33 protein-coding genes (1 of these 33 cut by a window edge) are annotated in these 41403 nt (G+C 60.9%); 19 read left to right on the forward strand and 14 right to left on the reverse strand.

What is annotated here, in order from left to right; all coding sequences use genetic code 11:
• The 3 genes from CPY51_RS14680 to CPY51_RS14690 form a co-directional block, all read right to left on the reverse strand.
• A protein-coding gene (locus tag CPY51_RS14680; RefSeq protein ID WP_111160925.1) for an efflux RND transporter permease subunit crosses the window boundary here: on the reverse strand, positions 1-2893 show its 5' portion. It extends 293 nt beyond the left edge of the window; the window shows 2893 of its 3186 coding nt (coding positions 1-2893); it begins with the start codon at positions 2891-2893; the stop codon falls past the left edge of the window.
• A 128-nt stretch (positions 2894-3021) separates the two neighbouring features.
• Positions 3022-4212: an efflux RND transporter periplasmic adaptor subunit gene (locus CPY51_RS14685; RefSeq protein ID WP_111160926.1), complete on the reverse strand. Its 1191-nt coding sequence runs from the start codon at positions 4210-4212 to the stop codon at positions 3022-3024.
• A 48-nt stretch (positions 4213-4260) separates the two neighbouring features.
• Positions 4261-5088 carry an alpha/beta hydrolase fold domain-containing protein gene (locus CPY51_RS14690; protein ID WP_111160927.1) on the reverse strand — a complete coding sequence of 276 codons (828 nt, stop codon included), beginning with the start codon at positions 5086-5088 and terminating at the stop codon, positions 4261-4263.
• Positions 5089-5255: 167 nt separating this feature from the next.
• Here CPY51_RS14690 and CPY51_RS14695 point away from each other — a divergent pair, with 167 nt between their 5' ends.
• Both CPY51_RS14695 and CPY51_RS14700 read left to right on the forward strand, forming a co-directional pair.
• Positions 5256-6167 (forward strand): LysR family transcriptional regulator, encoded by a 912-nt coding sequence (locus tag CPY51_RS14695; protein ID WP_111160928.1) that lies wholly within the window; start codon positions 5256-5258, stop codon positions 6165-6167.
• A 296-nt stretch (positions 6168-6463) separates the two neighbouring features.
• A complete protein-coding gene (locus tag CPY51_RS14700; protein WP_206607253.1) occupies positions 6464-9022 on the forward strand; it encodes a hypothetical protein in 2559 nt (852 codons plus the stop codon).
• A gap of 93 nt (positions 9023-9115) precedes the next feature.
• On the opposite strand, the gene CPY51_RS14705 is transcribed toward CPY51_RS14700, so the two are convergent.
• Positions 9116-9889, reverse strand: coding sequence for an AraC family transcriptional regulator (locus CPY51_RS14705; RefSeq protein WP_111161015.1), 774 nt, complete (start codon positions 9887-9889; stop codon positions 9116-9118).
• A 114-nt stretch (positions 9890-10003) separates the two neighbouring features.
• Between CPY51_RS14705 and CPY51_RS14710 the strand changes: the two genes are divergently transcribed.
• The 3 genes from CPY51_RS14710 (at position 10004) to CPY51_RS14720 (ending at position 13362) form a co-directional block, all read left to right on the forward strand.
• The gene (locus tag CPY51_RS14710) at positions 10004-10972 is read left to right on the forward strand and encodes a DMT family transporter (protein WP_244598669.1); all 969 of its coding nucleotides are present in this window, start codon (positions 10004-10006) and stop codon (positions 10970-10972) included.
• 79 nt (positions 10973-11051) lie between these two features.
• A complete protein-coding gene (locus CPY51_RS14715; RefSeq protein ID WP_111160929.1) occupies positions 11052-11774 on the forward strand; it encodes a GntR family transcriptional regulator in 723 nt (240 codons plus the stop codon).
• A 307-nt stretch (positions 11775-12081) separates the two neighbouring features.
• Positions 12082-13362, forward strand: a complete 1281-nt coding sequence (locus CPY51_RS14720; protein ID WP_111160930.1) for a cysteine desulfurase-like protein — start codon at positions 12082-12084, stop codon at positions 13360-13362.
• A gap of 156 nt (positions 13363-13518) precedes the next feature.
• Here the strand turns inward: CPY51_RS14720 and CPY51_RS14725 are convergent, their stop codons facing one another.
• The gene (locus tag CPY51_RS14725; RefSeq protein ID WP_111160931.1) at positions 13519-14634 is read right to left on the reverse strand and encodes a Fic family protein; all 1116 of its coding nucleotides are present in this window, start codon (positions 14632-14634) and stop codon (positions 13519-13521) included.
• A gap of 101 nt (positions 14635-14735) precedes the next feature.
• Positions 14736-15827, reverse strand: a complete 1092-nt coding sequence (locus CPY51_RS14730; protein ID WP_111160932.1) for an LLM class flavin-dependent oxidoreductase — start codon at positions 15825-15827, stop codon at positions 14736-14738.
• Between the two features lie 135 nt (positions 15828-15962).
• Between CPY51_RS14730 and CPY51_RS14735 the strand changes: the two genes are divergently transcribed.
• From CPY51_RS14735 to CPY51_RS14750, 4 genes are all read left to right on the forward strand, one after another.
• Entirely contained in the window at positions 15963-16739 is a 777-nt protein-coding gene (locus CPY51_RS14735; RefSeq protein WP_111160933.1) for an HpcH/HpaI aldolase family protein, read from the forward strand.
• 195 nt (positions 16740-16934) lie between these two features.
• Positions 16935-18140 (forward strand): pyridoxal phosphate-dependent aminotransferase, encoded by a 1206-nt coding sequence (locus CPY51_RS14740; protein WP_244598670.1) that lies wholly within the window; start codon positions 16935-16937, stop codon positions 18138-18140.
• 78 nt (positions 18141-18218) lie between these two features.
• Entirely contained in the window at positions 18219-19016 is a 798-nt protein-coding gene (locus CPY51_RS14745) for an ABC transporter substrate-binding protein (RefSeq protein ID WP_111160935.1), read from the forward strand.
• A gap of 87 nt (positions 19017-19103) precedes the next feature.
• Positions 19104-19778 carry an amino acid ABC transporter permease gene (locus CPY51_RS14750; RefSeq protein ID WP_111160936.1) on the forward strand — a complete coding sequence of 225 codons (675 nt, stop codon included), beginning with the start codon at positions 19104-19106 and terminating at the stop codon, positions 19776-19778.
• 82 nt (positions 19779-19860) lie between these two features.
• Here CPY51_RS14750 and CPY51_RS14755 read toward each other — a convergent pair whose 3' ends face one another.
• The 3 genes from CPY51_RS14755 to CPY51_RS14765 all read right to left on the reverse strand — a co-directional run bounded on the left by CPY51_RS14755 (position 19861) and on the right by CPY51_RS14765 (position 24025).
• Positions 19861-21333: a DUF1254 domain-containing protein gene (locus tag CPY51_RS14755; protein ID WP_111160937.1), complete on the reverse strand. Its 1473-nt coding sequence runs from the start codon at positions 21331-21333 to the stop codon at positions 19861-19863.
• A 607-nt stretch (positions 21334-21940) separates the two neighbouring features.
• Entirely contained in the window at positions 21941-23311 is a 1371-nt protein-coding gene (locus CPY51_RS14760; RefSeq protein WP_111160938.1) for a phosphatase PAP2 family protein, read from the reverse strand.
• Positions 23312-23464: 153 nt separating this feature from the next.
• On the reverse strand, positions 23465-24025 hold the full coding sequence (locus tag CPY51_RS14765; RefSeq protein ID WP_244598671.1) for an alpha/beta fold hydrolase: 561 nt from the start codon (positions 24023-24025) through the stop codon (positions 23465-23467).
• A 142-nt stretch (positions 24026-24167) separates the two neighbouring features.
• Between CPY51_RS14765 and CPY51_RS14770 the strand changes: the two genes are divergently transcribed.
• Positions 24168-24734 (forward strand): hypothetical protein, encoded by a 567-nt coding sequence (locus CPY51_RS14770; protein ID WP_244598672.1) that lies wholly within the window; start codon positions 24168-24170, stop codon positions 24732-24734.
• A 14-nt stretch (positions 24735-24748) separates the two neighbouring features.
• Here CPY51_RS14770 and CPY51_RS14775 read toward each other — a convergent pair whose 3' ends face one another.
• From CPY51_RS14775 to CPY51_RS14785, 3 genes are all read right to left on the reverse strand, one after another.
• Positions 24749-25192: an SRPBCC family protein gene (locus CPY51_RS14775; RefSeq protein ID WP_111160939.1), complete on the reverse strand. Its 444-nt coding sequence runs from the start codon at positions 25190-25192 to the stop codon at positions 24749-24751.
• 167 nt (positions 25193-25359) lie between these two features.
• Entirely contained in the window at positions 25360-25896 is a 537-nt protein-coding gene (locus CPY51_RS14780; RefSeq protein WP_420820695.1) for a MarR family winged helix-turn-helix transcriptional regulator, read from the reverse strand.
• 86 nt (positions 25897-25982) lie between these two features.
• A complete protein-coding gene (locus CPY51_RS14785; RefSeq protein ID WP_195909522.1) occupies positions 25983-27554 on the reverse strand; it encodes a phytoene desaturase family protein in 1572 nt (523 codons plus the stop codon).
• A 338-nt stretch (positions 27555-27892) separates the two neighbouring features.
• Here CPY51_RS14785 and CPY51_RS14795 point away from each other — a divergent pair, with 338 nt between their 5' ends.
• The 3 genes from CPY51_RS14795 to CPY51_RS14805 all read left to right on the forward strand — a co-directional run bounded on the left by CPY51_RS14795 (position 27893) and on the right by CPY51_RS14805 (position 31101).
• Positions 27893-28678, forward strand: coding sequence for a cyclase family protein (locus tag CPY51_RS14795; protein ID WP_111160942.1), 786 nt, complete (start codon positions 27893-27895; stop codon positions 28676-28678).
• Positions 28679-28990: 312 nt separating this feature from the next.
• Entirely contained in the window at positions 28991-30580 is a 1590-nt protein-coding gene (locus CPY51_RS14800; RefSeq protein ID WP_111160943.1) for a phytoene desaturase family protein, read from the forward strand.
• 14 nt (positions 30581-30594) lie between these two features.
• Positions 30595-31101 carry a MarR family winged helix-turn-helix transcriptional regulator gene (locus CPY51_RS14805; protein WP_111160944.1) on the forward strand — a complete coding sequence of 169 codons (507 nt, stop codon included), beginning with the start codon at positions 30595-30597 and terminating at the stop codon, positions 31099-31101.
• Between the two features lie 335 nt (positions 31102-31436).
• On the opposite strand, the gene CPY51_RS14810 is transcribed toward CPY51_RS14805, so the two are convergent.
• Complete coding sequence (locus CPY51_RS14810) at positions 31437-32996, reverse strand: indolepyruvate oxidoreductase subunit beta family protein (protein WP_111160945.1); 1560 nt, start codon at positions 32994-32996, stop codon at positions 31437-31439.
• A 10-nt stretch (positions 32997-33006) separates the two neighbouring features.
• The gene (locus CPY51_RS14815) at positions 33007-35160 is read right to left on the reverse strand and encodes an indolepyruvate ferredoxin oxidoreductase subunit alpha (RefSeq protein ID WP_111160946.1); all 2154 of its coding nucleotides are present in this window, start codon (positions 35158-35160) and stop codon (positions 33007-33009) included.
• 347 nt (positions 35161-35507) lie between these two features.
• Here CPY51_RS14815 and CPY51_RS14820 point away from each other — a divergent pair, with 347 nt between their 5' ends.
• The 6 genes from CPY51_RS14820 to CPY51_RS14845 form a co-directional block, all read left to right on the forward strand.
• Positions 35508-37043, forward strand: coding sequence for an ABC transporter substrate-binding protein (locus tag CPY51_RS14820; protein ID WP_111160947.1), 1536 nt, complete (start codon positions 35508-35510; stop codon positions 37041-37043).
• A gap of 245 nt (positions 37044-37288) precedes the next feature.
• The gene (locus tag CPY51_RS14825; RefSeq protein ID WP_111160948.1) at positions 37289-38296 is read left to right on the forward strand and encodes an ABC transporter permease; all 1008 of its coding nucleotides are present in this window, start codon (positions 37289-37291) and stop codon (positions 38294-38296) included.
• The gene (locus tag CPY51_RS14830) at positions 38289-39182 is read left to right on the forward strand and encodes an ABC transporter permease (RefSeq protein ID WP_111160949.1); all 894 of its coding nucleotides are present in this window, start codon (positions 38289-38291) and stop codon (positions 39180-39182) included. Before CPY51_RS14825 ends, CPY51_RS14830 begins: the two co-directional genes overlap by 8 nt.
• Positions 39179-40063: an ABC transporter ATP-binding protein gene (locus CPY51_RS14835; RefSeq protein ID WP_111160950.1), complete on the forward strand. Its 885-nt coding sequence runs from the start codon at positions 39179-39181 to the stop codon at positions 40061-40063. The genes CPY51_RS14830 and CPY51_RS14835 overlap by 4 nt, the downstream gene beginning before the upstream one ends.
• Positions 40056-40934, forward strand: coding sequence for an ATP-binding cassette domain-containing protein (locus CPY51_RS14840; protein WP_111160951.1), 879 nt, complete (start codon positions 40056-40058; stop codon positions 40932-40934). The genes CPY51_RS14835 and CPY51_RS14840 overlap by 8 nt, the downstream gene beginning before the upstream one ends.
• A gap of 68 nt (positions 40935-41002) precedes the next feature.
• Positions 41003-41403 (forward strand): helix-turn-helix domain-containing protein (locus CPY51_RS14845; protein ID WP_146260129.1); only part of this gene is annotated, 401 nt, incomplete at its 3' end.

Raw genomic sequence — 41403 nt, forward strand, 5'->3', positions numbered from 1 at the left:
TGCCGTCGAACTCCAGTTCGCGAGCGAACTCGACGATCAGGATGGCGTTTTTCGCCGAAAGACCGACCAGCACCATCAGCCCGATCTGGGTGAAGATGTTATTGTCGCCTCCCGTCAGCCAGACGCCGAACAGCGCGGCCAGCACGCCCATCGGAACGATCATCACGATCGCCAGCGGCAGAGCGAGACTTTCATACTGCGCCGCGAGCACGAGGTAGACCAGCAGCAGCGCCAGCGGGAAGATGATCACGCCCGAGCTGCCGGCGAGGATCTGCTGATAGGTCAGGTCGGTCCACTCGTAGGAAACGCCCTTGGGCAGAGTTTCGTTGGCGATGCGTTCGATCGCAGCCTGCGCCTGGCCTGACGAGTATCCCGGTGCCGGGCCGCCGTTGATATCGGCGGCAAGGAAGCCGTTATACCGCGTCGTGCGTTCGGGTCCGGTGCTGGCCTCGACCTTCAGCAGTGCCGAAAGCGGGATCATCTGGCCCGATGCAGAGCGCACCTTGAGCTGACCTATATCGTTCGGATGGGCACGGAACTTGGCATCGGCCTGGACACGGACGCTGTAGGTGCGGCCGAAGGCATTGAAGTCATTCACATAGAGCGAACCCAGGTAGATCTGCAGCGTATCGAAGACGTCGGTCACCGAGACGCCGAGCTGCTCAGCCTTGGCGCGATCGAGATCGGCGAAGAGCTGCGGCACGTTGATCTGGAAGCTCGAGAACAGTCCGGCCAGTTCAGGGGTCTGGTAAGCCTTGGCAAGGAACGCCTTGTTCGCAGCATCCAGCGCCTGATAGCCCAGACCGGCACGGTCCTCGATCTGCAGCTTGAACCCACCCGTCGTGCCGAGACCCTGGACAGGCGGCGGCGGGAACATGGCGATGAACGCATCCTGGATGCCGGCGAACTTCTGGTTCAACTGCATCGCAATCGCACCGCCCGAAAGGTTCGGCGTCGTCCGCTCCTCGAACGGCTTCAGCGCCACGAAGACGATGCCGGCATTCGAAGAGTTGGTGAAGCCGTTGATGGACAGGCCCGGGAAGGCAATCGCGTGCTCGACGCCCGGCTGCTTCAACGCGATCTCGTTCATCCGCTGGATGACGCTTTCGGTCCGGTCGAGCGTCGCGCCATCAGGCAGCTGCGCAAAGCCGATCAGGTACTGCTTGTCCTGCGCCGGCACGAAGCCGCTTGGGACCGCCTGGAACATGAAATACGTGGCGCCAACCAAGGCGATGTAGACCAGCATGACCAGGCTCTTCAGCGACAGGATACCGCCGACGCTCTTGCCATAGCCGTTCGACCCGGCCTTGAAGACGCGGTTGAAGCCGCGGAAGAACCAGCCGAACATACGGTCCATGGCACGGGTCAGCCAGTCCTTCGGCGCGCGATGGTCACGCAACAGAAGGGCCGCCAGCGCCGGCGACAGCGTCAGGGAGTTGAAGGCCGAGATGACGGTCGAGATCGCGATCGTCAACGCGAACTGGCGATAGAACTCGCCCGAAAGGCCGGAGATGAAGGCGAGCGGCACGAACACCGCCACCAGCACCAACGCGATCGCGACGATCGGTCCCGAGACCTCTTTCATCGCCTTGTACGTCGCCTCACGCGGACTGAGTCCGTTCTCGATGTTGCGCTCGACATTCTCCACCACCACGATGGCATCATCGACGACGATACCGATCGCCAGCACCAGTCCGAACAGACTGAGCGCATTGATCGAGAAGCCGAACAGATACATCACGGCGAATGTGCCGATGATCGACACCGGAACGGCGATCAATGGAATGATCGAGGCGCGCCACGTCTGCAGGAACAGGATGACGACGAGCACGACGAGCGCGATGGCTTCGAGCAGCGTGTGAACGACCTTGTCGATCGAGGCGCGCACGAACTGGGTCGTATCGTAGACGATCTCATACTTGACGCCGTCGGGCATCGCCGTCTGCAGCTCGTTCATGGTCTTGGTGACCTCGTCCGAGATGGTGATGGCGTTGGAGCCCGGCGCCTGGAACACGGGCACCGCAACGGCGGCCTTGCCGTCGAGAAGCGAGCGCAGCGAATAATCGGCCGCTCCCATCTCGACACGAGCGACGTCCCGCAGACGGGTGATCTCGCCATTCACGCCCGATTTGACGATGATGCTGCCGAACTCTTCCGGCGTCTCGAGACGGCCCTGCGCGTTGACCGAGAGCTGGACGTCGAGGCCCGGAACACTCGGCGATGCGCCGATGATGCCTGCTGCGGCCTGGACGTTCTGCTGGCGAATGGCATTGGCGATGTCGCTGGCGGCAAGCCCACGTTCGGCAGCCTTTTGCGGATCGACCCAGACACGCATCGAATAGTCGCCCGAACCGAATACCTCGACCTGGCCGACGCCCTCGATACGGGCAAGCCTGTCCTTGATGTTCAGCGTGGCGTAGTTGCGCAGATAGGTGATGTCGTAGCGGTTGTCGGGCGAGATCAGGTTCACGACCATCATCAGGTCGGGCGAGCTCTTGACCGTGGTGATGCCGAGATCGCGCACGTTCTGCGGCAGCCGGGGCTCGGCCTGCGAAACGCGGTTCTGCACCAGCTGCTGGGCCTTGTCGGGATCCGTGCCGAGCTTGAAGGTGACGGTCAGCGTCAGCAGACCGTCAGATGTGGCCTGGCTCGACATGTAGAGCATGCCGTCGACGCCATTGATCTGCTCTTCAAGCGGCGTCGCCACCGTCTCGGCTATGACCTTCGGATTGGCGCCCGGATATTGTGCGGTGACGACGATCGACGGCGGCACGACCTCTGGATATTCGGAGATCGGCAACAGCCGCATGCCGATCAGGCCGGCGACGAGGATGAGGACCGATAGGACACCGGCAAACACCGGCCGGTCGACGAAAAATCTGGAAATGTTCATGTCAAATCCCTCTCCAGGGGTGAACGGCGGACCAACGAGGTCCAAGGCCACGCGGCGCCAAGCGCCACGGGCATATTGAATTTCGATGCTAGATGGCCGGGAAGCATGCTCCCCGGCTCAAGGTCGCCTTACTGTGCGGCGGCCACTTTCTGTTCCGGCTGCGGGTCGACCAATGCGCCGGGGCGCACGCGCTGCAGGCCGTTGGTGACGATGCGATCGCCAGCTGCCAGCCCGGATTCGACAATCCGCTGCCCGTCATTAAGATCGCCGAGCTTGATCTCGCGGTAGGCAACCTTGTTATCGGCGCCGATCACCAAGACGAACTTCTTGTCCTGGTCGGTGCCGATCGCCCGCTCACTGATCATCAGCTTGGTTTCCGCCTTGGGCTGGCCCATGCGAACCCGCACGAACTGGCCGGGGATCAGGCGCCCGCCGGTATTGCCGAACACGGCGCGAACGGTGATCGTGCCGCTCGCCGCGTCGACCTCGTTGTCAATCAGCTGAAGCTTGCCTGTTATCGGTGTTCCGTCGTCATTGGCCGTCCCGATCTGCACAGGGATCTGCTCGACCGGAGGCACGACACCGTCGCCGGCGGGAAGCTGCGACAGCGCCTGTGTCACGACCTGCTCGCTTGCGCTGAAGCTTGCATAAACAGGATCGACTGACACCAGCGTCGTCAGCTCCGGCGAAGCTGAACCTGCCGCGACCAGGTTGCCGGCGGTAACTTCGGCCTTGCCGACACGACCGGCGATCGGTGCACGCACCTGCGTATAGTCAAGGTTCAGCTGCGCCGTCTGCAATGCCGCCTGAGCAGCCCGCAGGTTGGCCTGGGCCTCGTTGAATGCCCCGGTGCGCGTATCGAGATCGCTCTGGGAGATGGTCTTGTTGTCGGACAGACGGTGGCCGCGATCAAGCTCGAGCTTGGCAAGATCGAGCCGCGATTCCGTGGCCGTCACCTGCGCTTGCGCCTGGGCGAACGCCGCTTCATAGGGAGCCGGATCGATAGTAACGAGCAGGTCGCCCTGCTTTACCAGCGCTCCCTCGTGAAAATGCACCGCCTGGATGGCTCCGGCGACACGTGGACGGACCTGAACGCGGTCGACTGCTTCCAAACGACCGGAAAATTCCTGCCAGCTGGTAACGTCTCGCGGCTGAACGACCGCGAATGTCACTGGCGTTGCCGGAGCAGCCGCAGCCTTTGCAGGCTCGCTGGCAGCCGCGCCGCGCGGCAGATCGAGATAGAGCGTCGCGCCGGAAACAGACGCAACAAAGCCTATGCCGGCGCCCCAGAGGGCCCAGCGCTTACCGTTGGACTTCATCGTATTTCTCCTTTTGGGCCCCGGCTTGGGACACAGAGCCTCAAATGACTACAGTCTGAATTTACAAACGGGCTGGGCCCGCATTTCCTGGACGAATCCCTTGAAACTTTGACAGACTTCCTCCTGCCAAATGGGTTGATCGCTCGACTGCCCACCATAGATGGTCGGCCAGCCGGTCCCCGCTGGGAGGACCTGCTGGTGAACCGAGACGCCTGCTTTTTTCAACAGGCCTCCATATTCCATGCTCTCGTCGCGGAGCGGGTCGTCCTCGGCCGTCAGCAACAATGCCGGCGCGAGGCCCGAAAGCCGCGAACAGTATCGAGGCGCTGCATAAGGATGACAGACACCGCCCAGGAATCCCAGGTAGCGGTTCCAGCCTTCCGTCCAGCGCTCGCGCATGCCACTCTCCTCTGCCCGTCCAAAGGACTTCGTCCCCATGAAAGGATCAAGCAGCGGCGAGATTAGTATTTGCCCATCGAGCGCGCCCGGCATTTGGTCACGCGCTTTCAAGGCAACGCCAGCGGCAAGATTTCCGCCGGCTTCTTCACCGGCGACAAACAGCAGAGACTTTTTTCCGCCTATCTGCGCGCGCCGGCTGTGGAGACAGGAGAGCAGGCCAAACGCGCATTCCAGCACTTGCGGGAAAACGTTCTGGCTCGGGCTGCTGTAGTCGGCGGCGATTACGATCGCACCGGCTGCAGCAAGGCTCGCCGCGACAGGGCGATTGATCGCCGCCGCCGTGTCGAGAAAAGCACCGCCATGCAGGTAAAGAACCAGCGGCGGCGTCTTGTCGTCACCCTCGCCGTGATAGATGCGGGCAGCCAGCGGTCCTTGGACCACATCTTCCAGCATCACATCTTTCCACGGCGCACTCATCAACCAACTCCACTTCGAAGGATGCCGTCCGGCAAAGGCCATTCCGCATCCATCACTTGACCTGAATATATTGTTATTCCGTTTTCAGCATAAGTGGCTTATATTCGAGCGGACTATTCGAGATCACGAACAATCATATATTTTTGAAATGCCCGGGATTATCAAAGATGGACCAGCTTTCAGCCATGCGGGCCTTCGCCAGGGTCGTGGAAACAGGCAATTTCACCCGCGCCGCCACAACCCTGTCGATGCCGAAGGCGACAGTGACAACGCTGATCCAGTCGTTGGAGCAACATCTCCACACAAAACTTCTGAACCGCACCACCCGCCGCGTCATGGTCACGACCGACGGTGCCCTCTACTATGAGCGCGCCATCCAGATCCTGTCGGAGATCGAGGAGCTCGACGGCAGCGTCAGCAGTTCGCAAAGCCTGCCGAGCGGGCGCCTTCGCGTCGAAATGGCCGGCGCCTTCGCCGACCAAATCGTCATTCCTGCCCTCTGCGATTTCCACGAACGCTACCCCGAAATTCACGTCGACCTCGGCGTCGGCGACCGGCTGGTCGACTACCTCGCCGAAAACGTCGACTGCGCGCTGCGGGCCGGAATGCCGAGCGATCAGTCGCTGATCGCCCGCCGTGTCGCCGAAATCCGACTGATCAGCTGTGCAGCACCGCTCTACATTGAAAAGTTCGGAATTCCCGAACGTCCCGAGGATATCGAAGCAAACCATTTCGCCGTCAGCTATTTCAGGGCACAGACCGGCAAGACCGTTCCCTTCGAGTTCAAGCGCGGCAACGAATCCGTCGAGGTCAGCCCGCGCTATATCCTCTCCGTCAATGACAGCCGCAGCTATGTTTCCGCCGCGATGACCGGCCTCGGCATCGTCCAGGCACCATCCTTCATGATCCGCGAGGCAATCGCGGAAGGAAAGCTCGTCCCCATCCTCACGGATTGGCAACGCAGCCCCCTGCCCCTCCACATCGTCTACCCCCCGAACCGCCACCTCAGCAACAAGGTCCGCGTCTTCGTCGACTGGCTCGCGAAGCTTCTGGTGAGCTCGAAGGTCGGGGATATGTAGGGAGACAGTCGGCGCGGGAAGTCGGCTCTCTCTGTATTTGCAATGAGACCTCTCGCTTAGGGATGGCGGAAGTCCGTGGCATCGAACGATGCATCGCGTTCGCCATAGCGCAGAAATCCTGCAGATCCGAGCGCGACCCTAACCACCCAGAATCGTGGCATGGGAATTGCTTCCTACATTTGTCAGTCGGTCACGGCTGGCTATTCGATAGAATGCTACCCACTGATTTTATTTTATTATTTTTTCCGCGCCCGACCGTTCCCCCGGTCAAAATCGCGCATATTGGAGTATTCAGCATGAAACTACGGAGACAACCCTGTGCGCCTCGCGCGTGCCTCTTTGTTGTGCTGTTTGGCGTTTTGGCAAGCTGCAGCAACGTCGAACAAGAAGCGGCACAAGGTCCAACTTCCGTCCCGGTGCCAACGCTCGCTGCCGACACCGCACCGACATTGACTTTTGCAACGACGCCTGCGCTCGACACGCAGCAAAATATCCAGACTGCAGCGGCAGCCCCTGGTTCGCAAATCCCCTCCGAAGCCGCTATTGGTGACGTTGTCGTGGTCCCCTATACCGAATCGACGCCTGTTACAGGCGGCGGCGAAACAGGTGTAGTCGCTCCCTCCATCGAACCTGCAGTGGGCGCGCCTGTAGCCGGCAAGACGCGGTCGCCGCCGACCAGGGAAAGCGCCGAGACAGAGAATGTGCGTCCGCCAGCCGTACCTTCCACAGCCAAACCTGTCGTCGCAGCCCCGATCATCCTCCAGCCGCGCATGGCCCGCTTTTCCGAAGTGGCGCCGGATACAACAGGAGGGGCAACCTTCCAGGCGTCGGAGGCGCTCTCTTACGATCTGGGCAATCTCGTTGCGGCGACCGGTGGCAATGTCTCGACCTTCAGCGACGACACAATCATCATCGCGCCGGTCAAGGGCTGGCTGCGTTATCCGCAGGCAGCGCTGGATCCGACAGCCCCGGCCCCGTCACGATACCCGATCATCGTCTTCCTTCATGGACAGCACGACGCCAATGCCCCCAATTATCAGGGCTACGACTACATGGCCAAGGATCTGGCCTCGCACGGCTATGTGGTGCTGTCGATCGACGCCAACCGCATCAATGGCGACGCCAGCGGAGGCGATCCGGGCAGCCAGTCGCGCGCCCAGCTGGTATTGGGCACACTGGATCGCCTGCGCCAGATCGACGCGCGAGGTCAGGTCGACAAGGACGGCAACCCGGGCCTGCTAGCCCCGCTGAAGGGCAAACTCGACTTCAAGCGCATCGGCATCATGGGCCATTCGCGTGGTGGGCAGGGAATTTCGAATACCGTGAAATTCAACGCGACCAGGCACAGTATCGGCATCGACGACCTCACCGCTGCCCTGAAGAACCCTTCCCCTGCCCTAGCCGCTGCCTATCCGGATCTGGTAGCCGCCGTCCTTCCCAAGCCAATCACGACATTCGACGCTTTTATGGCCAGAGTGAAACTCGACTGGGGAATTTTTGCCGATTATGTTACTCCCGAGTCTATCGAGGAAAATTTCGGACTGACCCCAACCTCCTCGTCAGCAGCTATCGCCGAGGCTGCGCTCGAAAGTTATGGCGACCCAATCACAAATCCCGCAGTTCTGGCGGCGGCGCTAATTGATCGCAATATCTTCTTCGCTGCAGGCTCCGAAACCACTCCGCCCTACTACTTCAAAGGCGCTTTTATGCTGGCGCCGACAGATTTTGACGGCAATCTCGCCATCAACAATGTGCCTCTCGCAGTATTGCTGCCGTCTTGCGACGGCGACGTGAATGACCTCCAGGGAGCTCGCACCTTCGATCACAACCGCTTTGGCCCCGATACTGATGGAGCACCCCGCTACCAGATATTGGTCAAGGGCACGAACCACAACTTCTACAATACCGTTTGGACGGGCGATGACCATGCCAACTGGGATCGGATGGGCGTCGACAACTACTGCAACGCCGGTCGGAAGGACAGCATTCGCCTGACCGCGGAAGATCAGCGCCGCGGCGGCAACTTCGTCATCAGCTCGTTCATGCGCTACCACGTCGGCGGCGAGCAGAAATTTGCCGCCTATTGGAACGGAACTGCGCAACTGCCGCCTGCCGCTTGCCCATCCGGGACGGATACCTGCGATACCCGTGTATTGCTTTCTATCCAGAAGGGCGACACGCGGCGCAAGGTCATCCAGCGCTTTGACGCAGACGATAGCATCTCGACAAATCTGCTTGGCGGAGCGTTCGTACTTAAGGACTTCGATGTCACAGCCCGATGCGACATGCCCTATGGAGCATACCGGACGGGCGGCAATTGCACACCTTCGCGGCTTCAGGACTTTGAATATACACTTGGTAGTTACTTTAGCCCTGCTAGGGGGCTGATGTCGATCGCCGAACATGCCGAGCTTGTCTGGACGAAGCCGAACGCATCGGTCACCACCGACCTTGGCGGCTCGTCTGCCGCCGGCTACGACTATCTGACCTTCCGCATCGCGGTGGTTCGCCCCTTCGGCCAGGAAGTCGAGGTGACGCTGACCGACACCGCCGGCCATGAAGCAAAAATCCCGGCCAGCGACTACAGCGACGCGCTCTACAATGCACCGCGCCCTAGGGCTGAGGGAATGCCGATGGTCGATGACAACAGCGACACGCCTTTCAACGACGGTCAGGTGCGAGAACTGCTGAACATGGTGGCCATCCCGCTCAAGGCCTTTCAGGGTATAGACACCACAAAGCTCAAGCAGTTGAAGCTCAGCTTTCCGAGGGAAAGTGGCAAGATCGCCATCACCGACATCGAGTTGCAGAACTTCGGCCGCGACAAACCGCAGTCGACTGTAGCGCTGAATTAATGGTCAAAACGTGCCCTGAGATTTGTCAGAAACGCGGCATGGCTTGAACCCAAAACTGATCGGCCCGACTTCAGCAAACTGAGATCGGGCCGATCAACCTTCAGAGCCGCGCATCTGCGTCGGGCTGGTTCCCGTCAGCCTTCGAAACATCGCGATGAACGCCGAGGCGCTGCCATAGCCGAGCTGTCGGCTTATCTCCTGCACCGGGACGCCGGCTTCGAGCAGCGCGAGTGCTGCAACAAGCTTCAACCGTTGCCGCCATTCGTTGAACGACATGCCGAGATCGTCGTGGCAGCGCCTCGAAAGCGTCCGCTCGGTCGTTTTCATTCCCCGTGCCCACTCCGCCAGCGACCGCCGGTCACCAGGCGCTGCCTGCAGCGCGCTCAGCACCGGCTCAAGCAACGCGTCGCCAGACAGTGGCAGATAGCTTTCGCATCGCCGCGCCAGCCGTATCTGGTCGACCAGCACATGGGCCAGCCGCAGGTCTTCTTCGCTCACCGGCAGACGAATGTCCCGTGCCGCAAAATCCGCCAGGATTGCCTTCAGCAAGGGGCTGATGCTTAGCGTCTGTGGACTTTCCGGCAAGCCAGCGCAAAGGGCGCGCTCGACATAGACGGTGACATAGCGAACATCGTGCTGGTTCCACGCCTCGTGCATCGTGTCCGGCGGCATCCAGATGGCGTAATGCGGAGGCGAAAGATAGCGAACGCCTTCGATGTCGAATTCGACGACGCCGACCAGCGAATAATTGAGCTCCCCCCAGCTCTGACGCTTCGGCGGAAAAAACGTGCCGCCCTTGTAGCTTTCCGTCCTGAACGAGACGGGCTGCGGTGGATCTCCCTCAAGGCGGGGCAGTACAGGCGGCATGGCGACATTCCACAATTGGCTTTCCGAAATTCACTATATACCATAATTCGGACAAGAGCTAAAAGCGACACCAACAGGACCGCATGATGCCCGCCTCCCCTGGAGATCGCAGCCGTGAGCACCGACAGAACCATTTACACCACCGCGGAGCCCGTGACGCTTGGCGCAGCGCTGACGCCGCTCTGGACGGTGCTGATCTGGTCCGGCAATGTGGTGGTCACAGAGGCAGCCTCCGGCGTGATCTCGCCGGGCTCCATCTCGTTCTATCGCTGGCTGATCGCCTTCGTCGTGCTCATTCCCTTCATCGGAAAAGCCGCCTGGCAAAACCGCACCGTCCTCATCAGCTATTGGTGGAAGCTTGCCGCACTGGGCGCGCTCGGCATGGTCATCTACCAGAGCCTTGCCTATGAAGCCGCGAAGACGACGACTGCCGTCAACATGGGTGTCATGCTGGCCTTGATGCCGCTGATGTCCGCAGTGCTTGCCAGCATCCTTGCCGGGGAAAGGCTCTCGGCAGCAAGGCTCGCAGGCGGTGCCGTGTCGCTGGCCGGCCTCGTCTACCTGACCTCGCACGGACAGCCGGCAACGCTTCTCAGCGGCGGCTTCCACATCGGCGACGGATTGATGCTGGTGGCGATTGCTGCCAATTCGCTCTACGGCGTGCTTCTGAAGCGCTGGACGATTCCACTCTCCATGTGGCAGCAGCTGTTCTGGCAGATCGGCTTTGCGACGCTCCTGCTCCTGCCGGTCTGGCTGATGGGAACGATTTCGCCGATCACTTCCGCCAACCTCTCTCTCGTCCTTTATGCCGCAATCCCGACGTCGCTGATCGCACCGCTTTACTGGATGATGGGCATCCAGCGGCTGGGCGCGGCGCGAACGGCGCTGTTCATCAATCTCCTGCCGATCGTCGTGGCGGTCCTCGCCTGGGCGATCCTCGGCGAGCAGTTGCACCTCTATCATGCTATCGGCGGCGGGCTGGCCTTGCTCGGCGTCGGCATCGGCCTGCGTCAGGCCAAGGTCGCAAGCGGCGAACCGGTTCCGCATGCGGATCAGGCAGCCTGGGAAACCGAGGAACTATAAGCACGGCGGTTCCATCCGAGAACGCTTCGCTCTAGGATATTGTGTCTGACAGAATCGACGAAACGAAAAGGAACCGCGCGTGCGCATTGCCCTGGAACCGGTGTCATCCCGAACGACGATCCAGGAGGGGGTGTACCAGCAGCTCCGCAACGCCCTGATGGCAGGCAGCTTCGATCCCGGCCAGACGCTGACGATCGCGTCGCTCGCCGAGACCTTCGGCACCAGCAACATGCCGGTGCGCGAGGCGCTGAGACGGCTGGCTGCGGAAAACGCGCTGGAAGTTGCATCCAATGGTTCGGCCCGCATTCCGATCGTCACGGTCGCGCGCCTTGACGACCTCTGCCGCGCCCGCATCGCCGTGGAGGGCCTAGCGGCCGAGCTCGGAGCCCCACGCCTGACCGAAAAGGATATCGCCGTGCTCGAGACCATCGCCGCCGAGCAGCGCGCGATCGGCCGCAACAGTGATATCTATGGCCTGATGGCCAAGAACCAGCAGTTCCATTTCACGATCTACAGCGCCTCAGGCTCCGAAGTGCTGCTGCAATTGATCGAGACCCTCTGGCTCCGCTTCGGCCCCTACATGCGCATGCTGTCCGCCTCGGTGGAACCGCTGATTCGAACCGGCGAGATCGACCCTGCCGATCCGCACCTGGCGATCATCGACGCGCTGAAATCGGGCGATTTCAACCGCGCCCGCGACGGCGTCATCGACGACATCCGCCGCACCCACGAGATTCTCCGCGATTATTGCCCGAGGGAGGAGGAACCCCGTTCAAGGGGGGCTTCAGCCGCGAAGTTATGATCCGGCGCGATTTTGCCTATCCCCTTCTCCCCTCGGGGAGAAGGTGCCCGACAGGGCGGATGAGGGGGCGGCACGGCATCATAATTATTGCTCTTCGCTTGCGCTCAAAGCGTCGCTTCGCTCCTCCCCCTCATCTGTCCCCCGGACATCTTCTCCCCTAGGGGAGAAGGGGACGAAGCGATACCTCGTCATCCTCCTACGACCACGTCGGAAAAACATCGACATCGCCCCACTCGATAAATTTAGTTGAACTCTCAAATATCTTGTGATCAAATGATCACGAACCCCTAGTTAAGTGAGACCCGTCATGAGCGCTGCTGTTTCCAATCTAAAATTCACCGGCGAAAACGGCTTTCCCGTCGATGAAATCCGCAGCATGTTTCCGGCGATCCAGAAGTCCGGCGACTTCGTATTTCTCGACAATGCCGGCGGCGCGCAGGTTCCCCAGGCGGTTGTCGACGCAGTGGCAAACCATCTGATCGACTTCAACGTCCAGCGCATGGCGAAATACCAGCACAGCCAGGGCGTCGACCGCAATCTCGACGAAGCCCGCGAAACCGTCGGCCTGCTCGTCAACGCCTATCGCCCCGAGGAAATTTCATTCGGCCTCAACGCCACCTCGTTCATCCGGCTCGTCAGCCTCGGCATCGCCAAGATGCTGCAGACACGCAATGAGATCGTCGTCACCGACATGGACCACGACGCTAACATCGCCACCTGGATGGCGCTGGAAGCCGATGGCGCCAAGATCGTCTGGTGGCGCATGCGCGAGGACGGCACGCTTCACACCGAAGACCTGAAGCCGCTGCTTAACGAACGCACCCGCCTCGTCGCCTGCACGGTCACCGCCCACTCCATCGGCACCATCGTCGACGTCAAGACGGTCGGCGAACTCGCCCATGCCGCCGGCGCCGAGGTGTTCCTCGATTGCGTTCACTACGGTCCGCACGGCCTGATCGACGTTCAGGACTGGAACTGCGACTATCTGGTCTGCTCCGGCTACAAGAATTTCTCGCCGCACATGGGCTTCCTTTGGGGCCGCTACGACGCGCTGGTCAAGCTGCCGACCTTCAAGGAAGACTTCATTCCTGACGTTCCCCCCTACAAGATCGAAGTCGGCACCTTCACCTATGAAAACGTCGCCGGCATGAACGCCGCGGTGAAATATCTCGAAACCCTCGGCCGCCGCTTCCTGCCATCAGGCGAGCATTCGCGCCGCGAGGCCCTGGTCGCAGCAATGGGCGCCATCCGCGAATATGAAATGACCCTGTCGCGCGAACTGCTGTCGATCCTCAAGCGCCACGGCGCCGTCATCTACGGCATCTCCGACGAGACAAAAGTCGCCGGCCGCGTCCCCACCATCTGCTTCAATATCCCGGGCATTACCCCGCAGCAAATTGCGCAGGAAATGGGCGAAGCCCGCATCGGCCTGCGCGACGGCCACATGTTCGCCCCCCGCCTGATGAAGCGCCTCGGCCTGACAATGGAATCCGGGGCGCTCCGCATCTCCATGGTCCACTACAACAAGATCGAGGAAGCAGCCCGGTTTGACCAGGTATTGGGCGAGATTATTGCTCGGCATCGGTAATAGTAGGCCTCTCGCCAAGTAACCCCCCTCTGCCCTGTCGGGCATCTCCCCCACAAGGGGGGAGATTGCTGGAGCCGAGAGTCGCGTCATATTGATCTCCCCCCTTGTGGGGGAGATGTCGGCCCGGCCGACAGAGAGGGGTCACTAGGCTCGGGGTCAGCCAGTCTGCGCTAGCCTCAAAGCATAACTCGTACTCCTCCCCCCACTAGCCTCGCGATGTAGAACCCCCGCCGCAACTAGGCCATCGATATCCCGCAACGCCGTATCCCCAGAGCATTCTTGCAGCGTCGCCCATTTCGTGGTGGTCAGTTTCCCCTCGAAACCATCAAGCAAGCGGTTCAACATGCTACGCTGCCGCGCGTTGAAATCCGTTACTTCATGCTTCTCCCAGAACCGTGCCTTCACCATAATTGACGCCAGCGTCGTCTCCGCGCCCTCGAAGGCCCGACCGAGGCAGGCGAGAAACCATTCCAGCCATTCGGTGACGTCGAGATCCCCCTTCTGGCTCCTCTCCAGAATATCGTAATAGACTTTTCGCTCGATGCGGATTTGCGCCGACATGCTGTAAAAGCGCTGCGAGGTAGCCTCCGAACGTGCGAGCGCCATGTCGGCGATCGCACGGGCGATACGGCCGTTACCGTCGTCGAACGGATGGATCGTGACGAACCAGAGATGTGCAAGCGCGGCTTTCAACACCGCGTCAACCTGCCCTTCCGCATTGAACCAATCGAGAAACATCTGCATCTCAGGACGCACACGCACTGCTTCCGGCGCTTGGAAATGAACCCTCTCGCGGCCAATCGCACCCGAAATGACCTGCATCGGGCCCGCACGGTCATCGCGCCATGCCCCGGCGGCGATGCGCGCCATGCCACTTCTGCCGGCCGGAAACAAAGAGACATGCCAACCGAACAGACGCTCCGCGTCTAGCGGCTTGCGAAAATTCTTCGTCGCGTCGAGCATGAGCTCAACGATGCCATCGACATCCCGGTCCGACGGAACGAGACCGGCGATTTCAATGCCGAGACGTCTGGCGACCGACGAGCGAACCTGTTGGCGATCAAGGATCTCGCCTTCGATTTCGCTTGATTTGATGATGTCCTCCGTCAGGGTCTGCATGACCGCTTCTGTCTGAAGCGGAAACCCAAGCGACTCCATCTGCCCGATCAGACGACCCTGCCGATGGCGGATAGCCCCCAGCAAGGGCGATAACCGTTCGCTATCCCAACGAAACGCCGGCCAATTGGGTCGATCATAAATAAAACGCGCCATTCTCCGCACTCCTTGCGGAGAATATGCGTAAGATTATCCGCATAGTCAAATTATTCTCCGCAAATTATGCGGTGAATGACCACCCTAGTCTCCGCGTCCCCTCAAACCCGAAACCCATTCCGCTTCAAAATCGGCAGCACCCGGTCGCAGAAGAAGGGCAGCTCCCGAGTATAATTCACAAACGAAAGCGCGATGCCTGCATAGCCCTCGCCAGAAATAGCCATCATCTCCTCGGCGATCTTCTCCGGTGTCCCGATCAGCGGATAGCTGCCCGCGCCACCCGCAAAGCGCTGCCGATAACGGTCATACGCATCGGCATCATGAGACCCGGAGAATTCCTTCTTTCCGGCCATATGCGCATCGACCGCCTCGTGATCGGCCATGTCGACCGCATACCGCTTGTAATACTCTTCCGCTTCCGATTGGCTTTCGCGACAGACGACATGGCAGACGGTATAGACGCCGACGTCACGCCCGTTCTTTTCCGCCCGTTCGCGGATATCCACGGCATGCTTTCCCGCATCGGCGATTTCCGAAAACGTCGTGAAAAGATAGTCGCAGCTAGCCGCCGCAAAATCCCTTCCCGGACCACCGAACGCGGCGTTCATCGTCACCGGTCGCGGCGATTGCAGGCTGGCCGGGCGGCTGACGGCGTCCTTCAGTGTGTAGTAGCTGCCGTTGAAATCGAATGGCTGCTCGGGTCCATAGGCTCGCTCGACGATCTCGAGCCACTCCGCCGCCTGATCATAGCCCTTTTCGACCAGCGGTGTGCCGAACATGCCGAACTCCTTCGGATTCCAGCCGCAGACGATGTTGAGGCCGGCCCTGCCGTGGCTGATGTGATCGACGGTCGCCAGCGATTTCGCGGCGTAGAGCGGATGCACGAGCGGCACATGCACGGTCATGAACAAGCCGATCTGCTCGGTCGATGCAGCGAGCGCCGCCGCCCAGGTGAACGTCTCGAACGACCATTCGCGCACCCGGTTCCGCCCGCCAAACCCGCGCCAGCGGGCGATCGGCAGAAGGAATTCGAGCCCGGCGCGATCGGCGATCTGCGCCGCCGTCAAATTGTCGTCCCAGCTCGCCGTCCAGCGCTCCGGTACATCGGTGATCGCCAGCCCGCCATCGGCATTGGTCGAAAAGACCCCGAGTTTCAGCCTGTTCGGCCCCTTGAGCGGATGTGCCTTGATCATGTGGTTCCTCCTCGCCTCTTGCGCCACGCTACGGCGACCAAATAATATTTCAAGTCTAAAATAGATTGCGTCTTCGCAGCGGGCGGGTTTGCATCTATCAATTGGCTGACGAAACGCCGCGATCCGGGGACTTCCATGGCTAATTTCCGCAAGAGCTGCATCGACCGAGAGCCGTTGATCGGCACATTTTCCGCCATCCCGCATCCGGTCGCGATCGAGGTTACGGCGCGGGCCGGTGCCGATTTTCTCTGCATCGACTGGGAGCATTCGCAGATCGGCCGCGAGCGCATCGAGGATCTCATCCGCGCCGCCGACGTGCATCGCGTACCCGCCATTGTCCGCGTTCCAGGCCATGCGCCCGAACAGATTGCGGCCGTTCTCGACGCAGGTGCTGCGGGCGTACTGGTCCCGCGTGTTTCCACGGCGGATCAGGCCAAGGCTGCCGTCATGGCGACGCGATATCCGCCCGTCGGCGAGCGCGGAGTGGGTCCGGGGCGCGCGGCAAATTACGGCTACAGCATTCCCGATTATCTCTCAAAGGCCAACGACGAACTGGTCCTCGCCATCCAGGTCGAGACGTCGGAGGGGCTCGAAAACATCGCCGAGATTGTCGGTGTTGACGGCGTGGACGTCATTTTCATCGGCCCCGGGGACCTCTCGGTATCGATCGGCGCGCTTGGACCGAAGGGAAAAAACAAGCTCGACGCCGCCATCCGCACCATCACGAAAACAGCTCTCGCCGCCGGCCGCACGGTCGGAATTTTCAGGCCGTCAACGGATGATATCGCCGAATGGTCGGCAACCGGCATCAGCTTCTTCGTGCTTGCCAGCGATACGATGTTTCTAGGGTCGGCAGTGGCCGAAAAAACTGCTAATGCACGCAAACTCGCCACTAAGGCCACGGTCGTATAAAATGTAATCATTTCATAGCCTTAAAGCACAACAAAACAACATATCAATACTTCAAAAAGCGAGACTTTTTAAGCTTCAAACTTTTTCCTTGAAATGCTCCCCGTTTTGGATAACGTTCCTAATATAAGGAACAATCCTGACGCTGCGACCGGCCACGAACCGGCGCTTTCGGACACAGCCTTCAAGGGAAATTCATTGTCTTTTCGACCGCAGCAAAGCCCGCCCGTAGCATCGGATCGCTATGCCTTCGAAGGCATTCGCGCGCAGATACGCGACCTCCACACGGAGAACATTGCGGAGCTCGCCATGCGCGCCCGCGAACTCGGCGATGTCATTCCGCTTTGGTATGGCGAAGGCGACATGGTCACCCCAGCCTTCATCCGCGATGCCGCCAAGAAGGCACTCGATGAGGGCTCGACCTTCTATATCCCGAACATGCGCGGGCTCGGCGCGCTCAACGAGGCGCTGTCCGAATACCAGTCCAGACTTCACGACTGTCCGATCCCGATTTCGCGCACGACCGTGGCGCCAGGCGGGATGCAGGCGCTTTATCTCGCGCTCGAACTGCTGGTCGATGTCGGCACCAACGTCGTCTACGTCGCGCCGCAATGGCCAAACATTCACAATGCCATTCACCTGATCGGCGGCGAGCCACGACCGGTGTCGCTCGATTTCGACACCGACTGGCGGCTTGACCTCGACAAGCTCTTCGCCCGCTGCGACGCCCGCACCCGCGCCATCTTCCTCTCCACGCCGTCGAACCCCACCGGCTGGACCGCGACGCGCGCGGAAATGCAGGCATTGCTCGACTTCAGCCGCCGCACCGGCATCTGGATCATCTCCGATGAAGTCTATGGCAGGCTCTATTTCGATGGCAAGGTCGCGCCGTCGATCCTTCAGATCGCCGAGGACGGCGACCGCGTGATTTCGATCAACAGCTTCTCCAAGGCCTGGGCAATGACCGGCTGGCGTATCGGCTGGCTGACGCATCCGTCAGGCGTTGCCGATCAGCTGGCGGCGATGACCCAATATATCAACAGCGGCACGGCCGGCATGATCCAGGCAGGCGCCGTGGCGGCGGTCCGCGACGGCGAGCCGCTGGTCGAGGAAATTCGCCAGAAAATCAAGGCAGGCCTCGACCTCGCTTACGAGAAGCTGCCGCAGATCCCGGGTATGATCCTTCCAGATAAGCCCCGCGGCGGCATGTATGCCTTTTTTGCGCTGGAAGGCGAGGCAGACGCCCGCGCCGCATGCACCCGCATCCTCGAATCCGCACGCGTCGGCCTCGCGCCCGGCTATCTCTTCGGAGACAGCTCGCGCGCCTTCCTGCGCATGTGCATTTTTCGCGATATCGAGCAGATACGCACCGCACTCGACCGCATGGTCGGCGCGATGAGATAACAGCCGCCTCGACCGGCGGCTGACGATATCCCACGGGCGCAACAAACCTGCGGGCAAAACCAGAGGGAGACAAAGAAAATGAACTTCACCCGTCGCAACCTGTTGGTCCTCGCGGCCGCCGTCGGCATTGCCGGCGGAACATCCTTTGCCTATGCCGCCGACACGCTGAACGTCGGCTCCTACCCGAACAACCCGCCCTTCGAATACAAGACCGACAGCGGCTCGTTCGAAGGCTTCGAGGTCGACGTCGTCAATGAAGCCGCCAAGCGCGCCGGCATGACCACCGCGATTGCCGACTACGGTTTCCAGGCACTCTTTGCCGGCACCAGCTCCAAGCGCATCGACGTCGCGATCTCCTCGATCACGATCACGCCGGAACGCCTGAAGTCGCAGTCCTTCACGCAGCCCTATTATGATTCAGACATGGGTGTCGCCACCAAGGACGGCAACGACGTCAAGGGCATAGCCGACCTCAAGGGCAAGATCATCGGCGTGCTCTCGGGCTCGACCGGCGAGAAGTGGGTCAAGGACAACAAGGCCGCCGACGGCTTTGCCGACATCAAGGGCTACAACTCGCAGCAGGACATGTTCCTCGATCTCGGCGCCGGCCGTGTCGACGCCGTCGTCAGCGATGTACCGGGCATGCAGTACCTCTTCGTCAAGATGAAGGGCTTTGCCATCAAGGACCGCATCAAGACCGGCGAACAGTACGGCCTGATGATGACCAAGGATTCGCCGCTGCTCGGAAAGATCAACGACGCGATCACGGCGATGAAGAAGGACGGCACCATGCAGACGATCCACAAGAAGTGGTTCGGCGGCGATGCACCGGCGACATCGTCCACGGTTACCGAAATGCCTATCCCCAAGGCGTGATCAAAAGATCAACCCGCAAATCCATCATGCCGGCCATCCATTGGCCGGCATGATGCCTGACGCTTCGCAACACCCGTAGGAATGCCCATGTCACTCGTCGAAACCTTCTTCAACTACGACGTTCTGATGTCGTCCATTCCAGCCCTTCTCCGCGGCCTCTGGAACACGCTGCTGCTGGGCCTGATGAGCATCGCCATCGGCGTCCCCTTCGGCCTCGTCATCAGCCTCGTCCGTCTCTATGCGCCAAGGCCCTTCCAGCTGATCTCCATCGCCTATATCGACATCCTGCGCGCAACGCCGGTGCTGGTCGTCCTCATCCTGATCTACTATGCGCTCCCCTTCGTCGGCATCAGGCTGACGTCATGGACATCAGCCGTCATGGCCTTCTCGATCGTCATGGCCGCCTATTCCGCCGAAGTGTTCCGCTCCGGCATCGAAAGTGTCGCCAAGGGCCAGTTCGAAGCCGCCGCCGCCCTAGGCCTCCCCTTCCTGATCACCCTCTACAAGGTCGTCCTCCCCCAGGCGATCCGCATCGTCATCCCGCCCATGACCAGCAACTGCGTCTCGATGTTCAAGGACACCTCCCTCGCCTCGACAGTCGCCCTGCCGGAACTCCTGAAAGAAGCGCAGGACGCCCAGGCGCTCTACGCCAATCCGTCCCCGCTGATCGGCGCCGCGCTGGTATATATTATCCTGCTCTGGCCGATGGTTCGGCTGGTGAGCATGCTGGAGAAGCGGTTCAAGAACGAGAAGGCGCATTGAGCGCGCGCTACGTGCCCCGCCCCAATCAAAAAAACGCTCCGTCGCTGCGCCAGTGTGTCTCAGTCCGCCAACCAACTATATCTTATTGCGCTGGCGCGACTGCGGGCGGTGTCCACGAGCCTTCGGTAGTCTCGGACTTTGGCCAATACGCCCTGACGTACAGTGAGAAATCGCTGTTCAGGGGTGAAGGCAGCCAGTTCGCCTCCTTGTCTTTGCCCGGTGAGGCTGGCTGGACATAGATCGTCAACGACCCGTCAGCGTTATAGCGAAGATTCTTGTTCTTCGTTCCAAGCGAATAGCGCTTGAGTTCGTTGGGATTGAAGAAATGATGTTCATTGTAGAGGGTGAGTGACCAGAATCCGTTTACGGGCGGTGTTTGGTCTTTAGCGAAGGTGACGGTGTACCCGTTCTTGCCGTTCAGCCGTGCTCCAGATGCATCAAGGTCCTGATAGAAATACTTTGTTTCGTTCGGCGAGTTCACCAGGATGTTGGACTTTGCCACCGCAGTGCGGGTGAAGTAGTCGGTTCCAAAGGCGGCTTCGTTGGAGATCGTGCTCCAATTATGCGCTAGTTGCTGGCCGTAATTCCGAAACTGGAAAAGCGGATCGACAAGCTGCTCTTCGGCCTCCTTCGCGCCTTCAACCAGGGCTGTCTTCAGCTTTGGATCGCTTTTTGATGCTGCGACAACGGCCAGCACCTGAGCATATCGAGCCTCTTCACCCGGCAAGGGCGGTGCATCGGCGAGAATGGCTGGGAGTTGGTCGAAAAGTTTCTCAGGAAAAACGAAGCGGGACTCAGCCGCGCCGCCTTCCTGCTGTGGCAGGACCTTCATCTTGGCCCAGTCCATGCTTTTCATCACCCCATCAAACTTTGAAAGTGGATAGACCATGACTTGCCGCAGAACAGACTGGATAGCCTTCTTGTCTTCAGGAGTGTCGTCCTGGAATATTCGGGGAGCCATGAAGCCGGTATTGGTCGGCGACCTGAACACCTTGGTTATGCCCTTTGGCACGTCGCCCTTCCAATTTGGGCCGACGAGGAGATAGAAGCCCGGTGTCGTCGCATACATCTTGCCAAGCTGGACGAAGCTGTCCGTCCTCAGATCAACCATTTGATAGACCCAGAACCGATCACCGAAGTCCGGCACTTGAACAACGGCAGGTTCCATGTCCAGAGCAAGAGTACCTGCTCCGTAGACTACGTCTTGATTTGGGCAGGCAACAACTCGCTCTTCCGGCGTGATATAATCCGTCAGCATTGCCACCGTGTTAAGTGGAGCAATCGGGACAGGGCCCGACATCATCGGTTCAGGCACATCTTTGAACGACAGCCGTCGATTGTAGATATTCGCCATCGGCCAGACCCAGAAGTAGGTGTCCTTGCCGATGTGACGGGCATACGCTTCCGTAATTTTGACGCGGGTATCTGGACCGGAGGGCATCGCCGTCTGGAAACCTTGAGAGATGGGTATTGGATCATCTGCCGTGCGGGCCCCCATTGCTCCGACAAACAAACAGCCAAAAACGGAAGCCATGTGAATCCACTTATTCGACATCAGATCGTCCTCCCGCGAACGTTGAATTTCATGTCGATGACCGTACTAGCGGCGATGTGGACATCCTGTCTTTTGGAGGCATGAATGGAAGTACGTTACGGTAAACGTCTGTGTCTTTTGCGGTTCGGACGGCCGCTTTGGGCCATTGCGCGACCCAGGTGTGGGTCGCAGTTCCGCCACAAGCGGTCTCTCATCATCAGAAATGTGCCGGGTCGAAAAATCCAGGGGCACTTGGAAGATCAATCAGACGTTCCTTGAAGCAACGCGCATGTGCGAACCAAACCTGCCATTTGCTATCCGAAGTCTCGGCGGTGATGTTGAGAGGGTCCGGGGATATTGGTTCTACGCCCTGCCCACAGAAGCAACACGGCCCCCAATCAACTTCCATGCGAACGTCGGTCATTTTGCGCCTCTCTAGCAAATCCATGGAGTACCTTTCGAAGGATAATCCCGAAGCGTGGACATTGGGTAATCAAGACCCCAATGGGCCATTTGCGGACGGCCGGGTGCGTCCCCAAGCCAAACGCAAATGACCGACACTATTGCTGTGGCCGTCGAATCTCAATTCAACAGAACAACGCAGTTGGCAAGCACCAAACTCCCGCCCCTACTTAGCCGAACCCTTCCGCTCCACCAAATCCATCGCCGCCAACGACGCGGCATACAAATTCAACCGCGAATAGACCCCAAACGACGAACCGTCGTCCAGAAACCCGCCGCCGGGACCTTCGGTCTCCGTCAGGATCTGATTGGCCTCCTCGAGCGTCAGCGACGGGTAGGCCGCCGTCAGCAAATTGCCGGCTTCCGGCGCCAGCTTGTTGACGTCTTCCTTGACACCGAAGTTCTTCGGATAAACGACCGGCAGGCCGTAGGTCTGCGTCACGTCATAGGCGGCCTGGTTGATGGAGGGGTTGCTGAGCCGGCCGGTGTCGTCCTGCGCACAAGCGCGGATTTCCGCGCCGCAGCCGGCCTTGAGGGCCTCGGTCAGATCCGCCCGCGCAGCCTTCACCGCAGCCTGGTAGTCGTTGATGACGGGAGCGTTCCTCAAGGTCTGCCCCACATAGGTTGGATCGTTCGCAAGCAGATGGGCCAGGTCATAGGTCGAAAGCGTGCGGCCGCCGAGCACGTCCATGGCGTAATGCGCACCCATGAGGATGCGGTCGTTGCCATATTCCGACGCGCGCACGATCATCTGGGGGTATCGGTCGGGCACGAGCACCGCCAGCAGGATAGACCCCATGTAGCCGTAGGTCGTGTGCCCGCTCGGGAAAGAAGGGCTGTCCGTCAGGTTCATGACCGGGCCGCGATTATAGACCGTGTTGTTCACCGGCACGCCGAAATAATCGCGCCCGACGATGGGGAGGATTTGCGGCTCTGTCTGGAAGGGGCGACTGTCGCCGAAGGCGTCTGCACCAGGGGTACCAGCCGGGCGGCCATAGTTTGCGCCGAATACATCGGGCGTGCCGCCGTTCTGCTTCAGGATATCGGCGGCTTCCGGCGAAACCGGCGTCTTTCCGTCAGTCGTGGCATTGGCAAAGAAATACTTGCCCGCATTGGAATCGGAGCCCGTAGTCGCATTGGTGTAGGCGATCAGGTCGGCGATGGCTTGCGATATGCTCGTGAAATGCTCCCGGTCCTGATAATGCGCCCGCGCCACATAGGCGCTGCCCAATGTAGTGCCGAGACCATCGGCCAGCTGAGCCAGGTTACCATCCGTGATATAGGCGTCTCTGAGCGACTGCTGTTGCTGTTCGGCAAAGGGGAGCAAGGTCGGCTGACGGATGTCGCCTGTCTGGATGCCGCCGGTGACGGCGTAATTCGAAGACAATGCGGCCTTTCCGCTCTGCGTCTTTCCAAGCAGGGTCAAGGGCGCCAGCCCCTTCAGCACAGCCAGGTTGGCCGCTGTCTGCGCCTCTCCCGGCGCGACATAACAAAGGCTGAGGCCAAGAGCGACCGCCGCACATTTCAAAATCCGCATCGCTTCACTCCCGTTCGATCCAAGGTGATTGCAAGGTGATTGATGGAGTAACAATTCCTTATGACAATTGATCTGGCAACCGGATTGTCTTGTGTTCGCCGATGGTCGCGCGTGGCCAGTCGCGCCGAAACGGCAGCAGGGCCGAACGCCAAGTCAGCCTCGGCCCATGGACAGGATATCCCGCGCAACCTCGCGGAGATCATTGTTGAGCTGATGATCCCTCTGCTCCAACGTCCGGACCAGGGCATGTGGAATAGCTTTCGCATAGAGATGAACATGGGCCGTGGGCACCTCGGCGTCATCGGCGCCATGATAGAGATAGACGAGAACGCCTGATGGGAGGCGGCCTGAGAGGTCCTTGCAATTCTCGATGTCATCGCTCGGCCATCCGCCCTCACCGACGAAAGGGGCAGCGATGACGAATAACCCGCCGAACCTCGATTTTGGCGCCAGTTCGGCCAGCGCATGGATCAGGATGGTGCCGCCGATAGAGTGGCCGACAAGAATTGCCCCGTCCTCCAATGAACCGAATTCTCGCGCCAGCGCAGCCTTCCAGGCTGGGTAGCTGGGATCGTCTTCGCCGGGCATTCGGGGATAGTGGACAACATAGCCTTCGCCGAGTTCGCTCTCGAGGCTCGCCACGAGCTTGCTGTCCCAGCAGTCATGGACGCCTTCGCCTGCTCCTTGAACGAAGAGGACCTGTCTAGCCATCATGCAATGTTATTCGCCGGAACCGAAGGGCGCAAGACCGGCCTATGCCTGCCTTGTCACAAGCCGTCATTTTATCTAGCGCCCAAGCCGCGACGCTGTTGAAATTTGCCGCGTGGGGGCGATACTCCATTGAATGAAGAAGCCGATGACGCGTCATTCGGGAATTCTGACGGCTTTTCTGTCACTGACCCTCATCAGTGCCGGACCGGCGGACGACGGTCGTTGGTATGCTGGAGACTACTCCTTCTCCGATGAGCTTGGCGGCTTCCGCATCCTGTCGATCAGAGGCTCGGGTACAACAGCCGACCCGATCGAAATCGAGGAGGAACTGAACTCCGCCACCCCCGTCACACTGGTGATCAGGGCCGCGCGTCAAACGCAGCTGCAGAGTGCTTTCCATCTGAGTATCGTCACTCTGAACAGGAGCGGATTGGCCTGGATCGGGTTCGACTTCGAACTACAAGAGATCCTTGGCAAACCAAGCGACTTCTATGACGGCCTGTCGTTTGGCCAGATCCAACCCAATGCCGCGTTCATTTCGTCCAACCGGTTCGACCACTTTGAAAGCCAGTTCGAGCGCTATGACCGGCTGCGCTTCGACGAGGGCCACGTCGACCCCCTGGACCGATCGAAGTTCGGCTTTTTTGTCACCGACGTCACGCCGGTTCCCGAGTTCTACCTGGTAGAGGACCCACGCATACCTTCCACGTGAGCCCTGCCACCCAGCTATTCGTGGATGTCCGGCTCGACGAGCTTTGCGAGATTCCTGAGCGATTCCTGCCAGCCGAGATAGCAGGCCTCGAGCGGAATGACGTCCGGCACGCCCGCTTGCGTTATGTTGACCTCGGTCCCGACCGAAACCTTTTTCAACGTGACATCGACAGCCATTTCGCCAGGCAAATTGGGGTCATCGAATTTGTCCGTATAGCGAAGGCGTTCGTTCGGAACCAGCTCGACATATTCGCCGCCAAAAGCGTGACTCTTGCCCGTCGTGAAGTTCCGGAATGACATCCTGAATGTGCCGCCGACTTGCGGCTCCAAATGATGCACCGTGCAGACAAAGCCATTCGGCGGAAGCCATTTGGCAAGCGCATCCGCCTCCAGAAATGCGCGATAGATCTTCTCCGGGCTGGTCGCCAGCACCCGGTGCAAACGTACGGTATTCGGCATGATCGCAATCCTCCTCTATTGATAGGCTACCTAAGGACGAACGAGGCTTTGCCAATCCGACATCGGATCGATTTGCTGTCAAAATTAATTTGATCAGGCACGAGAAAGCGGGCGACATCCCTCGGCGCATCCAGCGGTACAAACAGTGTCACCGCACCATTAGGCCTTCAATCGAAATCAACGCCGGACAAATGATTGCTGACCGAAGTCTTGACCTCGCCGATGTCCTTCCAGAGCTCGGCGATGACAGCCGGATCCACGTCGGCCATCATATCGCGCAGCCAGCCCTCGTGGGCGGCGGCCATCGTGCCGAAGAGCTTTTCGCCCTTGGGGGTGAGCTTCGCGACGGTAACTCGACGGTCGCCATCAGGCGTCACGCGCAGAACCATGCCGTCCGCTTCCAGCCGTTCGACCAGACCGGTCACATTGCCATTGGTCACCATCGTGCGCTTTGAGAGTTCGCCAAGCCGGAGGCCGTCGCCTTCCCGATAAAGCTGCGCCATCAGGTCGAATTGCGGCAGCGTCGCGCCGAACTCGGCACGCAGCCGACGCCGGACTTCTTGCGATACCAGCTTCGTAGTCGACAGCATGCGCAGCCAGAGCCTGAGCTCCTGCTTTTTGCCTTCCTGCGCGCCCTGGACGATGATTTCCAGATCGACAGTTTCGCTATCCGCCTCGGCCATGATCCTGCTCAAATCCTGCATCGCTAACCTTGTCCCATGGTCTACGAAGCAATATTTGAAATGTCAAAGGTTTCGCGATTCTCGGTCTGCGACGGCAGTGGATTGCCTCACTTGGCGAGCATTTTGGCCAGCAGAAAGCCCGACCCGGCCCCTGTTCCGGCTCCCGGCCAAGTGGACGCACCGCACATGTAAAGCGAGGCGACGGGGGTCTTGTAGCGCGAGTATCCGGCGACCGGGCGAAACAGGAAATTCTGGTCGAGGTGATGACTGCCGGAGAGATTGTCACCGCCAATAAGGTTCGGGTTCTCTCGTTCCAGATCGACAGGCGAAAACACCGAGCGACCCAGTATCTTGCCCCGCAATCCAGGCGCATAGCGCTCGATGATGTCGAGCACGCGCTCCGCATAGGCTTCCTTCGCCTCGTCCCAGTTCCGAGCCGTTATCTCGCCGGCCGTATCGCCATGGAACTCCGCCGGAAGCACGCGCACCTGCACCCAGAGCACGTGCTTCCCTTGAGGCGCCCGCGACGGCTCGATCGCCGTCGGCTGTCCGACGACCAACGCGGGTTCGGCAGGCAGAAGTCCGCCGGCCGCCTCCGCATAAACCTTCGACATCATCTCGAAATCCGGCGCGATATGGACATAGGCGAATGACTTCAGCGCGTCGCCTGCCGCCCAGTCCGGCAATCCGTCCAGCGCCAGATGGATCATCATCGTGCCCGGTCCGGCGCGGAAGCTGCTGATCTTATGGTCGAATGCGTCGCGCTTCGGATCGCGATCGAGCATCTTGCCGAACAGGTTCTTCGGATTGACATTGGCGATCACGGCGCGCGTCGCCTCGATCCGGCGGCCATCGGCGAGGATCACACCCGTCGCCTTGCCACCCGAAGTGACGATCCGGTCGACCGATGTCCCGAGCAGCAGCTCGCCACCCTTGTCTTTCAAAACGCCGGTCATCGCCTTGACGATCGTATCGGCGCCGCCTTGGCCGATGACCATCCCGAACGCCTGGTTCGCCATGGATTCGAGGTAGGGAAACAGCGCGCCGCCGGCGATATCGGGGGCGAAATCGAGATGCAGTCCCCAGGCGCCCATCATCGCTTTCAGCTTGGCATTGCGGAACCTCGCATCGAGGAAATCGCGCGGCGAGGCAAACAGCAGCCGCGCCGTGTCGTATATCCACCCCGTCCCCTTCTGGCGCCACGCATTCCACAGGACTTTCGCTGCGGCAAAGGACGGCATCGGCGAGCCGAGCAGGCCGAAAATATGCGGCGCATCCGAACCGAACTCCGACAGCATCGCCCGCCACGCGGCAGCATCGTCAGGCGAAAGCGCGGCAATCCCGATCACCGTCTTTTCAAGATCCGTGCTGACACCGAGATAAGTCCCGTCGCGGAATACGCTGGCAAAGCAATCCGCAGCCGGTGCGAAGCCGAGGCCGTTTGCCAGCAGTTCCTGCTTGTAGGCGGCAAAGAAGGGCGAACCCGCGAACATCGAGAGGTTCATGGCACAGAGGTCGTGGCGAAATCCGGGGAGCGTCACTTCGCGCGTCCTGACCGCGCCGCCGGGCTCCGAATTGCCCTCGACGACAGCAACCTTCCAGCCCTTCGCGGCCAGATGTATCGCCGCCGCGAGGCCATTATGACCGGCACCCACCACAACAGCATCGAAGCGCATCACCCGACCCCTTCCATCTCATTATTTTTATTCGCACATGCATACATTTTGCATGGAAGGCTTCAAGGGCGCGGGGACAAAAATCACTGCGGTAGTCTTCTTTCGGAAACGCGGCGAACGATGCCTACGATAGTAGAATGCCCTGATTTGCTGGACTGTCAGCCAATTTGATGCGTTCTCCCGGCGATCGAAAAAGCCCGAATATGCCGTCCCTCGAATGCTTGCAATATCATATGTTGTGACATACGCTCCCACGATCCAGCCGCCGCGCACGGAGAAATTGCAGGCAGCAAAATGTCTCATCCGGGGGCGCTGGCCTTTTCGTCAAGGGGAACATCGTCATGACTTCCAACACTCTCGCCAGCCTGGCCACGGCCCTGATTTCCGGCTCCATCAAGGTCGTCGACCTGACTGCGCCGCTCGGGCCTGAAACACCTGTCCTTTACCTGCCGCCGCAGTTCGGCAAGAACACGCCGAAGGTCAAGGTTCACACCATTTCGCACTACAACGAGGACGGTCCGTTCTGGGCCTGGAACTGGCTGGAACTCGGCGAGCACACCGGCACCCACTTCGATGCGCCGAGCCACTGGATCACCGGCAAGGACAACCCCAACAACACGACCGACAAGATTCCACCGCAGAACTTCGTCGCCCCGGTCAACGTCATCGATCGTTCGAAGGAAGCAGCCGCAAACCCGGATTACCTCTTGACCGTCGACAGCATCAAGGAATGGGAAGCCGAAAACGGCGACATCGAACCAGGAAGCTGGGTCGTCCTGCGTACTGACTGGTACAAGCGCAACGGCTCGACCGAAACCTTTCTCAATGCCGACGAAAACGGCCCGCACTCTCCCGGCCCGACAGCCGAGGCGATCGAATATCTCCTCACGAAGAACATCGTCGGCTGGGGCTCGGAAACCATCGGCACCGACGCAGGTTCGGCCGGCGGCATGAACCCGCCCTTCCCGGCCCACAACCTGATGCACAAGAACAACCGCTACGGCCTCGCCAGCCTCTGCAATCTCGACCAGCTTCCGGCCAAGGGCGCAGTCCTAATCGCCGCCCCGCTGAAATTCGTCGACGGCACCGGCTCGCCCGTCCGCGCACTGGCGCTGGTCGCGAAGTAGGATAGCGACACGCTCGATCGTCCCCTCTCCCCGCCTGCGGGGAGAGGGCTAGGGTGAGGGGCGGGGCGGATCGCAGTTGCCCGCTCCAGGCCAAATAACGAGAGGGTAGCAAGTTGGCAGTTGCCCACTCCAGACCTCATGGTGAGGAGGCCCAAAGGGCCGTCTCGAACCACGAGGGCTGGCCCCAAGGTCAACCGCCCGCGTAAACGATAAACATCGGCGCAAGCGCCCTCGCCCTTCGAGGCAATTCTTCGAATTGCACCTTAGGATGAGGGCTCAACGTCATCCATCGACCTCTTTCGGAGCCGCCGCATGAGCGACCACGACTACATCATCGTAGGCAGCGGCATAAATGCCTTGGTCGCCGCGGCCATGCTCGGCAAGAAGGGCCGCAAGGTCCTCGTCCTGGAGCGCAACGACCGCATCGGCGGCTGCTTGCGCACCGAACAAGTCACCGAGCCCGGCTTCCTCCACGACGTCATGGCGACGACGATGGTCCTGTTCCTGACCTCGCCGGCCTACGCCGCCCTCGGCAAGGACCTCGAAGCCCAAGGCCTCGAATTCGCCCACGCCGATCTGCCGACCGGCGTGCTACGCCCCGATGGCTCCAACGTCATCTTCGCCAAGGACCGCCAGCGCAACATTTCCACCTTCGACGCATTGTCTCTGGGCGACGGCCAGGCGTTTTCGCGGGAGATGGACAAGCTCGGCGCCGATGCCCCCTTCCTGTTCTCGCTGCTCGGTGGCGCACTCTGGTCGGGCAGCACCCTGAAGACGGTCGCCAAGCAAGGTTGGGGTCGCGGCCTGCGCGGGCTTGCAGGCTGGTTCGGCGACGCGCTGACGCCGGCCCGCGCCTACCTCGAAACCACATATAAGTCGGAAGACGTGCAGGCGCTCTGGGCCCCTTGGGTGCTGCACTGCGGCCTTGGCCCCGAGGCTGCCTATTCCGCCGAAATGCTGAAGGTCATCGGCTTTGCCATCGAACTTGCCGGCTGCCCGGTCGCCAAGGGTGGCGCCTCGTCCCTGGTTGCAGCCTTCGAACGGCTGATCGCCCACCAGGGCGGCGAAATCCGAACCGGCGCCGATGTGGAGAAGATCATCGCCGGAGCCGCCAACCGCGCGAGCGGCGTCCGCCTCGCAAACGGCGAAACGCTCAACGCGACTTCAGGCGTTATCTGCTCGACCACGCCAAACCAGCTTTACGAACGCCTGCTGAGCCATTGGCCTCAGCCGCTCCCCGCCGCGATCAAGGAGAGCGTCGCCAAATACCGCTACGGCAAGGGCAACATGCAGATCCACTACGCGCTCTCCGAGCCGCCGCGATGGAAGGCAAATCCCGAGCTCGGCAAAGTCGCCCTGCTGCATCTGACCCCCGGCCTCGATGGCGTCTCCCGAGCCAGCAACGAATGCGAGCGCGGCCTCCTGCCGGCGGTACCTTCCATCTGCGTCGGCCAGCCCGTTTCCTTTGACCCGACCCGCGCGCCGGAAGGCAAATCGATCCTCTGGCTGCAGCTTCCAGAAGCGCCCCGCCACATCAAGGGCGATGCCGCGGGCGAGATCGAGACCCCTTCCGACGGACGTTGGACCGAGACGATACGCGAACGATACGCCGACCGCATCGAAGCAATACTCGCAGGCCATATCGAGAACTTCGCCGACATCAAGCTCTCCCGAAAAGCCTATTCCCCCGCCGATCTCGAGGCGATGAACATGAACCTTGTCGGCGGCGATCCCTATGGCGGTCACTGCGGATTGGATCAGTTTTTCCTCTGGCGGCCCTTTAAGTCTTCTGTTAACCACCGCACCCACATCGAGGGCCTCTACCATATCGGCGCGTCGGCGCATCCGGGGCCTGGACTTGGTGGAGGCTCGGGTTTCCTTCTCGCATCCTCGCTGAAATAGGAGACGCATCTTACATGGAGGAACGGTTTTCAGGCGTGGTGCTGAGACGGAAAGATGACGGCTATGACGCCCGCCCGACCATGGGCGAAATCGGCCTCAACCACTTCGCCCCCTATCTCATGAACCGTCTTATGGCACGCTGGAACGCCAACATGGCGGAAGAGCTGAAGGAACTCGACATCTCCACAGCGAAGATGCGGGCGCTCGCCGTCCTCAGCGTCTCCTCCTCCGTGACCATCAACGAACTGTCGATTTTCGCCGTCACCGAGCAGTCGACCATGAGCCGCACGCTGGATAGCCTGGAGACCCAAGGCTACATCCGCCGCCAGCCCCGCCCCGAAGACATGCGCATCCGCGACGTCAGCATCACCGAAGAAGGCCGCGCAGCATTCGAACAGGTCTGGCCCGCCATGTACGACCGCCTCCTCCAGATGTTCGACGGCGTAGAAGAAGCCGAATACCGCATGTTCATATCAACGCTGCACAAGATCCTGCACAATATCAGGAAGCATGAGATTTGAGCGATCACCTCCCCCTTGATGGGGGAGGTCGCGCGGAACGCGCGGGTGAGGGTGACAGTTGCGTGTCACACAAGATCACCCCACCCCGGCACTTCGTGCCGACCCTCCCCATCAAGGGGAGGGTGAAGAATCACAGTGTCCCCACCGCCTTCTCCATTCTGGCTGTTCATCTCGGCACTTCACGAAATCAGCAAGCGCGAGATTTGACGGACCACCTCCCCCTTGATGGGGGAGGTCGCAGCGAAGCTGCGGGTGGGGGTGACGGTTGGGTGTCACAAGGATCACCCCACCCCGGCATTCGTGCCGACCCTCCCTCTCAAGGGGAGGGTGAAGAATCACAGTGTCCCCACCGTCTTCAGCGCGCCATCCAGCGCAATGCCATTCTCATCCAACAAGGCCGCCTGCCGCAGCCGCTTCATCCAGGCGGCGCCATCCTCGCGCTGCGCTAGTGTGGGCAACGCCGACATCACCCGGTCGAATTTCGACAGGCCGCGGGCGTGGGTGTCGGAGTAGCCTTTGACCAGGCGACGGTTGTTGAGGACTTCAACGGCGAGATCGTAGTTTGAGGCAAGCAAACCCGATGCAGCCGAGAGCCAGGCTTCGCGGTGGTCTGTCTCGCGGGAGTGACGAAGTGTTCCCCGGCGGGTGCCGCGCAGCGCGGAGACGGCGTAGAGGCTGAGGAACCAGAGAAGCGTGCCCGTCTTCACGCGCCGTCCCTTGTTGACGATCCGGTCAAGCCGGGCAAACAACGACGGCCGGTTTTCGATCCAGAGGCCGAGCCGTTTCGGCAGCGTTCCGCAGACCTCCTCCATCCGCGGGTGCATGTATTCCGTCATGTAGACGATCTGGTCGGCCTTGGCGCCGACCTCCTTGCGGACCCGATCGAAGCGCGAAGCGCGGACCTTGAGATCGGCGACCCGGATGACGTCGTCATAGGCCATGGCGACCGCGACATATTTGGCGGCCTGCACGGTGAAGGCGAAACCCTTGCCGGCACCGCCGTTTTGGCGGTCCAGCGCATGGAGCGCTGCTACCCGCGTCAGGTATTCGTCGCCATATCTAGGGTCCTGGAAATCGGTGAGCTTCTTGGCACCCGCGTAAAGCAGCGGCTGCGCCTCCTCCGGAAACTCCGCGCGGATGCGGTGGACTATTCTGTCGAGATCGGGATGGCCGGCAGTATCCGGCATCGTGTCGAAATGCTTGTGCGGGGTTGCCGAGACGACGTCGTTCGGCTTGCCCGTCGCCCGCTCGAACGCGGCGTTGAATGCCCTGAGGCTGGGCTCGATACCCTTGCCGCCGGCGCGGATCATCGCCTCGAAGGCCTGCTTGCTGAACGGCAAAGCGCCCGAGGCGGCAAGCGCGCCGAACATCGACGCCGAAATGACGCTGCCATTCTTCAGCGCCAATGTTTCCATGTCGAAGGCGATGGTGCGCTTCGCGGCAAAATCGGTGGCATCGACGACGACGGCCGGATTGCCGATGCCATCGCCCGGCTTCTCCTTTTCGCCGACAGCAAAGGAACGGTGCGTCGAGGCGATCAGCGTCGTGCGATCAGGCGTAACGAGACCGCGCAGCACGGAACGGCCAGCTTCCATCAGCTCAGCCGCGAGCACGATATCGACATCGCCCGGTGTTGGCATCAGCGCAAAGATCGGCTTCAGGCCATCTCGAGCCGGTAGAAGCTCAAGGTAATAGATCGTCGCACCGGTACGCTGGGCGACGCCCGGAACCGAGGTCGTCTGCGCCATCCAGCCCTCGGCTTCGGCAAGCCCGACGATCCAGTCGGCAAGGACGCCGCCGCCCTGCCCGCCCATCGCAAGGATGGCAATGCCGATCGGCTTGTCGGTCGAGAGGCGGATGGGTCCGGTGTTTGCCACGGGCACGTTCTCGTTCATGGCGCTCTCCTCAATCCGCAAAGACGACGCGGCTTGCCTGACGGCGAGCCTGCAGCCAGCCGATGACAGCGCTGCGCATGCGCGCCGCGAAGCGATCCCAGCCAGTCGGATTGTGGATGATGTCGGCGCGATAGAACGACGGACAGAGCACGGCGGCCTCGGAAACCTCGCCGCAATTGCCGCAGCCGACGCAGCTGTTGTCGATCGAGGCGACCGGATCGTCCCGCAGCGGATCGTCGGTATGCTTGACCGACAGCGACGGACACCCCGAAAGCCGGATGCAGGCATGATCGCCGGTGCAGACGTCCTCGTCGACCCCGAAGCGCTCCTTGACCATGCGCTTTCCGTCCTTGACCGCCTGGTTGAACAGCGGCTTCACGCGGCGCTGCTTGTTCAGCATGCATTCGGACGATGCGACGATGATCTTCGGACCCGGCTCCTTCGTGGTCAGCGCCTCGCGCAGCGTATCTCGCATCTTGGCGACGTCGTAGGTGCGGTCGATCTGGCGAACCCAGCCGGCGCCGATGCCCTTGACCGCATTGACGATCGAGTTGTTGGTCTTGCGACGCGGATTTTCGGCGCGCGACGACAGGATGTCCTGGCCGCCCGTGGCCGCCGAATAAAAATTGTCGACGACAAGGATGACGCCGTCCTGTTTGTTGAACACCGCGTTGCCGACCGAGGTCGCAAGGCCGTTATGCCAGAAGCCGCCGTCGCCCATGACCGAGATCGACCGCTTGTCCGCCTCCACATTGAAGGCGGAGGCCGAAGCCGGCCCGAGGCCGTATCCCATCGTCGTGCCACCGATGTTGAAAGGCGGCAGGATCGAGAACAGGTGACAGCCGATATCAGCCGAGACGTGGTGCTCGCCGAGCTCCTTCTCCACCAGCTTCATCGCCGCGAAGATCGGCCGTTCCGGACAGCCGATGCAGAAACCGGCCGGCCGCGGCGGCACCACTTCCGCCAGCGCCTTCACCTTGGGATCGTTGAGGATCGGTGACGGATCGGGCAGCGGCGGCTGGTTGCCCAGCAGCACCCGCGCATGCGTCTCGAGAAAGGTCTTGATCCCGCGCATCAACACCTGCGTGGTGTATTCGCCACCCATCGGCAGCGTATCCTTGCCCGCAACCTTCGTCTGGATATCACGGCGGCGAAGGATCGTGTTCAACGACTGCTCGATATACTCAGGCGCGCCCTCCTCGACCATCAGCACGGCCTTCTTGTCGGCGCAGAACGCCGCCATCTGGTCGTCGATCAGCGGATAGGCGACGTTAAGGACATAAAGCGGCACCGAACAGTTGCCGTAGACATCGGCAAGACCCAGCTGCTGTAGGGAGCGCATGACGCTGTTGTACATGCCGCCCAGCAGGATGATGCCGACATCACCTTCCGAGGGACCGAAATATTCGTTGAGCTTGCGCGTCTTAATGAACTCGACGGCAGCTGGCCAGCGCTGCTCGAGCTTCTGCTTTTCGTGGATGAAGGTCGCCGGCGGCAGCACGATGCGATTAACGTCGCGAACAGGATTTTCCAGCGCCTGCCGAAGCGTATAAGGCGGCCGCTTGTTGTCCTTCGCCTCGAACTGACCGTGGACGTGACAGCTCCGGATGCCGACCTGCAGCATGACAGGCGTGTTGGAGGCTTCCGATAGCTCGAAACCGGCCTCGACAGCCTCGACGATCGACGGAAGGTTGGGACGCGGATTGAGCAGCCACATCTGCGACTTCATCGCATAGGCATGGCTGCGCTCCTGCATGATCGAGGAGCCTTCGCCATAGTCCTCGCCGATGATGATCAGCGCGCCGCCGGTGACGCCGCCGGACGAGAGATTGGAAAGCGCATCCGAGGCAACGTTGGTGCCGGCCGTCGATTTCCAGGTGACCGCCCCACGCACCGGATACATGACCGAAGCGGACAGCATGGCAGCGGCTGCCGCTTCCGAGGCGGAGGTCTCGAAATGAACGCCGAGATCCTCCATGACATCCTTGGCGTCGGCCAGAACATCCATCAGATGCGAGATCGGCGAGCCTTGATAGCCGCCGACATAGGCGACGCCGGACTGGAGCAAAGCCTTGGTGATCGCGAGAATTCCCTCGCCGCGGAAGATGTCGCCCTGTCCGAGCTTGAGGTCCTCGACTTCACGCGCAAATGAACGTTCGGCCATCGCAATTCCCCTTCGCCTTTCGTGAGGCGTTTTATTCAATCATTTGCAAAATCATATTTCGACCGTCATCCCACTGTCAAATAACAAATGAGTATTTGATTACCCACTGGCCTGTTTCCTCCGCGCAGGCCGCTTCATCATTATATGCTATAGCATATATTTTCACAATTTGGATCATCGGCCAGCTGATAGGCGCCGATTGTCCGCTCCTCTAAATTTGCGAAACCTCAGAGAATCCGCTTGCCGGTTGGAAATGCTTATTTTAAGATTAAAACATTCCGAAAATAAATCGCCAGCGGCAGGCCGGCTCGTGCCTTCTTGTCGCTGAATAGGGGAACGGAGTGCACATGACGACGCTTACTCGGCGCCAGGCCTTGAGCCTTGGCGCGGCTACTTTCATTACCGGGATTCTCGCGGGACGGACCATCGTCGAGGCAGCGGACAGCAACACGCTGACCATCGCTTTCAACGTCAACCTGCCGGCTTTCGATCCGACCACCGGCCCGTCCGCCGTCAACCCGACCATCCAGGCGATCTACCGCTCGATCTTCGACCAGTTCATCGCGCAAGGGCCGGACCTGAAATTCCAGCCGGGCCTTCTGACCAAATGGGGCTGGAACGACGACAAGACCAAGGTCTGGATGGACGTCCGCGAAGGCGTCACCTGGCATGACGGTTCCAAGTTCACGCCTGAGGATGTCGTCTGGTCGCTCAACCGCGCCGGCGACCAGAAGGGCGGCAATCCGATTTCATTCATCTGGTCGACCGCCAACAACTACAAGGTCGAAGGCAACCGCATCACCGGCGATGTCGTCCGCTTCGAGCCCACCTATTTCAAGTGGATGGCCTTCCTCACAGGCTACGTCCTGCCGAAGGATTATTACACCAAGGTCGGCGCGGAAGGCTTCGAAAAGAAGCCGATCGGAACCGGTCCCTACATGGTCGACGCCTATGAGGGCAATTCCTTCCTCCGCCTCAAGGCCAATCCGAACTATTTCGGCGGCAAGCCGGCCTTCGAGACGGTCATCTACAAGTTCGTTCCAGACACGACGAGCCGCGTCGCCGAAATCGAATCCGGCTCTTCCGACGTCACGCTCGAGATTCCCTACGAGGATTTCGACCGGCTGAAAAAGAAGAAGGGCTTCGCCGGCGTAGCAACGCCAGTGTCCGACATCGGCATGATCTTCATCAGCAATGTCGATCCGATGCTGGACAAGAATGTCCGCCTTGCGGCCAATATGTCGATCGACAAGGAGGCCATCATCAAGCGCCTGCTGCGCGGCTACGGCAAGCCGCTGTCGACGCTGGAAGCGCCGGAATACGACGCCTACGATCCGTCGATCAAGATCCCCTACGATCCTGAGCAGGCAAAGAAGCTGCTGGCCGCCAGCGGCTATTCGCCGGAAAAGCCTGTCAAGTTCACGATCAAGACCACCCGCGGCTTCAAGCCGAAGGACTATGAGATGATCCAGGCGATCGTCGGCATGTGGCGCAAGGTCGGCATCGAGGCGGAAATCGAGGTCTACGAGATCGCCAAGCACTATGAACTGCGCGCCGCCCACCAACTCGGACCGGCAGCCTTCTACAACTGGGGCAATGCCATCGGCGACCCGACGACCTCGACCGGCTTTGCCATGTTCAGCCCCTCGCCACACTCGGCCTGGAAGACCAAGGATGTCGACGACATGCTAGGCCCTCTCTGGGGCGAAAAGGACGAGGCCAAACGCATCGCTGGCTGGAAAGCCGCCGACAAGTATATTGCCGAGCAGGGCTACGTCATCCCGCTGCTGCAATACGCCCAGCCGATCGTCTACAAGACCAGCGTCAAGGTCACGCCGAACGTATCGGGGGCATTGCAGGCGACGCTGGTTTCGAAGGCCTGATGATTCGGAGCAAGTGTCCGCCCCTCGATTAACCAGGGAGTCCGGACTCGCGGCTTTCTCCACCTCCCCCTTGATGGGGGAGGTCGCGGCGGAGCCGCGGGTGGGGGTGACCAGCGGCATCGGTGGGCGCAGCAATCACCCCACCCCGTCGCTTCGCGCCGACCCTCCCCATCAAGGGGAGGGTGTTAACAGCCCACCGCCCACGATACATTTGTCGCGATCGATGCGGCTGGAATTGAGTGTTTATGCTAGCAGTCTCCATACTCAACCGCCTGATGATGGCCGCCGCCACGCTGTTCGGCGTGGCACTGATCGTCTTCGTGCTTTTGCGCGTCGTCCCCGGAGACCCGATCGCGATGATGATCTCGCCGGGCGCGACCCCCGCCGACATCGCCGCCCTCCGCGCCCATTACGGTCTCGATACCACCCTGCCCGTGCAGTTCGGCATCTGGCTCAAGTCAGTCGTCTCAGGCGATTTCGGCACATCGATTTCGCTCAAGCGCGACGTCCTCGGCCTGCTTGGCGACCGGCTCCCCGCAACGCTGGAGCTTGCGGTCGCGGCCCTGGTCCTCGCTGTCATATCAGGCGGCCTTGTTGCGATAGCAGGTACCCTCGCCCGCCGCACGCTTCTCGAGCCCATCATCGATGGCCTCAACGGACTGTTTCTCGCAGTCCCCGATTTCGTCTGGGCGCTGGCTCTGGTCCTCGTCTTCGGCGTGTTCCTGCCAATATTTCCACTGTCCGGGCGCATCGACCCGAGCACGGAAACGCATTTCGCCACGCCATTCTATCTCATCGAAAGCCTCGTCACGTTCCAGTTTGCCGTCTTTGCCGATATCGCCGCCCATATGGTCATGCCGGTGCTGGCGCTCGGCCTGCCGCTCGCAGCAATCATCGCCCGCGTCCTGAAGGCGGCACTGTCGGAGGCAATGGTGCAGGACTACATCCTGCTCGCCCGGCTGAAGGGCATGTCGAACCTGCGGCTCGTGCTGCAGGAGGCCCTGCGCAATGCAGTCGGCCCGACGATCGCGTTGACCGGCGTCCAATTCACCTTCCTCATCGGAGGCACTGTCATCGTCGAGCGCATCTTCGCCTATCCGGGCATCGGCAACATGGCGATCGACGCCGTTATCAATCGCGACCTGCCGCTAATCCAGGGCCTGGTGCTGGTCTTCGGCGCGCTTTTCATCGTCATCAACTTGGCTGTCGACTTACTGGTTGCCGCGTTCAATCCGAGGCTCGCGCATGGCTGAAGTGATCGCAACAGGCACGCCGAGACCGCGGTCTCGAAACTCAAAAAGGGCGCGCGCCCTGTTGTCGGAGCCGAAGGTCGTCTTCGGCGGCGGCTTCATCCTGTTTTTGCTCATCCTCGCGATCTTAGCGCCCTGGATCGCGCCTAAAAATCCGCTGGAGCAGGACCTGATGTCCGGCACTCTGCCGCCCTTCTGGGTCGACGGCACCGATCCGAATTTCCTTTTGGGTACCGACGATCTCGGCCGCGACGTGCTCTCGCGGCTCATCCTCGGCTCGCGCATCGCCCTTGTCGTTGCCTTCGTGGCGGCAAGTCTTGCCGCTGTCATCGGCACCCTTCTCGGCCTCGTCGCCGGCTGGTACGGCGGCTGGATCGACAAGGTCATCTCCCGCCTCGTCGATATCTGGATGGCCTTTCCGCCGGTACTGCTCTCGATCCTGCTGGTCGCCGTCTTCGGCTCCGGTGTGCATTCGGTCATCGCCGCTATCGTCATCATCGACTGGACGCGCTTTTGCCGCGTCGTCCGTTCGGAAACCCAGGCGCAGGCCCAGATGGACTATGTCACCGCCGCCCGCACCATCGGCTTCTCGCGCATCCGCATCCTCTTCAGCGAGATATTGCCTAATGTCGCACCGGTGCTGATCGCCCTCGTCAGCCTCGAAATGGGCATCGCCGTCATCGTCGAGGCGATCCTCTCCTTCGTCGGCCTCTCCGTCTCATCCGATACCCCAACCTGGGGCGGCATGATCGCCGAGGGTCGACAGATCATCTATGACGGCTGGTGGGTGCTCGCGGCCCCGCTCACCGCCCTCTTCGCCACCGTACTCGCCTTCAATCAGCTCGGCGATGGCCTCCGCCGCGCCCTCGACCCAGTGATGCGCCGATGAGCCAGCCGCTGATCTCGATCTCCGGCCTCAGTGCCGTATCAGACCGCGATGCGGGCGCACCGATCCTGCGCGACGTATCGCTGGCGCTCGAACGCGGCGAGGTCCGCGGCCTTGTCGGCGAAAGCGGCGCCGGCAAATCGACCATCGCCAAGGCACTGCTCGGCATCTTGCCGCGCACCGTCCGGGTCACCAGCGGCGCCATCACGTTCGAAGGCCGCGATCTGTTGCGAATGCCGCCAAAGCAACTACGCAACATAATCGGCAGCGAAATCTCGCTGATCCCGCAGGACCCGCAGACCGCGCTGAACCCCGGGCGCCGCATCGAAGGTCAGTTGACCGACGGGCTTCGCCTCAAGCGCGGCCTGTCCTCAAAAGACGCACGGCATCGCGCACTTAAGCTGCTGGAAGAAGTCCACATCCGCGACCCTGAACGCGTGCTCGGCTGCTATCCGCATGAACTTTCAGGCGGCATGCGCCAGCGTATCCTCATCGCCGCCGCCTTCGCGCTGGAGCCGAAGCTCGTGGTCGCCGACGAGCCAACGACAGCCCTCGACGTGACGGTGCAGAAGCAGATCCTGCGGCTGATCCGCGGCCTGCAGGAAGCCCACGGCACCGCCGTCATCTTCGTCACCCACGACCTCGGCGTCGTCGCCCAGATCTGCGATACGGTCACCCTGCTCTACGCCGGCAAGGTCATCGAACAAGGGCGCACCGCCGACGTGCTCGCGAACCCGCATCACATTTACACCCGCTCATTGATCGCAGCCGGCCCGCGCTACGACCGCCCGAATGCGGGACTGACCCCCGTGCCTGACGATGTTTTCGCCGAACTGCGCCGCGAAATCGCCATCAGCGACGGGAAGGAGGCTCGCCATGTCTGACGATCTCCTCACAGCGTCAGGCATCGAAGTGACCTATGGCGGACGGCGCACGCTTTCCGGCCAGCGCGTCGACGGCGTCAAAGTGCTGCACGGCGTCGATATCTCGATCCGTCGCGGAGAAACCATCGGCATCGTCGGCGAAAGCGGCTCCGGCAAGACAACTCTCGGCCGTGCCCTGCTGAAGCTCATCGATATCTCCTCGGGCAGCATCTGCTTCGACGGCACCGATATCACCCATCTGCCGGATACACGCATGCGTCCGCTTCGACGTCGGATGCAGATGATCTTCCAGGATCCGATGGCATCGCTCAACCCACGCCACACGATCCGCCGTATCCTCGTCGAGCCCTTGCTCCTGCACGGCGTCGCGAAGGATGCAAAGGCCGCCGAGCGCCGGGTCTCCACCATCCTCGAGCGCGTGACGTTGCCGCAATCCTGCCTCGACCGCAATCCACACGAACTGTCAGGCGGCCAGCGCCAGCGCATCGGCATCGCCCGGGCAGCACTGCTCGAGCCGGATTTCGTGCTCGCCGACGAAATCGTCTCCGGCCTCGATGTCTCGACGCAGGCACAGGTGCTGAACCTGCTCAAGGAACTATCCACTGACCTCGGCCTGTCGATGGCCTTCATCAGCCACGACCTCTCCGTCATCCGCGCCATCTGCAACCGCGTCTATGTCATGCGCAACGGCCTGGTTGTCGAGGAAGGCCCCTGCGACCGCGTCTTCGCAGATCCCGCTTCCGGCTACACCCGCATGCTGCTCGACGCCATTCCGCTTCCGGAAGTGGATCCGGAATGGCTGGGTCGAGGCATGGAGAGTGATGAGAGAAAAACCCCTCCCCAACCCTCCCCACAAGGGGGAGGGAGCTAGTGGTTTGATCGAGACAAAGGAGTCCGATTTAGGATTCCAATTTTCGCATGAATATGCGACGGTCCTGCATGCGCACAGGTGTCACATTTGAGGTTTCCGCTGCCGACCGGGTTCGGCTGAACGCAATCGTTTCGGCAGGCAGCTCGCCGCAAAAGCATGTGTGGCGGGCGAAGATCATCTTGATGACCGACGAGGGTCTGGGAACGGTCGCGATCATGGAGGCGACGGCTAAGTCGAAGACCTGTGTCTGGCGTTGGCAGGAGCGCTTCATGACGGAAGGCGTAGACGGCCTTTTGCGCGACAAAAGCCGGCCGCCCGGCATTGCGCCGCTTGAGGTTGATCTTGTCGACCGGGTTGTTGCTCTGACGCAGGAGCCGCCCACGCAGGAAGCCACTCACTGGACGGTTCGTGCGATGGCAAAGGCTGTGGGGATTGCGGCGTCCTCAGTCGTCAAGATCTGGCATGAGCA

The sequence above is a fragment of the Arminella tubonensis genome (assembly GCF_003240585.1).
GTDB lineage: Bacteria > Pseudomonadota > Alphaproteobacteria > Rhizobiales > Rhizobiaceae > Rhizobium > Rhizobium tubonense.

Coding starts and splice junctions, on each gene's coding strand:
- CPY51_RS14685 (WP_111160926.1), bottom strand. CDS start 4,212: ATGAAGTCCAACGGTAAGCGCTGGGCCCTCTGGGGCGCCGGCATAGGC.
- CPY51_RS14690 (WP_111160927.1), bottom strand. CDS start 5,088: ATGAGTGCGCCGTGGAAAGATGTGATGCTGGAAGATGTGGTCCAAGGA.
- CPY51_RS14695 (WP_111160928.1), top strand. CDS start 5,256: ATGGACCAGCTTTCAGCCATGCGGGCCTTCGCCAGGGTCGTGGAAACA.
- CPY51_RS14700 (WP_206607253.1), top strand. CDS start 6,464: ATGAAACTACGGAGACAACCCTGTGCGCCTCGCGCGTGCCTCTTTGTT.
- CPY51_RS14705 (WP_111161015.1), bottom strand. CDS start 9,889: ATGCCGCCTGTACTGCCCCGCCTTGAGGGAGATCCACCGCAGCCCGTC.
- CPY51_RS14720 (WP_111160930.1), top strand. CDS start 12,082: ATGAGCGCTGCTGTTTCCAATCTAAAATTCACCGGCGAAAACGGCTTT.
- CPY51_RS14725 (WP_111160931.1), bottom strand. CDS start 14,634: ATGGCGCGTTTTATTTATGATCGACCCAATTGGCCGGCGTTTCGTTGG.
- CPY51_RS14730 (WP_111160932.1), bottom strand. CDS start 15,827: ATGATCAAGGCACATCCGCTCAAGGGGCCGAACAGGCTGAAACTCGGG.
- CPY51_RS14735 (WP_111160933.1), top strand. CDS start 15,963: ATGGCTAATTTCCGCAAGAGCTGCATCGACCGAGAGCCGTTGATCGGC.
- CPY51_RS14745 (WP_111160935.1), top strand. CDS start 18,219: ATGAACTTCACCCGTCGCAACCTGTTGGTCCTCGCGGCCGCCGTCGGC.
- CPY51_RS14750 (WP_111160936.1), top strand. CDS start 19,104: ATGTCACTCGTCGAAACCTTCTTCAACTACGACGTTCTGATGTCGTCC.
- CPY51_RS14755 (WP_111160937.1), bottom strand. CDS start 21,333: ATGTCGAATAAGTGGATTCACATGGCTTCCGTTTTTGGCTGTTTGTTT.
- CPY51_RS14760 (WP_111160938.1), bottom strand. CDS start 23,311: ATGCGGATTTTGAAATGTGCGGCGGTCGCTCTTGGCCTCAGCCTTTGT.
- CPY51_RS14765 (WP_244598671.1), bottom strand. CDS start 24,025: ATGATGGCTAGACAGGTCCTCTTCGTTCAAGGAGCAGGCGAAGGCGTC.
- CPY51_RS14770 (WP_244598672.1), top strand. CDS start 24,168: ATGACGCGTCATTCGGGAATTCTGACGGCTTTTCTGTCACTGACCCTC.
- CPY51_RS14775 (WP_111160939.1), bottom strand. CDS start 25,192: ATGCCGAATACCGTACGTTTGCACCGGGTGCTGGCGACCAGCCCGGAG.
- CPY51_RS14780 (WP_420820695.1), bottom strand. CDS start 25,896: ATGCAGGATTTGAGCAGGATCATGGCCGAGGCGGATAGCGAAACTGTC.
- CPY51_RS14795 (WP_111160942.1), top strand. CDS start 27,893: ATGACTTCCAACACTCTCGCCAGCCTGGCCACGGCCCTGATTTCCGGC.
- CPY51_RS14800 (WP_111160943.1), top strand. CDS start 28,991: ATGAGCGACCACGACTACATCATCGTAGGCAGCGGCATAAATGCCTTG.
- CPY51_RS14805 (WP_111160944.1), top strand. CDS start 30,595: ATGGAGGAACGGTTTTCAGGCGTGGTGCTGAGACGGAAAGATGACGGC.
- CPY51_RS14810 (WP_111160945.1), bottom strand. CDS start 32,996: ATGAACGAGAACGTGCCCGTGGCAAACACCGGACCCATCCGCCTCTCG.
- CPY51_RS14815 (WP_111160946.1), bottom strand. CDS start 35,160: ATGGCCGAACGTTCATTTGCGCGTGAAGTCGAGGACCTCAAGCTCGGA.
- CPY51_RS14820 (WP_111160947.1), top strand. CDS start 35,508: ATGACGACGCTTACTCGGCGCCAGGCCTTGAGCCTTGGCGCGGCTACT.
- CPY51_RS14825 (WP_111160948.1), top strand. CDS start 37,289: ATGCTAGCAGTCTCCATACTCAACCGCCTGATGATGGCCGCCGCCACG.
- CPY51_RS14830 (WP_111160949.1), top strand. CDS start 38,289: ATGGCTGAAGTGATCGCAACAGGCACGCCGAGACCGCGGTCTCGAAAC.
- CPY51_RS14835 (WP_111160950.1), top strand. CDS start 39,179: ATGAGCCAGCCGCTGATCTCGATCTCCGGCCTCAGTGCCGTATCAGAC.
- CPY51_RS14840 (WP_111160951.1), top strand. CDS start 40,056: ATGTCTGACGATCTCCTCACAGCGTCAGGCATCGAAGTGACCTATGGC.